Here is a 57671-nt window from a genome sequence, read left to right as displayed (position 1 = left end):
GGTTGTTGGCGGCTTCATTACTCAGCATTTCGGTTGGGTGTGGGCGTTTTATATCAATGTGCCGGTGGGCGTGGCGATGATTGTACTGGTCATGCGCACGCTGAAAGAATCCCGAGATCCCCAGGCTAGCAAAATCGACTACCTCGGTGTCGTGACGTTCAGCAGCAGCCTGTTCCTGATCACGCTGGCGTTGATTTCCGGCAATCATCAAGGCTGGGACAATGCGCGGGTACTGTTTGAGGTGGCCAGCTCGGCGGTACTTTTTACGCTGTTTGTGTGGGTGGAACTGCGCCAGGAACGACCGATGCTGGACTTTGGGGTCTTTCAGCGGCCGACCTATGTGGGCGCGATCATCGCGGGCCTGGCCTATGCGGCGTCTTTGCTGACGATGCTGACTTATCTGCCGATCTATATTCAAAGCGGCCTCGGCTACAGTCCGCAACGTGCGGGTTTGTTGATGCTGCCCATCGCCGTGCCGCTGTTCATCGTGCCACGCATCACTGCGGCTTATCTGACCCACCGCTTCAGCGGCCGCACGTTACTGACCCTGGGCTTGGTGACGATCAGCGTGGGGCTGTTCTGGCTGGGTATAACAGTGACGCGCTTTGATTATGTGTCGATGATTGGCGGCTTGTTGCTAGCCGGCGTTGGCGCGGGCATTTTGAACGGAGAGACGGCGAAAGTTGCCATGTCTACGATTGCCCCTGAGCGTGCAGGCATGGCATCGGGTATTTCCGGGACTGTTCGCTTCAGCGGCATTGTTCTGGGTTTCGCCGCACTGGGTGCAATTCTGTTCCATCGCATCGCGGCCTCGGTGTCCAGTGGGCTACCCTCCGATGCCCTCGCCGACCCAGTGACCCTGACCCGCAGCATCGCCGCCGGGGATTTATCCGGTGGCACGCTGGGCCTGAATTCATTGGCCATAAGCAGCTTCGGCGCGGGTTACCAAGGTATCCTCTTTGTCGCGGCGATCCTGGCGCTGATCTCCGCGCTGGCCACCTGGCTGCTGGTCCGCACCGCCGACACCGCTCCTGATGTGCACCACAGTCATTTGCCCGTGGCACCCATCCGGACGAACCTGTAAGCCAACGTGTTGGCGACAGGACTTATGTTGCGTGCCTGGGAGACCGCCTCGCCAACACGTTGGCCCCTACAGATTCAATCACTGGAAATTTTCCGGACCGTCAATAAATCGCACATGCCCGAACAAACGCGGCCACTATAGGCGGCGTCTCCCCCGCCAATGCCGCCCGCTCAGGCTGGAACAATGTCGCAACAAAGAATGGGTGCCCTGCCAGTTCGACCACACGAACATCGCCGCTCTGATCATGGCCCGTTGCAGTCAACGGCCCCGCCAATAACTCATCGGCAAGTTCAGCGTTGAGTCCGTATCGGCAGCGGTAAGTCTGAGTAGTTTGAAGTACACCATAGGCTTGGGCGGTCTTCGAGCCGGGGATCAGCTCAATGGAATCAGCCGCTTCGACCAATGCGCAACTCAGTGGGGTGATGACCGCGCGCTGAGCGTTCGGTACGGTTTCGGCGTTTTCAGCGTCTGCCCAGCCTAATACATTTCGGGCGTATTCAATCAAAGCGTGCTGAAACCCACCACAGGTGCCAAGGAACGGCATCTGATGTTCCCGCGCATAACGGATGGCGTTCAATGCGCCTTCGGTATCCTGATAGGGACTGGCCGGCACGCACCATAGGCCATCAAACTGGCCTAAGACAGTCTCGTCATGGGCGTTCGGTGTGGGCACCCAATCAAAGCTAACTGCCAGCCCTTCGACTTCGGCAGCTATGTTCAGCGCCAAGGGGATCGCCTGATGCGCAGTCACGCTTGGGTCGTAGTCACCGACCAGGCCGATATGAATTGATTGTTGATTCGCCATTAATTCTCTCCTGAGATATTTATTTTGTTATGCAGTTGCAATTTCAAACCCAAACCCAACCTCATCCTTCCCGATGCAACCGCCGAAACTGCCCAGGCGGCAAACCATTGGCCTTACGAAAGCGCCGGGAAAAGTAGGCTTCATCAGCAAAACCGCAAACTTCGGCGATGTGGCTCACGGGCTTGGTGGTGTTGATCAAATGTGTCCGCGCCAGGCGCATGCGGCGTTCTAAAACCAGTTCGGAAAAGGTGCTGCCGGTCTCTTTGCGCAACAAGTGGGTCAGGTAGTTGGGCGACAAAAAGGCCGCAGCCGCAGCGTCTTTGAGGGTCATGTCGGGGTCGGCGATGTGTTCGCGGATAAAGCTCGACACTCGCCCCAAGGCATCGCGACGGCCGCGTTTCTCCGCCTTGCTGGCGGACGACGCCAACAACTGCGGCTCATACAGGTTGCAGACCTTGCCGATCAGCTGCATCAAATAACCCTTGAGCATTAATCCGGTGCCCAATTGGCGATTCTGGTCCAGTTCACGCATTTTTTGCAGCAACCCTTCGACCTCAGCGAAATCCTCGTCGCCTAATTCAAAGTCGATATGTTCCTGGAAGCGGAAAGGCGCCAACTCCGGCGCTTCGGCCAGAGAAATGTCTTCCAGATCCATGGGATCGCATGGCAGGTGTTGTAGGAAAAACTCTTGCGAAAAGTTAATCAGAACGAAATTCCCGTCACCGGGATGCGGAATGACGTGCAAGCGATGCGGAAGGATAAAGGCCAGAGTTTTGCGCGGAAACGGCCGGATGGCGCCACCAATATGCTGCACCGTATCGCCGCCCAGATTGATCTGAATCTGGAAGTACTCATGCCGATGAGGGGTTGTCAGCGGCGGGCGGGCCGATTTGTCGCGGATGTAGAAATCCGCACGGTCGCTGCGCTGCTGCATGCCGTAGGTGGGAACTCGGGACAATGTCGACATAGCGGGCGTACCTGACTTCGCTTCGGACTGACCGTCACAGGGTATTTCAGATGCAGCAGTCAGGCCTAGCGAATAGTGATCAGGCGAACAGCAAGCCCTTACGTTAGCGAGCGCCGACCGTAAAGGTGAATTCATTGAGCCCATCGATGCCGCCGTGGACTACATCACCCACCTGCAGGGCGCCGACGCCAGCTGGCGTACCGGTGAATATCAAGTCACCCGCTTTGAGTCTGACCGACTGCGAAATGTAGCTAATGACGTCTTTCACCGGCCAAATCTGGTCGCTGAGGTCGCCGCGCTGACGTTCAACGCCGTTGACCTGTAACCAGATCGCGCCTTTTTCCGGGTGACCAATGCTGCTGACCGGTTTCAGCGGCGAGCTCGGACCAGACTCATCAAAACCTTTGGCCCAATCCCATGGACGGCCCATTTTTTTCGCTTGGGCTTGAATGTCGCGACGAGTCAGGTCTGCGCCGACGGCATAGCCCCAAACATGACTCAACGCATCTTCAGGCGCGATATCCACGCCGTCTTTGCCAATGGCCACCACCAGTTCAATTTCATGGTGCAGGTCTTCGGTCAGCGCCGGATAGGTGATAGTCCCTTCTGCCGAAACCACGGCATCCGCCGGTTTCATGAAAAAGAATGGCGGCTCGCGGTCGGGATCATGGCCCATTTCACGGGCGTGCTCCGAGTAATTACGACCGACGCAAAACACGCGACGAATAGGAAAACGGCTCGACGTACCCTCTACGGCCAGCGACGGGGCAGTAACCGGTGCAATCACAAAATCACTCATGGTCTTCTCCTGTAAGGCAGCCAATTGATAGCAGGCATGGCCTTATTGTGCGCAGGTCCGATAAAAACAGGTTGGACAGAACAGTGACTCTTTTGGACGGAACAACGCAGGTCTCACATTTGATGAACCCTGAACTGCGCCCGGCATTAAACCGGCAACGGAACCGGCGTCAGCACTGGCTTGCCGGAAAAGTACGCCAACAAGTTATCGGCAACCAACTGCACGGTCCCCTGGGACGCTTGCGGTGATAGCCCGGCGACATGCGGGGTCAGGACCACATTGCTCAAGGCCTTGAGCGCGTCGGGCACTTGCGGCTCATCATCGAATACGTCCAACGCGGCGCCAGCAATACGTTGATGTTGCAGGGCATCTATCAGATCAGCCGTGGAAATCACGCTGGCGCGGGCGATATTGACGATAAATCCATCAGGGCCAAGGGCCTCAAGTACGTTTTTATTCACCAGTGAATGGGTTCCAGCACCGCCCGGCGTGGCGACGACAAAGAAGTCTGACGCTAACGCCAACTCACCCACCGTGGCGCAATAAGCGTAGGGCACATCGTTGCGTGGCCGACGATTATGGTAGCTCACTGACATATCGAACCCTAGCGCACGCTTGGCGATGGCCATGCCCACCGAGCCCAAACCGAGAATACCGAGGCGCTTGCCAGCCAGCGAAGGACGCATGACTTTGCTCCATTCGCCACGGCGCACCGAGGCGTCTGCCCGCGGAATATCGCGCACCAGTGACAACAACAAGGCCATGGCATGGTCGGCTACCGAAGGTGCGTTGACCCCTGCTCCGTTGGTCACCACCACACCCCGAGCCCGGGCCGCGTGAAGGTCGACGTGTTCATAACCGGCGCCAATCACGCAGATGATTTCCAGATGCGGCAGCGCAGCCATTTCATCGGCATACAAACCCAGCGGTCCACGGGTCAGTACCGCCTTGATTTGCTCGCCATGGGTCGCAATCGCCTTGGCGCGCTCGGCCGGGGTCGGCGCAAGAATCAGCGTAAAGCCGCTGTTTTCGATTATCGGCAGGTAGTCGTTGATGGTTTCTACCAATACTAAAACAGTCGTTGTCATGAGCCCCTCTCGGATCAAAGTCCAATAGCGTTGAAAACCACGAATTACCGCACACAGCAAGAGGCCCGCACGACGCGGGCCTCTGCAATTAAACTGAAAACGTCACGACTGCAGCTTTGCCCGAGGCGTCGAATTCTCTGGCTTGAGTTTACGCTCGGCCAGCCAGCCAAAGGCCAAACCAACGGTGGTCCACAATACTATTTGAATGCCCATCGAGACGGTACGGAATTTCCACAGCAGCATGGCCGAAAAATCCGCCGGGACTTCATTGACAGTAGGGAACATCGCCGTCGCCAGCACCATGATCAGGGCGTACAGCGCCACGGCCAACAACGCGCCATTCCAGACACCCCGTGTGGCGATCAGCTTACGCGCCGCATTGATCGCAATGACCATCGCAGCCACGGAAAGCAGCATCATCAGGAAAAACAGCTTGGTGCGCTTGCCGATGGTTTCCGGGTCGCCGATGGACGGCGGATTGGCCGGGTACTTGAGACCCGGTACCAGAATGATCGCCACGAAGGCTGCCAAGGCCAACAATGCCGCCAGACCACGTGGGCCAATATTACCCACACGACCCAACGAGTAAGAAAATACCAGCGCGAATATCCCACCCAGCGAGACGCTGTAAACAAGAACGCCAGTAAACAAACCGAAGGTACTTTGCACCTCGCGGCTGACCAGCTCTTCTTCCGGTGCATCGCCGTGCATCGCCGACATATGATGCTCTTCGAAAGCAATCGCCTGGTCGATCTGCGGCTCACCGAATACTTTTGCAAAGCCAAACGCGAGAAGGCCGGCGAGCAAGCCCACCAGCATTCCCCTTAAAAGTAATTGCCCAGTCATGTCTTTTTCCTAACAGTTAGTGGCAAGGGAAGCCGAGCAGGTGGCGACCGTCATGCACAAACTCATGGACATACATACCGGAAAACATCGACGTAGCGCCTTGTTCAGCGCCAACGAAATAAAGTGCAAGCATCAGCAGCAAACCGACAAAGACAGCCCAAGGCAAAATCTCGCCCAAGGGGATGACGGGCAGCGAAGTATCAGCGTGGGTTGTAGCGTTATAAGACATGAAAGCCTCCAGGGAACTCGCGTCCCAATACGGATGATGGGGGGTGGACAAAACAAGGTCTGGCTTACGGCAATGACCGAACACAGTGGCGCGACCGCGCCGGAATCGAACCGGCTTCCTGCTTTGCAACATGTTGCAACTGCTCGGGCAGTGTACTCTTCTGAATTCGTAAAACCAGCGTGAACCGCCATGCCTATCCGTCTGACATTGATCTGCCACGCCCGAACCGTCGCGCAAAAACTAGGGCGTTTCCCACAAAACGAGTCCATCGAAATGGATTGGCAGGCTTCAGCTCAATCGCTGTCTGAAACGTTCAAGGCATCCGCGCGATTTGTATGCGCCCCGGAAGCTCGGGCCCGTCAGACCGCCCAGTTGTTTGCAACACAGGTAGAGACAGTGGCGGCCTTGCGTGACTGCGACTTCGGGCGCTGGCAAGGGCAACGGATCAACGACCTCCAGGCCGTTGAACCTGAAGCACTGAGTGCATGGATCAGCGACAGCGCCAGTGCACCCCATGGCGGTGAATCCATCGTCGATGTTTGCGCCCGGGTCGGCGCCTGGCTCGATAGCCTGCGCGCGCCTGGCCATGCCTTTGGCCATATAGTCGCGATCACTCACCCGTTCGTCATCCGTGCCGCCATCGTGCATGCCCTGCACTGCTCAACCGCCGCTTTTAATGCCATCGACATTGAGCCGCTGTCGATCACCGAACTGCGGTTCAATGGACAATGGCGCTTGAGGATGGAGCGCGCCTTTACAAAAACAACAGAGTTAGATTCAGACTGAAGCCATTACCTTCGGGGCGGTTTTTGGTGTCGAACTCCGGCACCCAGCGTGCGCTGACACTGGCTTGGGTGTCGGCGAACTTACCGCTCCAGCCCACCGTCGGACCGGCACCGAACGAACGCCCGCGAAAGCCCCCCAGTGCATCGGCGGTGGGTCCCTTGTCGTCGGCAATTTGATCGACAAACCCGGCCACCACCCCTGCGTTCCAGCCACTGCCCAAACCGTGTGTCCACAATCCATCGAGGGTAAACACCGGCCCGCTGTGATAATCGGTGTCGTGATTTTTGGTGTAGTACTCCACTGAACTCATCAGGCTGAATTCGCCGCCGCTGCCATCGAGGTGGGTGTAGGCGACGGTGGGCATGAAGGTATAGTCGTTCTGCCCAGGGTTGGCCAAACGGTCCTGGTTATACGCGCCGGTCGGTACATAAATCGGCAAAGAAAACGAAATATGGTCAGTGGCGGAGAAGTGATAACCGGCGGCAATGGGCGTCAGCAGCAGGTCGGCGAACTGGGTGCCGGTGTCGTTTTGTCCAACCGTCCGACCACGCGGTCCGGTGAGGTTGGCGCTGATATCGGTGTACTGGAGGGGCACACCGAATCCCGAGGCAAAATTCCAACGGCCTTTGCCGGTGTCCCATACATGGGTGAAATTGCCGATGGTGTACTCGGCTTTCACATCAAGGCCTGTGCTTACCGCACCAATCAACGGAACGCCTCTTCCGCCTTTAAGCGTGCCTTCGTAATAGATGCTGGTCACCGACATGATCCAGCCCGGTTCTGGAGGGATAACGCCAGCGTTGGAAAAGATTTGCTGGCCGGTGATGGGCCTGCCCATTCCGCCTTCAGTGGCCATCGCCAACGGGCAGCATGTGACGATACCCACCGCCAGCCAAGGGCGTAAATTGATGCGTCCGCGCATGCCAGACTTCCTTTTGATATCCCTGATTAACGCGTTGCAGCCGTTATCGAACCGGCATGTCTGCACGCGAGGCAATTGCTGCAACGAGTGTAGATGCATATTTCAAATGCATAGGGCAAGGGTTAACAGGAGGCTATGCGGGGATTATTCAGGCGGTGAACTGTGCGAACCATCGCCCAGGGTGCGCTGCATCAACACGGTATCTACCCAACGTCCGTGCTTGAAGCCCACCGATTCAAACACCCCCACACGATGAAACCCGAGACGCTCGTGCAGGCGGATTGACCCGTGGTTTTCACTGTTGCCAATGATTGCGATCATTTGTCGCCAGCCGCCGTGGGTACAGTGTTCGACAACCGCGCCGAGCAATGCCTGACCAATGCCCTTCCCGCCCAGGCCGTCACGCACATAAACCGAGTCTTCGGCGGTAAAACGATAGCCAGGGCGGGGGCGGTACAGCGTTGCGTAACCATAACCCACCACCTCCCCCGCCAACTCCGCCACCAGGTATGGCAACCCTTTGGCGAGGATGTCGGAACGCCGGATCATCATGTCGGCCACGCTTGGCGCTTCCAGCTCAAAACTGGCAATTCCGCCCAGCACATGTTGCGCGTAAATGCTTTGGACGCTGGGCATGTCTTCGTCACGGGCGTTGCGCAGGATAAGGGTCTCGCGGATGTGCATGGTTCATCTGCTTCAGTGGCGATTGGATAGGCGCAATGATGCCGATCTCGTTCACTTAAAAAAAGTTATGATCGCTTATTCATTGCATAAGAAATTCTTTGAGATGCATCGACTCAACCTTAATCATCTTCATACGTATTCTTGCGTCATCGCCTGTGGCAGCTTTTCAGCGGCAGGCGCAGAGCTGGGCTTGACCCAACCGGCCGTCAGTCTGCAAATTCGTCAGTTGGAACAGCGGCTGAATGCACGGTTAATCGAACGCGTCGGCAAGCGTGTCAAGCCCACGTCCGCTGGCAGCGTACTGCTGGAACATATTGTCCACATCGACGCCGCCGTCGAAAACGCGCTGCTGGACCTCTCGATTCACTCGCAAGCAGTCACCGGCAACATCGCCATCGGCACTGGAGCGACCGCCTGCATTCATCTGTTGCCACCTATCCTTCAACGCCTAAGGCAGCAGTTTCCGGCGCTGGAAGTTCGGGTCAGCATTGGTAATACCGAAGGCGTATTGAAGGCGGTCGAGGAGAATCGGTTGGATCTGGCCTTGGTGACACTGCCCGCTGCTGGCCGCAGTCTGTCCGTCACGCCACTGCTGAGCGACGACTTTGTTGCGATCTTCAGTACTGGCGAAACAGGCCTTGCGGAGCAGATCACCCCTGACACTCTGATCAATTACCCGCTGGTTATCTTCGAAGCGGGCAGCCGTACACGAACGCTGATCAACCAGTGGTTTGCGGAGTCGGGGATTCGAATCAAACCCGTCATGGAGTTGGGCAGTATCGAAGCGATCAAGGAAATGGTGGCTGCCGGCCTGGGCTACAGCATCGTGCCGAGCGTGTCGGTCGCGGCTGCCCACCACCGGCGCGGGTTGCAAATCCGCAGCCTGACGCCCGCATTGACTCGCACCTTAGGCATCGTGCTGCGTCAGGACAAGCCCGTCAGCAAAGCACTGCGTCAGGTGGTGGATGCGCTGGAGACATTGGCTTGAGCGCAAACGCTTCGGTCGACAGTGCTAAGCTCGGCCCTCAATCCTGACAGGCGGTGAAAAGGCAGGCCTATGATCAAGTTTCTCGCGGCATTGTTTATCCTTGTATCCACCGCAGCACACGCGCAATCCCCACTGCTGACCGACTTGCCATTGAGTTATCTGGAGCAGAGCGACGCTCAATCGCGCAACCAGCCGCTGATCATCTTCCTTCATGGTTCTGGCAGCAACGAAGAAGACCTTTTTGATATCAAAGACCAACTGCCCGCCGGGTACACGTTTTTATCGGCACGGGCGCCGCTTGAAGTGGGGCCAGACAGCTATCAATGGTTCAACAAAACGCCGGGCAACGGCGCATACGACGGCGTAACCGGTGATTTGAAAAGCAGCGAAGCGTTGATTTCAGACTTTGTCGTCAAAGCCACCGAAAAGTACCGCACCCAGCCGGACAAGGTGTTCCTCGTCGGTTTTAGCCAGGGCGCGATCATGTCGTATGAAGTTGCCCTGCGGCGCCCCGAAATCCTCCGTGGAATAGCCGCCTTGAGTGGCAAGTTTCTGCCTGTATTAAGAGCAGAAGTGAAACCGTCGCCGAACTTCAAATCGCTTGAAGTGTTCATCGGCCACGGTACCGTCGACCAAAAACTGCCGTTCGAGGGCGGTACTGACGCGGTAACGGCGTTGAAAAAGCTGGCCATCGAACCCGAGTTTCATGCCTACCTTGGGATCGGGCACACCATCAGCGATAACGAAATCATCGATCTGGATAACTGGCTGAAGAAGATCAATCAAGGCTGAGGCCGACGGTTTTCAGCAAGTTATGCGTTTTTGAGAAGAGCCAACGTGTTCAAGAATGGGTAACCGCACATCCGCTGGTCTCGGCGGCCACTGCCGTCGGGTGCGGCTCTTCATCCAGCTTGATGAACATGGCCAATATCGGGCCGAGCAATACGACGACAATCGAGGCCGCAAAGGCCGCTGCCCAGTTGTTGCCCGTGATGTCCAACAACCAGCCGATGACTACCGGCGATACGGCACCGGCCACCGCCATGCCGAAGAAGGTACACGCGCTAGAAGTAGCGAAGTGTTCATAAGAAATCTCGGTGCCAATGACCCACAGTGGCGAATCGGCCAACTCTGAACAAAAGAATGAGAAGCTCAGACTCAGGGCGCACACCATGATGTCTTGGGTGAACATAAGTGGAATCAAACCGATTATCGATGCCAGAAATCCAAAGATGATCAGGTCACGCCGCGAGCGCAAGCGGTTGCCAGTCACTTTGAAACGCCAGTCCGAGAGCATGCCGCCGACCGCCGTGCCGACTGTGCCGCCGAGCAACACCACGGTCGAAAATACGGCGGTGTGCGTCAGGTCCATGCCGTAACGCTGTGAGAAAAAAGACGGGATCCAGTTCAGAAAAAACCACAGCACCCAACCGTGACAAAAGCAGGTCGCAGCGGCGGGCCAGACTTTGCGCAACATGCTAGGCCAATGCACCGGTTTGCCGATAAATACCGGCGCCACTGCCGCCTGTTCATCGACTTGTTTCTTCGACTCGCTCAAACCGAAATACATCACGAACATAAAGACTAACGTGACCACGCCCAGGATCAAAAAGGCCAGGCGCCAGGAAAACTGGAGAATCAGAAACGTTACGATCAGCGGCGCCAAGGCGTTGGCCAGACGACCTGATGCATGCATCACGCCTTGGGCCGTACCGCGTTGAGTGATGGGAATGACCCGGGCGATCATGCGCGCCGCAGTCGGGTAAATCGGCGCCTCACCGACACCGACGACAAAGCGGGCGATGACCAATGCAACCAGACCACTGACCAGGCCCGTGGCGATGGTGGCGACTGACCAGATCACGCCATACACCAGCATCGCCTTGCGCGAGCCAATGCGGTCGCTCAACCAGCCGCCGGGGATCATGAAGCAGCTATAGGCGAGCGCGAAAGCAGAAAACATCATGCCCAAGTGGGTGTTGCTGAAGCCCAGTTCTCTGCTGATGGTAGGTGCCGCGATCGCTAGGTTGCTGCGATCGATGTACATGATGAACGCCATGACGCAAAGCAACACGAACGTCAGCGTCGCTCTGCGTTTTTGCGCAAGAGTAGGTAACATTTTTTCCACCGTTCTTATAGTTGTAGTGGGCAGGCGGCCGCGAAGACCGCCTGTGTCGCGCAGGCTTACTGACTTAACTGGCCTCTCTTACTTGAAGAAGTTACTCAACACCTCGTAAGTCTCGTCTGGACACTCTTCCTGCAAGTAATGCCCGGAGGGCACTGTGGCCGTCTGCACAATGTTGTTGGCGTAGCGGCTCCAGATTTCTGCGGCGTCGTGGTTGCGACCGACGCCGCCTTTTTCGCCCCAGAGGATCAGCGAAGGGTTTTCCACCCGACGCCCTGCCTCGAAGTCCACGGTGTCCATGTCCAGATCGATGCCGAACGTGGCGCGATAGTCTTCACACATGGCGTGGGTGGTGGCCGGGTTCTTGATGCAACGGATGTAATCAGCCAAGGCCTCCGGACCGAAAAACCGGGTGCCTTGATCGGTTTTGGACAACTTGCGCAAAATGAAGAACTCCGGATCGGCGTCCATCATCCTTTCTGGCGTGGGCGCATCCTGGGTCATGAAGAACCAATGCCAGGAGAACTTCGCCCACTGACGGGTCACGTTGTTCAGCAGATGGTGCTGCGGCAACATGTCCACGAAACCGGCTTTCAGCACCGTGTCGCCGTGGTCCAGGCACATCCGGTGCAATACTCGTGCACCCCGGTCATGGCCAGCAGCGTTGAATGTATCGAAGCCCAGGGACTGCATGACTTCCACCTGATCCTGAGCCATGGAGCGGAACGAATAGTCCGAGTGATCACCGCCGCCCGCCGGTTTCGAGCTGTCGCCGTAACCGCGCAGGTCAGTGCAGACCACGGTGAAGTCTTGCGCCAGGCGCGGTGCGATCTTGTGCCAGGACAGGTGATTGAATGGGTTGCCGTGCATCAACAGCAATGGTGGCCCTTCGCCGCCGACGACCGTGACAATTTCTGCACCGCTGGTTTTGACCATGGTTTTTTTGAAATTCTCGAACATAGCGTTTGCCTCGCTTGCTTTCTTATTATTGAGATTATTGAGCCTGACCGTTCTAGACCTGCAGCGCCTTGTGTTTGCGCGCAGCAGCGTTATCGGTGGCGACCCGAAATGCTGCGGCCATGGCACCCACATCGGCGATGCCTTTGCCGACGATGTCGTATGCCACACCGTGGGCAGGTGTGGCATACACGGTTTTTAGGCCGCCGGTGAGGGTTACACCCGAGGAGAAGCCCAGCAGCTTGGTCGCGATCTGGCCTTGGTCGTGGTACATGATCACCACCGCGTCGAAATCACCATTACGCGCCTTGATAAATACCGTGTCGGACGGAAATGGCCCCTCGCAGGCCAACCCTTTAAGGCGCAAGGCTTCCAGGGTCGGCCGGATGATCGTGATCTCTTCGTCACCGAACAGTCCGTTTTCTCCACCATGGGGGTTAAGCGCTGCCACGCCGATACGCGGCGCGCTGTTGCCGAGGGCACGCAGGGTGTCGTGGGCCAGTTGTAACGCACCTTCGATGCGGTCCGGTTGCACCATGTCCACCGCTTTGCGCAACGCCACGTGGGACGTGACGCGAAAGGTCGAGAACTGCGGGATGATGTTTACTTCGCCGAAATACCCGACGTGCCCGGTCCAGGCCGCGAACATCTGGTGTTCATCGTGATAGTTCCAGCCGCCACGGTGCAAGCCGGCCTTGTTCAGGGGCGCAAAACAAATGCCGTCCAGCTCACCCTCCAGGGCCAAATCGGTCATGATTTTCAGGGTTTCACCGGTCAACCGACCAGACTCGGCGTTCACCAGCCCCCGCTCAAACAACCCAGGGTCAACGTTATGCAGATCCATCAGCGGCACTGCCGCCTGGCTATGATCGGCCTGGTTAAGGCGCGTAATGATTTGATAGGGAATTTTCAACCCGGCATCGCGCATGCCGAGTTCGAGTACCCGGGCATCGCCAATAATCACAACGTCCGCCCGTTCACGTGCCTGGGGCGTAGACAATAATTTGGCGACCAACTCGGGGCCAATGCCGGTTACATCACCCAGCATAAGACCAATCAACGGCTTCATCAGGTGTTCTCCTATCTGCTTATTATTCTTATCGGGTCGTGTTGCGACGTGCTGGCGCAGTTGCGCTGCAGCTCTTGACCCCATCCTAGGCGCACCCCCAGCGCGTTCAAGGCGCAAAACGTGGCGCGGGCATTCACGGACCGTGATTTGAGCGAGGTTCCAACGGATCGCGCCTGACCTCAGCCCCTTGCACAGCACTTCCAATGATCTGAATCAATAAAGGCGCGGCCGATTGCGCGTAGGGTCACACGGGTTAGTTACGCATTGCATTTGCTCACGTACGCCGCCGCCTCACTGGCTAAAACCCACGGCGCACCTGGCGACGATGATCCTGGCCTTTCCCACATCTTTCAGAGTTGGATTCCATGGCACTTCACCAAACCGCTGAAACCCGTGACGACGCTATTGAAGACGTTTATTCCAGCGGCACGTCGCAGCGACGCCTGCCCAAGTATCGGCTGCCTGACCATTCAACCGCCCCTTCGGCCGCATACAACCTGGTCCGCGACGAATTGTTGCTTGACGGCAACTCCCGGCAAAACCTGGCGACGTTCTGCACCACTTGGGTCGAACCCGAAGTGCAGAAACTGATGGCTGATGCCCTCGACAAAAACATGATCGACAAGGACGAATACCCGCAAACCGCGGAGATCGAAAACCGCTGCGTGCACATCATTGCTGACCTGTGGCACGCGCCCAAGTCCTGGCAGACCGTGGGCTGCTCCACGACTGGCTCCAGCGAAGCAGCGATGTTGGGTGGACTCGCGTTGAAGTGGAACTGGAAAAAACTTCGCGAAGACGCCGGCTTGCCAACTGATAAGCCCAACTTCGTCTGTGGCCCTGTACAGATTTGCTGGAAAAAGTTTGCCCGTTATTTCGACGTGGAAATCCGCGAAGTACCGTTGCGCGGTGACGCGTTGGGCTTACAGCCAGCCGATCTGCGGGCGTATTGCGACGAGAACACTATTGGTGTCATTGCCACCTTGGGCGTGACCTTTACCGGGATCTACGAACCGGTCGCGGCGCTGGCAGCCGAACTGGATGCCATGCAGCGCGATCTGGGATTGAACATTCCGATTCACGTGGACGCGGCCAGCGGCGGTTTTATCGCCCCGTTTATTCAGCAAGAATTGAAATGGGACTTCCAGATCGAGCGGGTCAAGTCGATCAACGCGTCGGGCCATAAATACGGCCTCGCACCGCTGGGGGTGGGCTGGATCATTTGGAGCTCGAAAGCTGATCTGCCTGAAGAACTGATCTTCTACGTCGATTATCTGGGCGGCAACATGGCCACCTTTGCCCTGAATTTCAGCCGTCCAGGCGGTGAAATCATTGCCCAGTACTACAACTTTCTACGCTTGGGTCGCGACGGTTATACGCGCATCCAACAAGCCTGTTCGGACACCGCGCAGTGGCTGGCGACTGAAGTCACCCGCCTCGGTCCGTTGGAGTTGGTCTACGACGGCAAGGACGGTCTGCCGGCCGTTTGTTACAAGCTCAAAGACGGAATCGACCACGGTTTCAGCCTGTATGACCTGTCGGAGCGCGTACGCATGCGCGGTTGGCAGATTGCGTCCTACCCACTGCCTTCTGACCGTCAGGAGATCGTTGTGCAGCGCGTGCTGATCCGCCATGGCGTCAGTCGAGATCTGATCGGCCTGTTGCTGGATGACCTGCGCAAAGCCATCGCCTTCCTGCAAAAAAATCCAGTGCTGGTGTCAGATGCGGGGCCGAGCTTCAACCACGGCGCCGAGTCGGCTGACCCTATCAGCGCCCTCTAAACCACCTCAAACCCCGCCGGGCAAATCGTTTGCCCGGTGTTCATAGCGCTTCATCCCAAGGTGCGAGGCCACAGTGATTGCATTTCTGACATTTCTGCAGAGCAACCCTTACATTCTGTTGTTTCTGGTAGTTGGCCTGTCCGTATGGGTCGGTCGTGGCAGCATCAAGGGCTACGGCCTCGGTGCAGTAGCGGCGGCCATCGTCATTGGCTGCGCGATAGCCTCCTGGGCCGCGGCGTATGGCGTGCATTTGGAGCTTGATAGCTTCACCAAGAGTCTGTTTTATTACCTGTTCATGTACGGCGTCGGCCTGCGCGTCGGACCATCGTTTATCAACAGCCTGAAGGGCGATGGACTCAAGTTCACCTTTTTGGCTATTTTGTCGTCATTCCTCGGTTTGGGAATCGTCGTGCTCGGCACGCGTTTGCTGTCGCTGCCAGTCGGCGCTGCGGGCGGCATTCTCGCCGGTTCGCAAACCATGTCGGCGGCCATCGGTTCGGCAGAGCAAGCGATTACTTCCGGTGTCGTGCCGCTTCCACCGGGCACCACGGCAGCGGCTGCCACCGCGATGATCGCCTTGTCGTACGGCATCACGTACATCTGGGGCACCGTCGGGATCATCCTGATCTGCAAATACTTGCCGCGTTGGTGGGGTGTGGACGCGCGCAAGGCAGCCAAGGAATATGAGATCGAACACGGCGTACCGAACGTCGACGACGCTGGCCTCAGTGGTTATCGTCCTTTTGACTTGCGTGCTTATCGACTGGTCAACCCAGCGCTGAACGGACAAACCATCAGCCAGTTTCGCCAGCGCTTCGCCCAATACCAGATTGAGAACGTCGAGCGCGGCACCCAGTTGTTGGGCGCGGATCCAAGTCTGGTGTTGCAAGTGGGTGATGTGATCGCGTTGGGCGGCAGCCTTGATGTCTTGACCGACCACATGGGCCTGATCGGACCAGAGGTGCCGGACGCACGCGCACTGAATATCCCATTGGACGAAGCCGAGATTTTGGTCACCCATCGTGATGCTATCGGTAAAGTGCTGAAGGAATTCAGCAGTTCTTCAATTGCCGGCCAGGTGCAACTGCTGGGCATCGAACGCGGTGGAGCACCGTTGACCGTGGGTTTGGAAACTCGCTTGCAGCGCATGGACGTGCTGCACCTGATTGGGCTGCGCAGTGCCATCGACAAGGCCACCGCGATTCTCGGTAAAGCCGGTCGCCCCAGCACCGCCACCGACTTGCTGACCTTATCGTTGGGCATGGTGTTGGGCTTGTTGATCGGTCTGGTGCAAGTGCCGGCGTTCGGCGCATCGGTGGGCTTGGGTAACGCCGGTGGTTTGCTGGTTTCGGGAATAATCGTGTCGTCCCTGGTGTCACGGGTGCGCTTCTTTGGCAACACACCTAACGCGGCGCGCAATATCCTGGAAGACATGGGCCTGATCTTTTTCGTCGCCATTGTTGGCGTCAACGCCGGGGCCAGTCTTGTGTCGCAATTGAGTGCAATGATTGCCCTGAAGATATTCGGGCTGGGGTTCGTGGCCTGTACAATTCCACCGTTTATCGTCTGGGCTATCGGTTTTCACCTGTTCAAGATTAACCCCGCCATTCTCATGGGCGGCGTCGCTGGCGCCCGCAGTCACTCAGGCCCAGCCCGCGAAGCCGCAAAAGAAATCGACAGCACCGTGCCCTGGATCGGCTTTCCAGTGGCATATGCGGTATCAGGGATTTTACTGACGGTGTTTGGGTACTTCGCAATGGTGCTGGCGCGGTAAGGCCGGTTTACCGTGGGATCGAATTTAACCGGGAAAAAGGTTCCGCGGTTTACCTGTAAAACCATTGCGATGAATCTGTAGGAGGTTCCGCCACGTCTCCGACGCCGCGCTGTCGCGCTGTCGCGCTGTCGCGCTGTCGCGCAGCAAACACAGCTCCTACAGATTATTTCAAGTCAATAAGTTATGCGTTGTTTGATAAGAGCCACCTTGTTGGCGAAGGTCTCTACCCGGTGCTCAGGAAAAGCCGCGTCGTCTGTTTGATCGCCAACAGAGTATCTACAGAATGATCAACTGCATCTGCGTACTTTTGTTTGGCCCAAAATTAAGCCCGGCAAAAGCCGGGCTGAAGGGAAACTAAAAGCGATTAGCTGACGCGGTTTGCACCCACGTGGTCGGCACCATCAGCGGCTACACGGTTTGCGCCAACGTGGTCTGCACCATCAGCGGCTACACGGTTTGCACCCACGTGGTCGGCTCCATCAGCGGCTACACGGTTTGCGCCAACGTGGTCAGCACCATCAGCGGCTACACGGTTTGCGCCAACGTGATCAGCGCCATCAGCTGCTACACGGTTTGCGCCAACGTGGTCTGCACCATCAGCGGCTACCCGGTTTGCACCTACATGGTCTGCACCATCAGCGGCTACGTGGACGGCGTTGGTATGGGCCGAACCATTTTCTGCGAAAGCCGGAAGAGCAAAAGTGCTGCTGGCCAGTACCGAGAAAGCCAGGCCGAAGATCAGTTTTGAAGTTTTCATGTTAGTTGCTCCAAGAGTGTTTTTAGTTGTTTAACTGGGTATGGGCTGGATTCTACGCGGTGGCGATTTATTAAGAAGTCAATCCGAGTGGTAACGATCATCGTTGAAAATGATAGTGCCGAAAAACGCTGGCTCTCAAAGACCTAACAGGCGGCAACGTGTGCGTTTGATGTTGCCTCATCAAAAAGCAGGGCCGCAGGACCTTCATTGCTTTAAGGGCCGCCGAGATTCTGTGAGATGGAATTTATTCGGAAAAGCGCACCGCGGTTTACCTGAAAGAACCATGGCTCCTACAGAATGATCAACTGCATCTGCGTACTTTTGTTTCGCCCAAAATTAAGCCCGGCAAAAGCCGGGCTGAAGGGAAACTAAAAGCGATTAGCTGACGCGGTTTGCACCCACATGATCAGCACCATCGGCTGCTACACGGTTTGCACCCACATGATCAGCACCATCGGCTGCTACGCGGTTTGCACCCACATGATCAGCGCCATCAGCTGCTACACGGTTTGCGCCTACGTGGTCGGCGCCATCAGCTGCTACGCGGTTTGCACCAACGTGGTCAGCGCCATCAGCGGCTACGTGGACGGCGTTGGTATGGGCCGAACCATTTTCTGCAAAAGCCGGAAGAGCAAAAGTGCTGCTAGCCAGTACCGAGAAAGCCAGGCCAAAGATCAGTTTTGAAGTTTTCATGTTAGTTGCTCCGAGAGTGTTTTTAGTTGTTTAACTGGGTATGGACTGGATTCTACGCGGTGGCGATTTATTAAGAAGTCAATCCGAGTGGTAACGATCATCGTTGAAAATGATAGTGCCGAAAAATTTGATATTTCATATGGTTATTGATGAAACGCCCCCACCAGTGGGGGCGAATCCATTCGCGAAGGGCTCGACGCCGATTACTTGCCATCCATCGCATGCTGAGCGGCGTCTTCGATCAACGCCGCAACGGCTTTGGGCTGCGACTCGTAGACCGAGTGGCTCGCGCCGGCTAACTCAACGGTGTGGCTGTGGGCGCGGGCGGCGTACATGCGTTCAAGGTCAGGGTTGATGATGCGGTCCGACTTGGCGACGGCGTACCAGCTTGGCTTGATTTTCCAGGCCGGGTCACCCGCCGGGACGGAAAATACCGAGGCGGCAGTGAGAGATTGCGAATTGGCCTCAAACTCAGCCTGCGCCTTGGGCAGGTCTGCGGCGAAGTCGGCAGGGTAAAAGGCCGGATCAAGGTAGAGGAAACCATCCGCCGTCTTCTTCACGGCTTTGGTGGCGTTAGGGTAGAGCTTGCCGTTTGCTACTTCGGTTTCACCTTTGTCCAATGCGTGGGCGGCGATGTACACCAGGCCAACCACCGATGGGTCATTCCCGGCTTCAGTGATGATCGCCCCGCCGTAACTGTGGCCGACCAGGATCGTCGGCCCCTCTTGCATCGCCAGAACTCGTTTGACAGCGGTTACATCGTCACTGAATGAGGTCAGCGGATGCTGGGCAATCGACACGTGGTAGCCGTCCTTCAGCAGAATATCGTAGACCGGCCTCCACCCTGCCCCACTGACAAATGCCCCGTGCACTAACACAATATTGTGAACCGGCGCGGCCTGGGCTTGACCCATGACGCCTAAGGTCAAAGCTGCCAGTGATACAGCGGTGAACAGCGTACGCAGTGTCGGAAGGTTCATAATGCGGTCTCGGTAATGGGTTGGTTACAAGTGATTCACAGTAGCCAGACGCATGGCCGCGAGGTTTATTCCAACCGTTGATGAATTAGTTTATGCAGAGGCGCCTGATTCGAGCCTGTCCACAGTCGCTCTGTAGGCGCCAACGTGTGGGGAGCAGGCGACGCGGTTGTTTCTCGACAGCCGCAGTGCTGCTTATATCGCCAACACGTTAGCGCCTACAGATTTGCCTCCGCGCCACTCAACGGAACAAATCTTGCCGACGATCAGTCACACTCGGGCAACTCCCCACACCATGAGGCTGGCGTATGACGCTGACACAGTTGATTGCTGAGTACGGTTATCTGGCCGTGTTTGTCGGCGCGTCCCTGGAGGGGGAAACCGTGCTGATGCTGGCCGGATTCGCGGCCCATGAAGGCTATTTGTCGTTCCCGCTGCTGGCGATTGTCGGCGCGCTTGGCGGCGCAACGAGCGACACACTGTTTTTCCTGATTGGCCGACGCTATGGCAGCCGGTTGTTGATCCGCTTCCCCAAACTGCAACCCGCCGCAATACGCGTCAGCACCCTGCTGCAGCGCTACCAAAGCGGTCTGATAATCGGCGTACGGTTCATGTACGGCTTGCGCATCGCAGGCCCGATTGCCATTGGCATGAGCGATGTCCCCGTCTCGCGCTACATCTGCTTCAACTTGATCGGCGCAGCCATCTGGGCACCGCTGGTTGCCGGTGTCGGCTATATCTTCGGCCAGTCAATGCAATGGCTGTTCGCCGACATCAAGCGTTATGAAGAGAACGTGCTGATGGCGATCATCGTGCTGGCCCTGATGCTCGCGATCTACCGTTTTATACGTCGTCGCTTAAAAGCATCCGCCGAGTAAATCGCTTCGTTTGAACGCCTTAGCCAATCCGTCATGGGCAACTTGCTACAGTGCAGTCGCGAATGTCTGATTACTGATAAGGAAGATCAACGATGCTCAATCGAATTCCGAAAATCCTCGGGCACCTGACGCTAGTGGCCAGCGCCCTTCTTTTAAGCCAAACATCTTTGGCTGCAGAGCAGCCTGGCAAGGCCCTTGCGGCAAAAATCGGCGTGCCCTGGCCTGCGGTCATCGGCCATCGCGGTGCGTCGTTCGATGCGCCGGAAGAGACGATCCCTTCGTATGCGCTGGCTCGCGACTTGGGCGCTGACTATCTGGAAATGGACATCCAGCGCACCAAAGATGGCGTGTTGATCGCCCTGCACGACGACACCCTCGGGCGTACCACCAACATCGCCCAGGTTTATCCAGACCGAATCAAAGACCCCATCAGCAGTTTCACCCTGGAAGAACTCAAGCGCCTTGATGCTGGTTCCTGGTTTAACGCGGCTTATCCCGCCCGGGCCCGCAGCAGTTATGTCGGGCTAAAAATTTTGACCCTCAATGAAGTCATCGACATCGCTGAGGAGGGCGAAAACAAGCCGGGACTGTATATCGAAACCAAGGTCCCGGCGCAATTTCCAGGGGTAGAAGCCGATTTGCAGGCAGTATTGGCCAAACGTGGCTGGCTCGACCAACACCCGGCAAAGACAGCGGCCAAGGGCAAGGTTAATGTCGCCAACACGCCGGGACGGGTAGTGTTGCAGACCTTCGAAAAACCTAGCCTGGAGCTGTTGCACAAAAGCATGCCGCAGGTGCCTAAAGTGCTGTTGTTGTGGATCGGTGACGGCTACATGGAAGCCAGCTCAAACGTGAAGTTCGAGGCCTCCGGCGCTAAAGACAAAGCGGCTTTCTACGCCGGACGCGAAGTGAAGTCCCAAGGGGAATTCGCCGCATGGATGGATTGGGCCAAAGATCATGGTGCATCGGGTATTGGTCCAGCGGCTGTACTCAAGCACGGCGGCGACCAAAGCTACATGGACATGGTCAAGCCGTGGATGACGAAAATGGCCCATGACCGCGGCTTGGTTATTCACCCGTATACCGTTGATGACGCCGAAGATTACAAAACGCTGAGCGCGCGTGGCGCCGACGGTTTTTTCACCAACCGCGCGGCGCAACTGCTGAAGTTCTATGGGCGCCCGTCAAAGGAAAGCATCGACACGCTGTTGCGTAAAAACGGCTACTGAACCACTGCTAGGCCGGGTCGCGCACGACAGGATGGAAAGCCCCCTCCACGATGCAACTGACCCGGTTGCGTCCGGTACTTTTCGCACCATACAAGGCCCTGTCGGCGTCATTCAACCAGCCCGTCGCATCCACATGCAGCGGGCTGTAGGCCGCGAGGCCGACGCTGAGCGTCACTTTCATCAGTGGCTCCAGCTCGTAATGGGTTGCACTGAAGGTGTCGCGCAGCCGGTCCATGATCTCGGCCGCAGTCACCAACGCCGTGTTAGGTAGAATCACACAAAACTCATCGCCGCCGTAACGCCCGGCCAAGTCTGACGAGCGCAGGTTCTGGTTGAGCACTTTGCTTAAATGTCGAAGCACATTGTCACCGACCACATGACCGTAGGTATCATTGATGGTTTTGAAGTGATCAATGTCAATCAAGGCAATGGCGCCGCCCTGCTGCGCCAGTGCGCAACCCTGAAACTCAATGTCCAGATGGTCCTTCCAGGCACCGTGATTCAACAGGCCGGACAAGCTGTCGGTTTTGCTGAGGGCCAACAGGGCGCGCTTATGGCCTCTGAGCATGTGATTCTGTTTGTAGGCGATCCACCCCAGCATCAACGGATAAATCGCTAACAGCGGCACGCAGGCATACATTTGCACGCTGCTGGTTTCAGGCCTGAAGACCAAGGGAAACAGCAGCATGGAAACGGCCAAACCCAACCCTTGGGTGACCCATCCGGCCAGCAGGAGACGCACTCCACCCAAGGCAATATTGTTCATGCCCATCATCGACAGCGTGGTGGCACTGGGTAGCGTATTGAACTGCATGGCCCCCACCCAAAAACCGCAGAAAAACGAGTCCAGCAGTAGATTGCGCTGTTCAGCTTTCAATGGGGACTGTGAGCGTCGCGAACACAGAAACGCAATCATTGGCCAAATGAAGCCGTTAACGATCATTAGCAACCACAGCCAAAAAGGCGGATGCTGCGGATACATGGCGACAGCAATGCACAGAAAACCGAGGGCCGACCCCAGCGCTCGCGATTTAAAAAGCCGCTTGGTAAGTGAAAGTCCGTTTCCGCCAGGCTTTTGCATAGGGTTCAGACTCCTGATTCGTACCCTTGATCGGGCACCGTCTTACTTGTAAGTTACGCTCATGTTTCTACCGGCCTTTTTCGCCGAATACAACGCCGCATCGGCGCATTGTATCAACGTCTCGATGGTATTCTGCTCACCCGGTACACAGGTGTAACAACCGAGACTGACCGTGACGACGCCCAACGGATTGTCAGCGTGAGGTATTTGCCTGGCGACGATCGAGAGGCGTATTTTTTCAGCCAAGGCAAATGCGCCCTCGTCATCATTGTCCGGCAAGAAGATGGCCATTTCTTCGCCACCGTACCTCACCGCAAGATCGCCCGCTCGATTAAGACACGCACGCAGCGCATCGGCGACCGCCACGATGCATTGGTCCCCAGCGAAATGGCCGTAGGCATCGTTGAAACTTTTGAAAAAATCGATATCGAGCATGATAAGGCTTAACGGCGTTTTGTTCCGTCCGCTGCGCCGAAACTCTATATTCAACACCCTTTCAAAATGCCGCCGGTTGGACAGGCCGGTCATGCTGTCCTGCAACGCCAGTTTTTCCAACGAGCTTTGGGCGACGCGCATCCTGGCTTCAGCCTTTAGGCCGAATCGGATCTGTTGAATCAACAGAATGCCGAACAGGATATTAGCAATCACGGCGCTAACGAGAATAATGATCGATTTAAACGAGTTGGCTCGCCACTCTTGCAGCAGCGACTCTTCAGAAATCGCTGCGGCGACTACCAGGGGATATTTTGCCAGTTGGCGATAACCATAGAGTCGCGAAACATGGTCAATGATTGACGTCACCATCGCCGTGCCAGACATAGCCTTGGGTAAGTATTCGGTAAACACTGCGCCTTTGACCAGTGACTTTCCAATAACATCATCGGTGAATGGCCGACGTGCCAAGACCGTGCCATCGGTCATTGCGAGAAAGATTGCACCCTTGTCATCCATGTTAAAGCTGTCAAAAAACTGGTCGAAATACGTCATGCTCACCGTGGCCAACACCACGCCGTCGAAATTGCCCTGAGCATCATTCACCCGCCGGGAGATGGGAATAATCCAGGCATTGGTCGTTCGGCTGCGTACTGCTTTGCCTATATGCGGACCCAGATTGACGTTTTGCTCGTGGTATTGGAAATATTCGCGGTCGGCGTTATTAGCGTTGGGTGGCTTGATGCCGAACGAACTGACAATCCAACTGCCCGTGCGGTCATAAAAAAACACGCCCTGCAGCTGGTGGGTCTCCAGCACATGCTGGGCTAACAGACTTTCCAGGCGATCAACCTGAGCCGGTCCTCGGCCATCGTGTTGTATCCGTTCAACCAGATCCACAAGAATGACATCGGCTTCATCAAACGTATCTTCGGCTTGCTGCGCCAAAGACTTCGACAGGTTAGAGGTCGAGATCTCAGCCTGGTGCAGTTCATGCTCTTTGGCGTGTTCCAATTGCCAGACGTTAAACGTCACAATCGATACACAAACGAAAAAAATCGCAATGACTGCCAGCCATAAAACTGGCGCTCTTTTAGTCGGCTGTGCAAGATCTACTCTGCTGTCGTCATTTTGGGAATTCAACAACTTCCACCCTTGTTTTAGACGTATCGAGCGTACACCAACATTACTTCAATGACACTTACAGCCTGTGAGCCGAGTCTATAAAAGGCAGTGCCTTCAAAAAAATAAACAACAACAGACTCGTAGATGTTCAACAGCGTAGCTGAGGCACATTCTGCGCCGACGATATTGACGCCTGGAAGCTAAAACATTGCCTTATCGTGGACATCCACGTAACCCGGCGCTCTGGTGTAAGCTCCTGAACTGTCCGATTATTGCTACGAGAGGCTTATGCGCTCCACTTTCAGACGCTCCATTCTTCCTGCCCTTCGTGGTTTTCCCTCGTCAGCCGACGCCATGACGCTTTTGCCCAGTGCCATCGACTATCGCCGCTGCCTGTTGGAAAAGATTGCGTCGGCCACCCAGCGGATCTACGTGGTTGCGTTGTACTTGCAGCAGGACGAAGCCGGTCAGGAAATTCTTGACGCCTTATACGCGGCTAAAGCGTCGCGCCCAGCATTGGATGTAGTGGTGTTGGTGGATTGGTTCCGGGCGCAGCGTGGTTTGATCGGTGCAGGCAAGCAGCCCGGCAACTCGACATGGTACCAAGCGCAAAACCTTGAGCACGATGTCGAAGTGCCGATTTATGGCGTGCCAGTGCAGACTCGTGAGCTATTTGGCGTTTTGCACCTCAAGGGCATCGTGATCGACGATTGTGTCATTTACAGCGGCGCCAGCATCAACAACGTTTACCTGCATAAATTTGATAAGTACCGTCTGGATCGATATCACCTGTTACAAAACAAGGCGCTGGCCGACTCGATGCAGCACATGGTGCAGACGGACGTGCTGACCTCTAAAGCCGTGCATCGTCTTGACTTGCCCTCGCCGCCTACGTCGCGAAGCCTGCGCGGTGAAATCAGGGCGTTTCGCAGTGACCTTAAACGTGCATCGTATGACACCCGTGACGGCACCGACAACGCCAGTGGTTTGCGCATCATTCCGTTATTGGGCGTGGGTAACAAAAACCCCCTCAGCCGCACGATTTGTGAGCTGATTGCTGCCAGCCAAACCCAGTTGACCCTGTGCACGCCGTATTTCAACCTGCCCGTGGTGGTTACTCGGGAACTCAACCGCGCCCTCAAGCGTGGAGTGAAGATCGACATCATTATCGGCGACAAGACCGCCAATGATTTTTTCATCCCGCCCGATGAACCGTTCAAGGTCATCGCCGCCCTGCCGTACTTGTATGAAATCAGCCTGCGGAAATTCGCCCGCAAGCATCAGCAATCCATTGCCAGGCACCAGTTAAACCTGCATTTGTGGAAAGACGGTGACAATACGTTTCACCTGAAGGGTCTATGGTCCGACGATCGTTATACGTTGTTGACCGGCAACAACCTCAATCCCCGCGCTTTTCAACTGGACTTGGAAAACGCCCTGTTGATAGATGACCCCAAGGCCGAATGGACCGAGCCGCGTGCAGCTGAATTGGCTCAGTTAATGCGCAATACATTTCGCGTCGGCAAGTACGACGAACTGGACACCCTCAGCGAATACCCTATTGCAGTGCGTACGTTCCTGCGTCGGGTCAGCCGTGTGCGCATCGAACGTCTGCTGTACCGCATCCTTTAACTGTCGAGACGACCGCGTGAACAAAAAAACAGGCATCAGGGCTCAGCAGGCGGACCAGACCAAAGCGCGCATCCTGGAAGCAGCGGTCAAGGTATTCACCCGGGACGGTTATTCTGGTGGCCGAATCGAACAGATCTCCAGCGAAGCCGGCTCCAATGACCGGATGATTTATTACTACTTCGCCAGTAAAGAGAAATTGTTCATTCGGGTGCTGGAACACACCTACGAACGGTTCAACCACGCCGAAAGTCTGCTGCGCCTGGACCCGTCTACCCCCGTGCAAACCCTGCGCGAGTTGGTTGAGTTCGTTTGGCATTACTATGTGGACAACCCTGAGTTCGTCGCCATCCTCACAATTGAAAATCTGCACAAGGGCAAGCACGCCAAGCAGTCGAGCGAGCTGCAACGCTTGTCCGGCGAGGCGGTGGGTGTGCTGAGGCCGATCATCGAAGCGGGACAACAACAAGGGCTGTTCCGTCCTGATATCGACATCAAACACGCGTACTTGATGATCGCGTCACTGTGCTATTTCTATAATTCCAACGTACACACCCTCTCCTCCTTTCTTGGGGAAGACCTCGCGCAAAAACGCCCACGGCAAGATTGGCTGGCGTTTATCAGCGACCTGGTGATCAGGGGTGTGTCGATAACAGCACCCGAGCTGTGATGCTGGCGCTGGGATCTGTAGGAGCCAACTCGTTGGCGAGACGTTGTGTCCTGCGGACCGCGTTAAGCCTCTCGCCACTAACCTGGCTCCAATTACAGATATTGCGTTAATGACTTCCTGGATTGGCCCTCAGATGCGCGACGCTTTGTGGCAGCCCTTGCCATGCTGGCTCTGCCGGGGCAAACCGGTTGCGCAGGTAAGCCGCAAGTTCAGCGATTTGGAGATTGGACAGACTGTCTTTAAAGGCCGGCATATAGCCCAAATCCGGCGTTGCCGGGGTCGCGATGCCTTGCAGAATCACTTTGAGTAGATTATCCGGCAGCGCGCTGTGCACATTGGTATTGGTCGCCAGCGACGGGCTGACACCAAACAATTTGGGGCCCAGCCCATCGGCGTGACAGCCTTGGCATGAACCTTCGAACACCCGTCGGCCATTGCTCAACGACACCGCTGTGACGCTGGGTTGCGCTACCACCTCCGCAACCGCCGCCGTTTGCGCCTGAGCGGTGCCGTCCAGCGAGGCCAAATATACGGCCATGGCTCTGACATCAGCCTTAGGCAATTTCGCCAATTCGCTGACCACCGGCCCCATGGGCCCAGCCGCCACGCCATGGGCGTCGGAATAGCCACTGCTCAGGTAATTGAACAACTGATCTTCAGTCCATGGCGTTGGCGATTTTGACACGCCATTAAGGGCTGGCGCCTCCCAACCGTCCACCGTTCCGCCTGCCAGAAACGACGTACCGCCCTTCTCTGCGCCCATCAGGTTACGCGGCGAATGGCAGGCAGCGCAGTGACCGAGACCGTTGACCAGGTACGCGCCGCGGTTCCATTGCTCGCTGCGTTGGGCTTGCGGCTGAATTTGGCCCTTGCGCAGAAACATCGCGTTCCAACCGGCCATTAACGGCCGCATGCTGAACGGAAACCGCATGTCGTTGGCTTTGGCCGGCCGGCTGATGGGGGACTGCGACATCAAATAGGCGTACAGCGCCTGCATGTCGGCGTCATTGATATTTCTGAACGCGGTGTAGGGAAACGCCGGATAAAGGTTCTTTCCGTCGCGGCTGATGCCCTCGCGCATGGCGCGTTCGAAGGCCGGGTATGACCAATTGCCGATTCCGGTTGCAGGGTCGGGAGTGATGTTGCTGCTGTACAGCGTGCCAAATGGCGTTTGCATGGCCAGTCCACCGGCATTGGTCACGCCGCCAGGTGTCGTGTGGCATACCGCGCAGTCGCCGACCGCTGCCAACAAACGCCCTCGCTCCAGGGTCGACGCCGACCAGGTGCCTGCGGCCGGTGGCGCAATTGGTGCGATTTCAGCACGCCAAGGCAACGCGGTCGCGGCCACCCCAAGAATCGCACCGAACGCAGCAAACAGTGAGCCAAACAACCATTTCGAGCGTTTGGCCTTGGGCGAATTCGGCGGCGCGCCGTTGGCCGCTTCCGCCGAGCCCTTTAAAGCAGCCAGCACCCGCTCGGCGGTAATCGGCAGTTCCCGAAACCGAATTCCGGTGGCGTCGTAAATAGCGTTGGCAATCGCCGCCGCGCTGGGTACCGCAGCCGATTCACCCGCGCCCATGGGCGGTTCGTTTTGACGTGGCATCATCAGTACATCGATTTCCGGCACCTGGGGAAAGGTCAGAATCGGATACCCGCCCCACTCTTTGCTCGATACCGTGGACTGTTCGAAGGTCACGCGTTCTTTGAGCACCCGGCTGGTGGACTGAATCACATTGCCGTGAATTTGATGCTGAACCCCGGCCGGGTTGATCATCATGCCCGCGTCGTGACCAATGACCACTCGCGTCACCGACACTTCGCCGCTGACTTTATCCACCGCCACGTCTGCGACCCAAGCAGCCCATGCCGCGCCGAAGCCGGGGAATTTGCTATGGATATAACGCGCGTAGGCAAAGCCCCGGCCGCGCAAAATATTGCTTTCTTCAGGGATCTGCATCGGCTGTGTGCGCGGCGTCCATTCGGCTCGGGCGGCAGTGGCTCTCACCAACTCGGAGGCGCGTTCGTCATGCAGGTAACGCAGGCGATACTCGATGGGATCGACTCCGGCAGCGAAGGCCAGCTCATCAATGTACGACTCGTGGGCAAAGGTGTTCGGCAGCGCCGACACGCCGCGCATCCACGACGCCCGAACAATAGGTGCCATGTCGTTGATGGTCACGCGCATGTGGGCAAAATCGTAAGGCGGAATCGAGGTGCGATCACCCATTTCGAACATCGCCGCCACCGGCTCGACGCGTCCGGTCAACAGCAACGCCAGGGTCGGCGCACCGTTGGACGGATAGCTGGTCTGGAAATCGTAACCGGCCACGCTGCCGTCAGCATTAATGCCGCCGTCGACTTCCATTAATTGCGCGGTGCCTTTGGGTTCCCAGGCGTGTTCCTGTTCACGGGTCAGTTGCACCCGCACCGGCAAGCCCACCGCCCTGGATAACAGCAGCGCATCAGCACACACGTCGTCGGCGCAATTACGCCCATAACACCCGGCGGCTTCCATGCGAATAATCTCGATGCGCTCTTCCGGGCACTCCAATAACCAGGCTAAATCGGCACGCAACAGGTGCGGATTTTGCGAGCCGGACCACACCCGAATCTGCTCATCCTGATAATCGGCCAAGCCGCAGGACGGCCCTATGGAGCCGTGAATCTGATACGGCCATAAATAAGTGCGGGTCAGGCGTTCGCTGGCTTGATCCAACGCCTGCTCAACGTTGCCCTGATCGAAGACCACCCGTTGCACGCTGGGGTTGTCGCGAATCGCCTGGGCGATATCGCTCATGTCCGGCAGCTTGTGATTCCATGGTTTCCACGTGACTTTAAGCGCCAACGCGGCCTTGGCTGCTTGTTCTTCGCGCAGTGCGACCACGCCGATGAAATCACGAATCACCACAACACGAACGATGCCGGGAATGTGTGCAATAGAGGATTCGTCCACTTCCAGCAGGCTATTGCCGACAAAGTCGCCGCTGTCGAACCCGGCATAGGGCGGACGAATCACCCGGCCATGCAGCATGTCTGGCAAGCGCATGTCATGCACATAGGTCAGTTCACCGGTGGCCTTGCCTGGGATGTCCACCCGCGCCGCGCCTTTACCCACCAGTCGATATTCTTCCAGCCGCTTGAGCGGTGCATCGCCGCTGATCATCAGTTCATCGTGTTCGCCGGCCACCAGTTCGGTAAAGGTTAGCTGGCGACCGTCTTGGGCTTTCACTACACCTGCGTCCATGCGTAACGTCTGTACACCGACGCCTAACCGTTGCGCGGCACGGGCCAGCAGAAAGCGCCGTGCTTCTGCAGCCGCATTACGCAATGGAATGGCTGAAATCTGAATCGTCGCACTGGCAATGGTAGCGCCCTGGTTTGGCACACTGCTGGTGTCGCCCAGCACCATGCTCACCTGGTCGAGATTAAGGTCCAGTTCTTCAGCGACGATCTGCGCCAAAGAGGTGCGAATGCCGGTGCCTAAATCGACGTGTCCGTTGAATGCATATACCTGGCCGTCATCGTTGATGGCTATAAACAGCGCCAATTCCTTGGGCTTCAGCACCGGCGTTCCGCCTTTGGCGACGGGGCCGGACGGCGGCTGGATTTGATCGACGATCAGCAACACGCCAGTTTTGGCCAGCAGTTGATCACGGGTAAGCGTCATTCGAGTCATGGTCATCGATCCGTTCAAGGCAGTTGTCGAGCGGCACGCAGCACCGCTCGCATGATTTCGATGTGGGTGCCACAGCGGCAGAGGTTGGCTGACAGTTCGTTGCGGATCTGCACTTCGCTGGGGTGCGGGTTGCGGTCAAGCAATGCCTTGGCGGTCATGATCATGCCGTTCATGCAGTAGCCGCATTGGGCGGCCTGTTCGTCGATGAACGCTTGCTGCACTGGATGCGGGAGGTCGCGGCTGCCGATCCCTTCAAGGGTAGTGATCTCGCGCCCTTCGGCACCCGATAGCGGAAACACGCAGGAACGCGCTGCAACCCCGTCGATGATCACTGTGCAGGCCCCGCATTCGCCTAACCCGCAGCCATATTTCGGTCCATTGAGGTGCAGGTCATTTCTCAGCACCAACAACAACGGTGTGTCGGCCATGGCCGTGACCAAAGCGGTCTGGCCGTTGACGCGCAAGGTCATAGTGGCCTCGCGCAGGGTGGCGTGCTCACTCATGTAGGGCTCCAAGTGTTACCGCACGACCAATTCAGGGCGCTCGATTTGATGAAGTGGATACTTCATCAAATGAGAGCAGGAAGCGTGCCAGGGGCGAAAACAGGGCGTTAGAGTAAAAAACCTCATGAAATAAATTCGCTGTCCGAGGGTGCGGGGCAATAAATAACGAGTGAATTTGCTAATCTACGGGTCACTTTTTTCTGCCTGCTTGAGCCCACCGTGTCCGATACCACCGACCCCTATACCTTCTCCGAACAAGTTGGTCATTTGCTGCGCAAGGCGTACCAACGGCACTTGGCGATTTTTCAGCAGAATGTCGGCGATTCGCAGCTGACCTCTGTGCAGTTCGTGACCTTGTGTGCCGTGCGTGATGGCGGACCGAGTTCGTTGACGGAATTGGTGAAAGCTACTGCGGTGGACCAGGCGACCATTCGTGGGATTGTCGAACGCCTCAAGGCCCGGGATTTGATTACCCTGGAACCGGACCCGGAAGACCGCCGTAAAGTCATCGTTGGGCTGTCAGAGGCTGGAACGCAATTGGTGCAAGCCACCGTGCCCCATGCGGCGCAGATCAGTGAGATGACGATGAGCAATCTGAACCCGGGAGAACGGGTGGCTGTGTTGTTTTTGTTGCGTAAGATGATTGATGATTGATGATTGATGATTGATTGGCGTTGGGTTTGGTGTGTACCAAAAACCCAGCGCCACATCAAAATCCGGCCGTAAAATATCAGCGCGCGATAGAACCCTCAGGCGACACAACCTCCCCGCCCATCACCACGGCTTTTTCATCCAGATAAATGTCACAACGGCGCAGCGGTATATCAAGGTGGCATGGGGTTTTTCGGGTACCACCCACTTCGGTATTCGGCCCAGTGGAAAACAGGAAGTTGCCATAGAACGCCCGCGCATCCATGCACATCCCGTCGTTTTTATCGTGCAAACCCATGGCAGTCCACTGGGCACGTGGCTGTAAACCCCAGCCTATGTGCGAGATACCGTACACCTCAGGGTCGTTGAAGTACTTCATGTAATCGCGCAGGTATTCAGCCTCAAAGCCGCCGTGGATCGAGGTGATAAAGCCTTTTTCTATCTCCAGGGTAATCTGCTCTCGCGAGTAGGTTTTGAACGGCAAAACAATGTCGCCGATGTCGATCACCAGCACGCCTTCGGCCGTTTCTTCGTTGGGCCACGAGAACAGAAAGCCGCTAGGCCAATGATCCCAACGCCCCGGCTCGTCGGCGAAGCCGTACTCAGTGACGGACGGATACTGCCCAAGCAACGCCCGGAAATCGCTACCCGCCTTGGACTTCACCTGAATCGAGCGCGCTTGTTTCAGAACGGCGTCGGCGGCCAGTACCCGCTCTTTATCAGCCAGCGTTGGCAGCATCCGCGCCAACACTTCCGGCGGTTCGACCGCCAATAAAATCCGTGTCCCCGTCTTGAGAATCTGCTCCTGCTCCGGCGAGTGCAGCAACATCATGGTGTCGATCACCAGGTCCGCTGCTTCCAGCGCCCGTTGCGCGGCGATGTTGCCAGTCAGCGCAGTGTCGCCGCAGTAGGCGGTCATGTCGTTGCCCATGGCTTTGGGGTGGTTGAACGAAGGTAGTTCTACCGCATAGACCTTGGCCCCCAAACGCTGGGCAGCGTCCATCGCCGCACGCACGGTACGCGGGTCAGAATAGTGGCTTTTCAGCACCGCAACGCTCTGGGTCGCGTCGACCTTCGACAGCGTCAACACGTGCTCAAACATCTGAGTCAGTTCGCAATCACTCACCGGCATCTCATCTCTCCTCATCACTGCACTGAAAAAAGGCATCGCGCTTCACATTAGTGCAATTTTGTAGCGTGTACGCCATTTAACGACAATAAAACATTAAATTGATGCGATCTGCAATAGCCGCGCCAGTTCGTTACATCAGCACACACGCCCAATAAAATAAGGTTACTAGCGGTAACACAGACCTTTTATCGCTAATAATTTATTTTCTAAACAAGCTATTCACTTTTTAAAATAAGAGCGTATACACTTCAAATACGCAACGAGACGACCGCCTTGTCTCGCCGATCACGCACTGCACTTAAGGAACTCCCATGGGACGCACACAAAAAATCGCAATCGTCGGTGCCGGCCTGGGCGGCGCCGCTGCTGCCACGTTGTTGCAGCAAGCTGGCTTTCAAGTCGATGTCTATGAGCAGGCCCCAGCGTTTTCCCGCATTGGTGCGGGTATCCACATGGGACCCAACATCATGAAAATTTTCCGGCGCATGGGCATCGAGCAGCAACTCAGCGACATGGGTTCACACCCGGACTTCTGGTTCAGCCGCGACGGCGCCAGCGGTGACTATCTGTCACGTATCGCCTTGGGCGAATTCGCTCGCAAGGAATACGGCGCCGCCTACATCACCGTGCACCGCGGCGATTTGCACGCATTGCAAATGTCGACCATCGCCCCCGGAACCGTGCATTTCAGCAAATGCCTGACCACCCTCGAGGAAACCGCTGACGGGGTACGCCTGAACTTCAGCGATGGCACCACTGCCGAGGCCGATATCGTGATCGGCGCGGACGGCATCAACTCGCGGATTCGCGAAGAACTGCTGGGCCAGGAAAAACCGTTGTACAGCGGTTGGGTCGCCCACCGCGCATTGATCCCAAGCGAGGTGCTGACCAAATACAAGCTGGACTTCGAAAACTGCGTGAAGTGGTGGAGCGACGACCGCCACATGATGGTCTACCACACCACTGGCAAACGTGATGAGTACTACTACGTCACCGGAGTGCCCCACGCGGCGTGGGATTTCGCCGGTAATTGGGTCGACAGCAGCCGCGATGAAATGCGCGAAGCGTTTGCGGGCTATCACCCCACCGTTCAAGCGCTGATCGAGTCCACTGAGACAGTGACCAAATGGCCGCTGCTCAACCGCAATCCATTGCCGCTGTGGAGCCGTGGTCGCCTGGTGTTGCTCGGCGACGCCTGCCATCCGATGAAACCCCACATGGCCCAAGGCGCAGGCATGGCCATCGAAGACGCGGCGATGTTGACCCGCTGCCTGGCGGAAACCGGCCTCACCGACTACCGCACCGCCTTCGAGCTATACGAAGCCAACCGCAAGGACCGCGCCTCCCGCGTGCAGGCGGTATCCAACGCCAACACCTGGCTGCGCACCCAGGAAGATCCCGCCTGGGTCTACGGTTATGACCTGTATGGGCAAGTATTGAAATCCGGGGTGGCGGCGTGAGTACCTTTATCCACGGCGGCAACGTCCAGGCCAACGGCATTCGTCAGCATTACCTGCGTTATGGCGGCCAAGGCACCGCGAGCAGACCGGCCATTGTGTTGATTCCGGGCATCACCAGCCCGGCCATAACGTGGGGTTTCGTCGCTGAACGCCTAGGCCAACACTTCGACACCTACGTACTCGACGCTCGTGGACGCGGCCTGTCGTCTGCCGGTCCGGAACTGGACTACGGCACTGACGCTTGTGCCGATGATATCGCGGCGTTTGCCGAGGTGATGGCCATTGATGCTTATCATCTGCTGGGGCATTCCATGGGCGCCAGGTTTGCCGCGCGCAGTGCGGTGCGTCATCCCCATGGATTGAAAAGCCTGGTGCTGATTGATCCCCCCGTGTCCGGCCCCGGTCGTCGCGAGTACCCGAGCAAGCTGCCGTGGTACGTGGATTCGATCCGCCAATCGTTGAGCGGGATGGACGCCGAGGCCATGCGTGCCTTCTGCCCGACATGGACCGATGCCCAATTGCAGGTCCGCGCCGAATGGCTGCACACCTGCTACGAACCGGCGATTGTTCGCGCATTCGATGACTTTCATCAGGTCGATTTCCATCAGGATCTGCCACGACTACCGGTTCCGGCATTGTTGATGGTCGCGGGTCGTGGCGGGGTTATCCAGGCCGACGACGAAGCCGAAATTCGCCAGCTTCAGCCAGCCATTCAAATCGCCCACGTGGCGAACGCCGGACACATGATTCCGTGGGATGACCTTGAGGGTTTCTTTGCCGCCTTCGGTGATTTTCTTGGCACATCCCTTAGCTGACAGAAGGATAAAATCATGAGCGAAGAACAAACAGCTGACGCCAACTACCAAGGCGTGTGGGGCCAGCGTATCGGCTTTGGCAACAAACCCGCGTTGTTGATGATCGACTTCATGCAAGGCTATATCCTTGAAGGCGCGCCGTTATTTGCGCCGGGAGTGGTCACCGCCGTGGCGCAAAGCGTCGAATTGCTGGCCTGCGCACGGCAGCACCAGATCCCGGTGGTGCATACCAACATTCGCTACCATCCCGGGCATTTTGCCGACGGCGGCATGTGGGTAAAAAAAGCCCCGGTGATGAAAGACATGGTGGAAGGCAATCCACTGGCGGCGTTCTGCGAGCAAGTGCTGCCCAACGCTGACGAAGTGGTCATCAGTAAGCAATATGCCAGCTCGTTTTTCGGCACCAGCCTTGCGTCGATGTTGCACGCACAAGGGATCGACACCGTGGTGCTGGCCGGTTGTTCCACCAGCGGCTGCATCCGCGCGACAGCGGTAGATGCGGTGCAGCACGGATTTCGGACCATCGTCGTGCGCGAATGCGTCGGCGATCGCCACCCCGCGCCCCACGAAGCCAACCTGTTCGACATCGACAGTAAATATGGGGACGTGGTGAGTAAGCAGGAAGCAATGACGGCGTTTGAGAAAGGCTGACTAAGCCGATTTGACGGAGATCCGCCGGGAAGGAACGTGTTCACGAAGGACGCGGCTCGGTGAATCAGGCGAACCGCGTTGCCTGCTTCGCGAACAGGTTCGCTCCCACCGGGATCTCCGCCAGCCCAGAATTGTAATTTTACAAAATAAGCGACACAGATCGCGCTACTGCAACTCTTCTGACACTGCCTTTGGAAGTCGCCCGTTCGGTGCTGCCAAAGACCGAATGTGCGGCACTACAACAACCATAAGTCACCGCCAGGAGACACCGATGCCCATTGCGAATGCACCCACTGCGACGACCGTCGCGGACCCGATCCAAGCGCTGTACCGTAAAATTACCTGGAAGCTGATTCCGTTCCTGTGCTTCTGTTATCTGGCCGCCTACCTGGACCGGATCAACATCGGTTTCGCCAAGCTGCAAATGCTCGACCAACTGCACCTCAGCGAAACCGCATTCGGTCTGGGCGCCGGTCTGTTTTTCGTTGGCTACATCCTTTTCGAAGTGCCGAGTAACCTGGTGCTGGAGAAGGTCGGGGCGAAGATCTGGATCGCACGGATCATGATTACCTGGGGTCTGCTCTCGGCCTGCACCATGCTGGTCACCAGCTCAACCCAGTTTTACATCCTGCGTTTCCTGCTCGGTGCGGCCGAAGCGGGCTTCCTGCCGGGCGTGCTGTTCTACCTGACCACATGGTTTCCGACCTACCGCCGTGGCCGAATCATCGCGCTGTTCATGATCGGCCTGCCGCTCTCCAGCGTCATCGGCGGCCCGCTATCAGGCTGGATCATGGGTAACTTCGACCATGCCGCCAATCTGCGCGGCTGGCAGTGGTTGTTCCTGATCGAAGGGGTGCCAAGCGTGCTGCTCGGGATATTGACGTTCTGGGCTTTGCCCAACAACCCCACCGAGGCCAAATGGCTGGACGACAGCGAAAAAAGGTTGCTGGAAGGCGAGTTGCGCCTGGACGAAGCGGATGGCAAAGACAGCAAGCACAGCTTTCGTGACGGCTTTTTCAACCTCAAGGTCTGGATGCTGGGCGGTATCGATTTCTCAATCCTGCTCAGCGCGTACGCCATGGGTTTCTGGATGCCGACGTTCATTCGCAATGCCGGGGTCGTCGACACCTTTCACATCGGCATGTTGACCGCACTGCCGAGTATTGCCGCACTCCTCGGCATGCTACTGATCGGTGCCAGCTCTGACCGTCACCGTGAACGCCGCTGGCACATCATTGTGCCGTTTCTGATTGGTTCGGCAGCCATGGCCTGCAGCACGTTGTTCACCCATAACCTGATCGCGACGGTGGCACTGTTTGCCATCGCTTCCGCCGCAATTATTGGTGCCGTGCCGGTGTTCTTCAGCCTGCCGGCGACCTTCCTCAAAGGCCGGGCGGCCGCCACCGGTTTCGCCCTGGCCTGCTCGCTGGCGAACATCGCCGGGTTGGTCAGTAACTCGTTGATGGGCATTGCTATCGACGTGACCGGCAGCAGCGCCGGCGCGATGTGGTTCTTCGCCGGTTGCCTGATCCTCAGCAGCCTGTTGGTGGTCGCCCTGCCGGCAAAACTGGTCAACCGCTAACGCCGTGTGTTTGAGTGGCACGCCGCCGATGAATTGTCCGGCGTGCCAACGTCCAGCCATGCACTAACAAGGTAAACAAACCATGCACGGATTTTTCAAAGGCTGCGCCCTGGCATTGGCGGTCGGGCTCTCGGCCGGCTCGCTTCAGGCCGCGGAAAAGGTCATCTTCGACACCGACTTCAACGTTCTTAACGATGACGGTCAGGCCTTCATTATGCTGGCCCAACTGCACGCGCAGCAGCGCATCGAATTGCTGGGAATGACCTTGGTCAGCGGCAATGCCTGGGTCGACCAGGAACAGATTGACGCGCTCAAAGCCGTAGAGCGAATGGGTGTGGAAAAGCAGGTAGGGGTGTACTCCGGCGCGGCGTATCCGCTGGTCCACGATTACGCCACCTATGAGCAGGAGAAAGCGCTGTTCGGCTCGGGCTGGCCCGGCGCTTTCAAGAACCCTCGGCCGACCTCGGCAAGTCAGTTGGTTGCGCCGCCCGATGGCTTGGCGACTCATACCCAGATACGCTCAGAGTCCGCCGCGCAGTTCATCATCGACAGCGTGAAACGCAACCCCCATGAAGTTACCCTGCTCGCAGTCGGTCCGCTGACCAATATTGCGCTGGCTATTCGAACCGCGCCGGAAATCGTGCCGCTGATCAAACGCATCGTGTACATGGGCGGCGCCATTGAGATCCCCGGCAATACCACCCCGGCTGCGGAATTCAACTGGTGGTTCGACCCGGAAGCCGCAAGAATCGTCCTGCGCCAGCCTATCGAACACGTGATATTTCCCAACGATGTGTGCGAGAAAGTCACCTTCGACGCTTCGGTCTACAAACGTATCGTGGCCAAGAAGGGTGTGATTCCAGATCTGTATAAAAACGTCCTCGGTCCTACCTTTGCCAAAGACCCCACCTACCACAGCTTCACCTGGGACAGCTTGCCCGCCTTGTTTTTGGTGCACCCGGAAATGGTGACAGACGCCAGGGACATGTGGGTTGACGTCGACACCCATTTCGGCCCGGATTACGGTCGCGCACTGGGCTACAAAAAAGGCGCCCCGGTGGGAACGCAGAAAGCCAAGGTAGTGTTCGGGATCGATCAGAAAAAATTCTGGGATGAGTACGTGTCGCTGGTGACGCTGCCAGCGCCGGTCAAGTAGCTAACGTTTGATTGCTGATTGCTGATTGCTGTCGGAGCCAACTTGTTGGCGAGGCGAGGCGAGGCCAGACACCCCAGTTGAGGCCGCTTCGCCAACAAGTTGGCTCCTACAGGTATCTTTGGAGCGACGGAGACCGGTGCAGGCAGGGGTTACACCCGGTCGTAGTCCTTCAGGTAGCTCACCGAAAAGTTAACCCCCGGAAACATCAGCCTGATCTGCGGCAATATCACCCCACCGCAGGAGCGACAGGTGTCCATCAGGGTGAAGAAATGAATATCGCGAAGAACAGCACCCTGCAGGTCCTGTTTAAGGATCGTAGCAATCAAGCGTTCCGAATCCAGATACCGGGTCATGTCCAGGATGGTCAAGTGATCCGCATCCCTTAGTACCGGCAGGCTAGTGAATTCGGGATCCGGCGCGCGACCTCGCATCCGGATACCGGCATCGATGTAAGTCACGCCTTCGATAACCTGTGTATCGCGGTCAGGTAGCTGCAGTTTGAATTTGAATCCCTTGGCTTTCTTGCCCCCGGAAAACGAGTAATACACAAAGCGCTGACCTTCGGCCGTTTCCACCATGGCATAAGCGAAATTGGCACCTCGCACATGGATGGAGAGCTTTTCGGCGGTCCCCGCCAGGGCAATGCTGTCGACAGTCAACGGCACCCAACCTTCTGCCTTGGTTTGCAACGGGAGTAACCGATTGAGCACCTCGATGTGATGCTCTTTTCCCGAAATATCTCTATCACCGACTCGCTTGAAGTCGGCAATACTCGACTTGGCCATCCGCACAAAACGCTGCTGCGCGATCTCACCCGTCAGCAATTTTTCAGCGTAACCGTGGAGCTCGTTTTTCAGCTCATGCACCTCGCAGACATTTTTATACTCTTCGTACGTGGCGGTCTTGCCGAGGAAAAGCTGCTGCTTGAATTCAGCGGTGTCTTTTTCCAGGTCAAACAACAGCCGAGCGATGTTTTCTCGGTCCTGCAAAATCGACGTGCGCTCAGCCACCAAGCGATACTGCTCGGCCTGAAACAAGTAGCGGTTGATCAATGCGTCGTCTACCACGCGGGAGAAGGCCAGCTCCCCGGAGGGGGTTTTCGGCGCTCGATAGAACAGGCCAACGTCTGCCTCAACGAACAGATACGCGCTGCCATCGATGTCTAATTGCAAGGCGCGTAATGTGCGGGCGTCAGCGACGCCCTGGGCGATACCTTGCAACTCAACCGTTGGCAGCGTCTGGAAAATCAGCAGTACATCGCTTTCGGTCACGTCAGGCGATACGCCCAGGCGGCGCAGAAGTGAGAGTCGTCCACTGACGTGCTCGAGATAGACCGGCTGCTCAGGCAACGCCAATCCGGCCTTTTCCTCGGCCGTCAGCGGGATCAGTTTTTTATCCGCAGACAGCTGCGCCGGGCGGCGGCCCTTTCCGGGAATCACCTCATGGTCCCACTTGCAGACCTTGCCTTCATGGGTCAGCAAATCCAAGGCTGGCGCTGCGCTGTCGAGGGAGGATACGCGGGCTAGCTGGTACTCACGGGCGGAAAAGGCGGCGCTGGAATGTTGGCCCAAGGTCGCCACTGCGCCTGCGCCCGTGGGCGCTTCGATAGCGGGCAAGACCAGCCTCACGAAATCAGCGCACGGCGTACCAGGGATTAGATCGCGACCTGGCCGGCACAGCATCGGCGACGCTTCAAGTCGATTTGCTCCAGCCGACAGTTTCTCAACTGAAAGCATGCGCAAAACCGGCTCAGGGACCGTACTGTTGAGGTGGTAGTGATGCCCATCAACGATGACGTCGAACACCCCCGTTTCGCGCTCGAGCACAGAGGCTTCACAGGCGTCCGCAATCAACAGTTCAAACCCGCCGTGCTCGACGCCGATCACCGGGAGTGCATGCGGATAGGTTCCAACAGACAGCCCATCCCACGCCGATGCATGGGCCAGTTCAAGGCTTTCGCCACTGGACAGCACTTTCAGCGCGGGTCCGAACGCTTTGTCCCCATAGGGGTCGAGCAACCTGAACACTGGCGCATCAAGCGTGCCTATATTGCGTACCGCTACCGCGCGAATGCCATCGACAATGGCGCGCTGATCGGTATTTTCAACCCTCGGTACGTGAGCGTGTTCCAGGCTTTCTGAAAACAGATACATCCCGGACCTCAAGGTTGCCAACTGCGCAATATCCCCGTTCTTTGAAAATATTCGAGCCAACGCCGGGACCTGCTTAACTAATAACTTCATGCTGAGCGCCGACAGGTTCCAACTCAGTTTGGCTACATCCCGGAGCAGAAAAATCCCGCTCTGCTCGGCTAACCCCTTAACCAGCGTCCCCATTTCCTTGGCCATTGCCTCGGCGATAGACACCACGCTCAGTTCTTCAGCGCGCAGTACAACCCTCGCCGTTGAGCCTACGAATTGACCCATGGGGACCAATGCGAAGACGATATCCGTCGCGCAGCCAATCAAGACGCCTGCTGACCTGTCACCGGCTGCCAGGTCTTTGATACAGCCATAAAAAGGAATGATAAGGCGAGCGGTAAAATCGGCAATTTTACGCTCCATGTCCCAGGTCTGTTCCCAGCCGGTTTCATGGGTATTAAGCGCCTTGATGGAGGCAATGGCGGCGACCAACAAATGCTCGGTCGCTGCTGCGGCGACGGCGTCTAACGCCGATGCTTCGCTGGCATTGGGTAAAAAGGTCAGCACCGGCCCCGGAACCAGCGTTGCATTGAGTGGGTTATTGGGCTGTGCCGCAGAGCGGGAAACCGATCCGCTCAAATAAGCATCACTGTCCACTGGGTTCAACAGCATCACGTGCGCCACGGCCCGCGCCTGGTGATAAAGGTCTTCCCTGGCGCCATCCATCACGAGGTCGTACGTGTGCTCAGGCACCGGCACCTGATAGTCAAACGCTTGGGGGACTTGACGGGCCACACCGGCTGCCGGAATGATTTCAAAGAACGTCTCCTCGTTTGCCACATGCAGGTGGAAGTCATGGCGATGGTCCCCGGACTGGCAGCGGATGAAGACGCCATGCTTGCCTTCTTCACTGGCAAACCGCAGGCGGCTGACTTCGCTGGTCGAGGTCGCCAGCAGCGCCCGCTGGGCCGAAGGCATCTCTTCCAATAAACGTCTGATGATGGGGCGTTCGGCCTGTGTCATCGCCGTGTGATACGCCGTTGATGCCTGTTCGTACAGGTCGGGCACGGTGGGCTTTGCGACGGCTTGCAACTCACCCATCATGACTAACTCAAGTACCGTCGCCTGCCTGCCCAAACCCAACTCGCCGCCAGTAGCCAGCAGGCGCGACCATTCATAACCGGCTGCCGGGCGCATGCCTTGCCGTTCGAGATAAATAAATATCGCGTCACCCGCCGGTCCCGCGTCCCAGATATTGGGGTCTACTTTTGCCTCAGCCAACTGATGGCGCGCCATCCGCTCTCGATCAGGTGCCTTGAGGCTCAGCAGGTTGTGCAACGCCTGCGCATGCAAGTTTTGTTGTTTCGTAAGGAACGCCAACGCCTGCATGATTTGTGCGGGGGACGCCTGGCGAATGTCGTCTGCATCAGCCCATGGGATCGCGCCGTGGGCGACCGCGTAACGCATGGCGGGGAGAACCTGCGTCTTGGCCCATAACTCACGAATAACAGGATCGCTGGACTCAACGGTTTGCGCGCTGGTGACCAGCACATCATCGAACTGGCTGCGCTGCGCGGTCCCCGGCGCCAAGGCCTCCAGCAAGCAGACGCCTTGCAGCAAAGAGACACTTTGCAACGAACGGCCGTAATTGAGGAAGTCAGGCACGTTTTGCACCAACAGTTCCGGGGCCATTTCCCGTAACAGCAGGTACATCAGCAGGCTGACCGTGGCCGGCGATGCCTGAGGCTGGCGGGTCATGATCATCTTGCGCACGTGCCCGGCGAGTGCGACGTGGCTGTACTCGCTGGCCTGGCGGCTGTAAATAAAGCGCTCAATGGATTCGCTGGCAGACTTCGGGTCCAGCAAAAAGAACCCAACGATGGCATGCCCGGCCAGGGCTTGTGTCACCTGCGCCGAGGGTTGGTCAGCAGACACCGAACCGTACCAGCCCATCTTGGCCAGCAGCGGCGCGAACGTCGTGTTGAACGCAACGGTTTGAAACAAGGCCTCCCAGGCTTCATGTGCAGGTAACGACAATTCACGGGCCGAACCCTCGGTTTGGCTCAGTAGGTCAACACCCAACGTCAGGAAGAGTTCGTCAGCGCTGCACTGGGGGTTCCAACTGTTTAGCGGCGAGAGATCGCTAACCAACGCGTGCAGTTCGGGAAGATTCCGGGCAGATTCTGTTTCAAGATGTTCAACAGGTGTCAGCAGCATCGAAGCGGTTCGTAGAGCCACCTCCGAGGTGATATCGGGATGTACCTGACGCAACCGGATCGCCAATGAGAGCGCGCGCATTGACGAGGTGGTTTCGGCGCTGCTGATGGCTTCGCTCAGCCAAGGCTGGCCGTCGGGGTTCATTGCGTATTCAGCGACTTGGCGCAAAAAGACCCGGCGAGTGGCTGAGGATATGGGGGTTGCCATATCGATCGGTAGCAACGCCGTGCCCCTCTCCGTAAGCGGCATGGCGCTCAGGCTATCAATGATCATCAGCCAGGCAGCGGACGAATCGAGTTGCTGGGTCAGCGAATCCAGCAACGCTTTGTCTTGGTAGCTTCCCTGGGTCGAAAACAATCTGGAAACAACGACTTGAAAAGGTGACTCAGCGTCTATCGCAGCGGCCATTCCTTGATACAAGACGCGAGCGGGCGCAGCGGAAATCCACTCGACAATGGGTGCAAATCGGGCACCACGCTTGAACTGAATCATCCAGTGACGCAAATCTTCGGGGATGGGTTTCAACAGTTCACCCAGCTCCGAATAGTCGCCTTCACCCAATACAATGGCGGGACTCCAATACGAGTCCGCGTCGTAGAGGTAAGCGTCGTACTGCGCCCTGGCGTGGGGGGTGGTGAGTGATGACTCGTTGAGCCACGCGATATCAGCAAAGAACTGATGGATCTGAACGTGGTTGAGGGTCTCTTCGGGGCAGTTCTTCAGGCGCGATACCAGCGTTCGGGTTCGTGGGCTTTGATACAGCCGCAACAATGCGGAATCCAGCTGCGTAGTTGGGTCAGAGAGGTCGGTGACATGGAAATCAGAGTCGTCACCCAGCAGGCGTTTCAGCACCGCCCTGACGACTTCAAAATGAACACTTGGCTCACGGTCTTGTTCGCCTGAGCCCTCAGGAATGGCTAATAGATGGTTTTCGTCTAGAGCGACCACGCCTGACAATTCTTCATTGACGGCGTAGATATCCAGCGTATCGGTTGGGATTGGATCGAGCATTAGGGTGTGTTCCTTTCTGGCCAACGTTGGGATCAACGGTTGGCGACGAACTGAAAGGAATAGGGAAACGTTTCTGAAAGAAAGAGGAATTCAGCACATCAGTTCGCGGGCGCTATCCGACAATGCTGTAGGACTGAGCAACGATGTCAGGTAGTGAGCAAGCCCGCCCCTACAATTTAATGTTCGTAAATTCAATAATTTACGTATTTTTATTCCTTTTCAACACCCAATTGCACCCACATCCTCCTGGTCAGCCGCTGACGGTTTTCATAGCCCGCCCAAGGGTCGGTCTTCAGGCTGTCAAGCCGGTCATGAAGATTGCTGACAGTCCATTGCTGGGCCGATTGCAACTCGTTGAGCTCTTCTCGGGTAATGGGCACAGACACCGGAAGGCCCGGTCTGGCGCGGGCGGAGTAAGCGCTGACAGTGCTGCCACCGCGGGTGTTGCGCAGGTAATCGATGAAGATCTTACCCACGCGGTTCTTCGGCCCCATGGTGGCGGTGAAACGTTCGGGTAGTCGCCAAGTGATGAATTGGGCGATGGCTTTGGCAAAGGCTTTGACCGTGTCCCAATCTGCATGCCTGGCGAGCGGCACGATGATGTGCATGCCCTTGCCGCCGCTTGTTTTCAGAAACCCTTGCAAACCCAATTCGTCGAGCACGCTCAAGGTCATTTGGGTTCCTTCGATCATGCTCCGCCACGGCAATGCAGGGTCGGGATCAAGGTCCAGAACGATGCGGTCAGGCGTTTCAATCTTGTCACTGGTGGCACCCCACGTATGAAATTCGATGGTGCCCATTTGCGTCGCGCCGACCAGGGCTTGCACCGAGTCGATTTCCATCAGCCGTGCGTGGCCGGGATCAAGCCCCGGGGTCAGTTGTTTGATGTTGGGGATCGCCAGCCGCTCGGCATGCTTCTGGAAGAATTGTTCACCCTTTACGCCTTCAGGGCAGCGCAGCAACGCAACGGGCCGTTGGTTCAGGTGCGGCAAAATCCAGTCGGCTATGGATTCGTAGAACTGCGCCAATTGGATTTTCTGCGTGCCGCTGTCTTCGTCGATGACCCGTGACCCGTGGCTGATACCGACGCCTGCGACGTTGATTCGCGACTTACCCTTGGCCGCTGTTGTCGCTGTTTTTGCAGCGGCGCGAGGCTTGGCTTCGGGTTTGGCGCTCAGGCTTTTAGGCGAACGTGGATGCTCATGGATCACTTCTGATGCCGGTTTATCACTGCGCAGGGCAACAAACGCTGCATGACGTAAAATCCCGTCGCGTGTCCACTCAGCGAACTCGGCTTCGCAGACCAACTGGGGTTCAATCCACTGCACACCTTTTGCCTGGTCAGCGCTGAGCTTCTTCACCAACGGCGACGAATCGGTCGCCAGTTTGGCGAGCTTCTCGTGCAATTGCTTCAGGGTCGTCTGGCTGAAACCAGTGCCCACCCGCCCAGCATAAATAAGCCCTGTCTGCTTGCCCTCTTGGTTAACCGCCAGCAGCAATGCGCCAAAACCACTGCGACTGCCTTGGGGCGGCGTGTAGCCCACAATCACGAATTCTTGCCGCAGCCTACATTTAAGCTTGACCCAGTCCGCGCTGCGCTTAGACACGTATGGACTGCCCAGGCGTTTACCGATAACACCTTCCAGCGACATGGCGCTGGCGCTTTCGACGATGTCCCGGTGGCTGGCGGTGAACACATCAGAAAAGCGTAGACGCCGGCTGCGCTGCCCATCAATCAACTTTTTCAGCGCGGCGCGACGTTGTTCCACAGGTGTCTGACGCAGGTCTTCGCCATTGATATAGGGGGCGTCGAACAAGAAATAAACGATGTCTTTACTACGACCGATATCGAACGCGTTTTGCAGCGCCTGAAAGTCCGGCAAGCCCTTGTCGTTGAGCATCACCATTTCGCCGTCGAGCCAGGTGTCTTTGAGGTCCATGGCCGCCAACGCCTTGGCTTGCAAGGGCAAACGATCAGTCCAGTCGTTGCCGTTGCGGCTGAGCAACCGCACCTGCCCATCGGCAAAATGAGTCATTATCCGATAGCCGTCGAATTTGATTTCGTACAACCAATCGCCGCTGGGCGGCTTGTCGACCAAGGTGGCGAGCTGCGGCGCCAGCTTATGCGGAACGCCCACGGTTGCTGCTTTTGGCTGAGCCTTGGCAGGTTTTTTGACCGGTTTGGCCTTGCCGACACTTTTGCCACTGATCACGCTTTTCGGCAGCGCCTCAACGATGTCGTACTCGTCACCGGGCCGGGCGATGTCGTCCTTTTCCTTAATCAGCAACCACTGTTCCTTGTCACCGCTGCCGTTGAGCCGGGTGCGCACCAGCGCCCATTCACCGGTCAGTTTTTCGCCTACCAGGGTGAATTTGAGTTTGCCTTCTTTATAGGTTTCTTGCGGGTCACCGTGTGGTTGCCAGACGCCACGGTCCCAAATGATCACGTCACCTGCGCCGTATTGACCCTCAGGGATGCTGCCTTCGAAGCTCGCATAACCCAGAGGATGGTCTTCAACGTGTACCGCCAAGCGCTTGTTTTTTGGGTCCAGACTGGGACCTTTGGGCACCGCCCAGCTTTTCAAGGTGCCATTCAATTCCAAACGGAAGTCATAGTGCAGATTGCGCGCGTCATGCTTGTGGATAACAAAACTCAGGGATTTATCGCGACCCCGAGTCGGCTGATCATCGGCAATTCCCGACGGCTCGGACGTCACGTCGAAATTGCGTTTACGAGCGTATTCATTCAACGGCTTGGCCATGTTCACTACCTTGCGCTGGACTGGAACGGACGCGTGTATAAGCGTCTTCATCTCAGATCAAGAAACTTTAGTGGTCTTCTTTCGAGCCGGTGCCCGTCGTTTCGCCGGTGCCTCTGCCGGGGCTTTTTCAGAGGCTTTATCAGCGGATTTAGCCGGCGCCTTGCTCGCGGGTTTAGCCGCGCTTTTGCCGCCAAGGCTACGCTTGAGCAACTCGGTAAGGTCGATGACATCGGCACTTTTGCGTTCGGTCTCACCGACATTGGTTTCGACGTCTTCGATTTTTCCTTCACGGGCCTTGGTTTCGACCAATTGCATGATTTTTTCTTCGAAGGTGTCGCGGTATTCCTCGGGCTGCCAGTCGGCACTCATGTCTTTCACCAGCCGCCGGGCCATGTCGCGCTCGCTTTTGCTTAACGTGGCTTCAGTCACTGCTTCGGTCAGTTCAAGGGTATCGAGGCTGCGCACCTCGGCGGGCCAACGCAGAATCACCAGGACCATGGCCGACTCTAATGGCATTACCGCCGCCAAATGCTGACGGGTATGCAGCACGACATTGGCCAAGGCGACTTTTTTGGTATCGACCAAGGTTTCACGCAGCAAAGCGTAGACCTTTTCGCCGCGTTTGTCGGGGGTCAGGAAATACGGGGTGTCGATGTTTTGCAGGGGAATTTGCTCACTGTCGACAAAACCGAAAATCTCGATGGTTTGCGTCGATTTGGGGTGCGACGACCGAATTTCCTCCTCGCTGAGAACCACGTATCGGCCCTTTTCGTACTGCACGCCCTTGACGATGTTTTCCTTGGTCATGTCCTTGCCTGTGACCTTGTTGATCCGCTTATAGCCGACCGGGTCCATGCTGCGCTTGTCGAGCCAATCGAAATCGACTCCCTGGGACGACGTCGCCGAGACCAGCGCGACGGGTATGTGCACCAAGCCGAAACTGATCGCGCCCTTCCAGATTGCTCGTGGCATCGCCTGACTTCCTGAGTGGTCCTGTTTCTAGAAAGACAGGGCAGCCGAGGCAAAGTTTCGGACGAGACGACGGGGTGACCATACCCCTGTAGGCGCTGCCGGAGGCTGCGATAAGGCCATGGGCAACACATTCTGCCAATAATATTTGCAGACCAACGACTCTGTAGCGCTTAGCCTCCTGCATATCCACGTGGCAGGAGGCAAAGGAATTGCCAGGTGCAGTTAATGGAAATCGACTGCGCACAGGGCGTTTTTCCCAATCGGGATATACCTACGTCCTTACTACTGTCGTTGATCAAACGTCGACCGGTTTGCGTTTGACAGGCGACGCCGCGCTGTCGCGCAGCAAACACAAAACCTGTAGGAACTGCCGCAGGCTGCGATAGCGCCCTCAACTGCCGGTCTTATCCAACTCCCGCAGCTTGGCTGGCAATGCCCACAACAGCAGCGCCGCAGCAATCACGCAGGCGATGCCGATCACATACAGCGCTGGGGTGGTGCTGCCGGTGAGGTCTTTGATGCGGCCGACCATGACCGGGCTGACGATGCCGCCGAATTGGCCGAGGGTGTTGATTACCGCGATGCCGCCTGCGGCACCCGCACCTGCACCTGCCAGTAACTTCGGTGGCAGCGCCCAGAACGCCGGAATCGAGGCGACGATGCCTGCGCCGAGCAAGCTCAGGGCAACGATCAGGAACACCGTGTGTGTGGCAAATATTCCGGCGCTGAAGAAGCCGACGGCGCCCAGTATCACCAGGCCCGCGACGAACTTGCGACGCTCGCCGCTGGCATCGGACAGGCGCCCGACGATGACCATGCTGATTGCGCCGCAGATATAAGGGATCGCCGTCAGCAATCCAATCATTACCGGGCTTTCCGTGCCCGCGCTGCGGATCAACTGCGGAGCCCAGAAGTTCAGGCCATACGACGCCACTTGAATCAGGAAGTAGATCAACCCGAGCATCAGAAAACCTGGCAGTTTCAACGCCGCCAGCAATGATCCGCTTTTGTGCGGTTCGTGATGAGCGATACGACTCGACAGGTAGGTTTTTTCCTGGGGGGTCAGCCAATGAGCGTCGGCAATCTTATCCTTGAGCAGCACCAGCACCAGTAGGCCCAGCGCTACACAGGGCACCCCACCCAGCAAAAACAGCCAATGCCAGCCGCGCAGGTTCATTACGCCATCAAGGTGACCGAGTACCAGACCTGAAATCGGCGCACCGAACAGGCCGGCAAAGGCCGAGGCGAGGAATAACATCGAGGTGATACGGCCGCGATAGTGCTGTGGAAACCAGAGCGTCAGGTAATACAAAACCCCCGGTGCGAAACCGGCTTCCATCGCGCCGATAACAAAGCGCAGGGCATAGAACTGCCATTCGGTATTCACGAACACCATTAAGGCCGTTGCCACCCCCCAGGACATCATGATTCGGGCGATCCAGCGCCGGGCGCCGACTTTGTACAACATCATGTTGCTGGGCACTTCGAACAGCACATAGCCGACCACAAACAGGCCTGCGCCGAGGCCATAAGCGGTGTCGCTCAGGCTCAGATCGGTCTGTAGCTGGAATTTGGCGAAGCTGATATTGATCCGATCAAAGAACGCAAATAGGTAACAGACCATGATCAGCGGCATGAGGCGCCAGGCGACTTTGCTGATCAGGGCTTTTTCCGCGCTGACTATTTGCGCAGGGGTGCTGTCTGCGTTCAAAACAGAAATGGTCATTTCGTTGTCTCCAGACGGACTTCCCGTAGGTGTCCGATTGTTTTTGTTGTCTGGCAGGAGGGCGTCATGGCCCCCATGATTAAGCGTGAAGCAACACTAAGCAGGCGAATCAGGCCGGCAAGTTTTCAGGCGCCGGGTGCAGGTCGCTGTTACGTCCGGCTTTAGCGACCTGACCGGGCATCTCGTGGCCTAACAGCGCAGGCAAACGACGGGACATCCGCAGCAAGTGCGGCAGATCGATACCGGTCGCAATGCCCATTTCTTCGCACAGGTTCACCAAGTCTTCGGTACAGATATTCCCCGAAGCGCCGGGGGCAAAGGGGCAACCGCCCAAACCACCGAGGGAGGCGTCGAAGCGCCGCGCACCGGCTTCGTACGCGGCCAATACGTTGCTCAGCCCCAAGCCACGGGTGTTGTGAAAGTGCAGGGTCAATTGCCCGGGCGATACCTTGGCCAGAACGCGCTGAACCAACCGATAGACTTGACGCGGATTGGCCATGCCGGTGGTGTCGGCCAGGGTGATCCCTTGCATGCCCAACTCCAGGTAGGCGTCGACGATTTGCAGCACGAGGTCTTCGTCAATCACACCTTCGAACGGGCAACCGAAGGTGGTGGCGACAGTGCCGTTGAGGCTTACGGGCGTTTCCCGTGAGCTTTCTCGGGATGTTTCTCGGGACGTTTCTCGGACCAGTGCCACAATCTCACCAAACCCGCTCAGTGATTGTTCGCGGCGCATGCGCATGTTGGCCAAATTGTGCGTCTGGCTGGCCGACATCACCAGGTTCAACTCATCGGCGCCCGCGTCCAGGGCACGTTGCGCCCCCTTCAGGTTGGGGATCAGGGCGACGTAGATCACCCCCGGCTGACGCTGAATACCACGGAATACTTCGTCACCGTCGCGCAGTGCTGGAATAGCCTTGGGCGACACAAACGAACCGGCTTCGATACGGGAAAATCCTGCCAGCGACAGTTCATCGATCAAGGCGATCTTGTCAGCGGTTTCCACCCACTTTGGTTCGATTTGCAGACCGTCACGGGGGGCGACTTCCTGCACGATCAAGCGCTGGGAGTAGTCAGTAATCATTGCACGACTCCTTCTGTTTTCAGGCGGGCGATGTCGTCAGCACTGAGGCCCAGGCTGTCGAGCACGCTGTCGGTGTGTTGGCCCAGGGTCGGCCCCTGCCAGTTAACCGAACCGGGGGTTTCCGACAGTTTCGGCACGATGCCCGGCATCTTCACCGCAGCACCGCCTGGCAACTCGGCGTCGAGAATCATGCCCCGGGCCTGATAGTGCGGATCGGCGACGATGTCGGCGACTGAGTAGATACGTCCTGCTGGCACTTCAGCGGTTTCCAGGGCTTGCAGAACCGCGTCGATGGGCTGGCTCTGGGTCCACGCACTGATGGCGTCGTCGAGCATATTGCTTTGCGACGCGCGGCCGTCGTTGTGGGCAAATTCCGGCTTCTCTGCCAGATCAGCGCGACCGATCACTTGCATCAACCGCTTGAAGATCGGGTCACTGTTACCCGCGATAACCACATAGGCGCCATCGGCGGTGGGGTAAGTGTTGGAGGGCGCGATGCCGGGCAAGGCACCGCCGCTGCGTTCACGCACATGGCCCATCATGTCGTATTCCGGCACCAGGCTTTCCATGACGTTGAATACGCTTTCGGCCAGTGACACGTCAACGATCTGCCCATCGCCCTGCCCGGTCTTGACCCGCAGCAACGACATCAATGCGCCCATCACCGCGTGCATCGACGCCAGTGAATCACCGAGGCTGACGCCCACTCGTGCAGGGGGTGCGCCGGGGGTGCCGGTGGTGTAACGAATCCCGCCCATGGCCTCGCCGATGGCGCCGAAACCCGGACGATCACGGTAAGGCCCGGTCTGCCCGTAGCCAGAAATACGCACCAGCGTCAGCTTGGGGTTTATCGCATGCAGAACGTCCCAACCCAACCCGAGTTTTTCCAGCGCACCGGGACGCAAGTTCTCGATCAGCACGTCGGTGCTTTCCGCCAGTTGCTTGACGATGGCGATGCCTTCGGGGGATTTGAGGTTCAGCGCGAGGGATTTCTTGTTGCGTGACTGCAAGTACCACCAGAGGGAAGTGCCCTCATGGAGTTTTCGCCATTTACGAAGAGGATCGCCTTGACCCATCGATTCGATCTTGATCACTTCGGCACCGAATTCAGCCATCAGGCGCGCCGCAAAGGGGGCCGCAATCAGCGTTCCGATTTCGATCACGCGGATTCCGCTCAGGGGAGCAGTCATCGTCAGTACCTCATGGTTCTTGGAATTTGAGCCAAGGCTAGAGGACTGGGCAGGAAATAATCAAACCGTCAGTTGGCAAGGTTCGTTCGCCAAACGCGAACGCTTGTAGCGAAGCGTCTGGTTCGGGCCTGCTCAGGCTGGAAAACGTAGCGAGCGGAGGCAAGACAAGGAAAACAGGCGAGAAACGGCCGGGGTTGCGATCGACGCTACGGGTTGTAAATGAGCATTTTGATCGGACTCGCGCACCAGCCGGTTTTAACGCAGTACTGCGTACGTAGCACCGAAGGTGGCCGGCCTGCAGTAGTTTTCACACAGCCTGTGCTGCACAAGACGCGTCCAGGCGGCGTAGGTGCTCGAATAACAAACGACTCACCGGCGACAGTGTTGCCAAGTCACGAGCGACCAGTATCAACGTGCGCTCAGACCAATCATCACTGAGCGCCACCGCTGTCAGGCCGAGGGAGCGGCCAAACAATTCATAAGCTTTGCGCGGCAGGATACCGATGCCCATGTTCGCCTGGACCATCCGGCACACGGCATCAAATCCCGGCACGTGAATCCGCACACGCAATAGGCGTCCACCGGCACGTGCCGCGGCATGAGTACGCATGTTGATGGAACTGGCGGCGTGCAGGCCGATGTGGTCGAAGTCCAGGGTATCGGCGAAGGCTACACAATCGCGCTCGGCCAGGAGGTGATCGCTGCGCATGACCACCATCAAGGTGTCGCGACGATACGCCACGCTAAGCAGGTCTTGGGTGTCGGTGTCCTCGGAGCAAATACCGATGTCCGCCACGCCGTCGACGATGCCCTGCACCACGCCAGTGCTGGGGCGTTCTTCCAAGTCGATTTTTACTTGTTCATGGCTGGAAACGAAGTCATGCAGGTCTTCCGGCAAGAATTGGATAATCGCCGAGAGGTTCGCCAACATCCGCACGTAACCCCGTACGCCCTGGATATGTTCATCCAGTTCAAGGCCCATCTTTTCCATGCCGAACAGCATGCGCCGCGCGTGGTGCAACAGGGTTTCCCCGGCAGCGGTCAGCGCCATGCCTTTGGCGTTCCGCACGAACAAACCAATGCCCAGCGCGTCCTCCAACTCCATCAATCGCTTGCTGGCCGCCGACACTGCAATCGCCTCCCGCGCCGCCGCCCGGGTCAACGTGCCCTCCTCATGCACTGCAACCAATAATTGCAGGGTGATCAGGTCCAGACGGCGGGTGAGGTTTTTGTGCAGCATGGGATGCGGTACTCAGGGTTCGCGGTGAAGCAGGATAGCGCCAGGTCGCACAACCGCGCAGGCCTTTTGTTCCTCGGTAGGAGACAACACGTTGGCCCTTATCAAACAGCGCATAGCTTATTGACTTGAAAATAATCTGTAGGAGCTGCCGAAGGCTGCGATTCGACCTGGAACCGGTCGCCCCGCGAAAGCGCGGCGTCGAAGACGTGGCGGCCCCTCCTATTGAAACAGCGCATAAGTTATTGAGTTTACGAAAGCTAAATTGTAGGGGCGGGCTTGCTCGCGATGGAGCGAAGCGGTCCCAAAAGGCTGGATTCACGCAACGGCCTGAAAAACGCCCTGATCTCTTCCGCCAATGCCTGGGGTTGCTCCATCGCGGCAAAATGTCCGCCGTGTTGCATGTCCGTCCAGCGCTGCACGTTAAAGCTGCGTTCAACCCACGAACGCGGGGGCATGGGCAGCTCGGCAGGAAATTGCGCAACACCCAGCGGCGGCAGCACTCGTTGGCCAGCGGTAAAGTGCACGGGGCGTTTGCGGCTTTCCAGGTACAGGCGAAATGATGAGCCAATGGTCCCGGTGAACCAGTAAATCGCGATATTGGTCAGCAACGCGTCCAGGGATATCACCTGTTCAAGTTCGCCGTCGCAGTCACTCCAGGACTGGAATTTCTCCGCGATCCAGGCGGCCAATCCTGCAGGGGAGTCGTTCAAGCCGAACGCCAAGGTCTGCGGCTTGGTGCCTTGAATCTTTCCGTAAGCGCCCTCTTGCTCCGCCCAGGCTGCGGACGTATCGAGAAAGCGTTGTTCTTCATCCGATAACGACGGTTGTTCAGCGCCCAATGGAGGGCGATAGGATCCCGGCAGGAAATTCAGGTGCAGCCCTTTGACCCGCTCTGGGTAACGGTACGCGAGCCAGGTCGACACGCTGGATCCCCAATCGCCACCTTGCGCAGCAAACTGCTCATAACCCAACCCCGTCATCAGCTCGGCCCACAGCCCGGCGACTTCGAACGGGCCGGTACCTTTGGCCGTGGGGGCTGAGGAAAAGGCATAGCCGGGCAGCGACGGCACGACGACGTGGAACGCATCCTGCGGATCCCCGCCATGGCTGCCCGGATCTGCCAATAACGGAATGATGGCTTCCATCTCGACAAATGAACCGGGCCAGCCGTGGGTCAGGATTAAAGGCAACGGTGCAGGCCCGGTGCCCGGTTGGTGAACAAAGTGGATCGTTTGACTGCCCATTTGCGCAGTAAACTGCGGCAGTTTATTGAGCCTCGATTCCTGCGCTCGCCAGTCAAAATCGGTACACCAATAGTCCACCAGCCGCTGCAAAAACCCGTTGTCCGTGCCCTCACTCCATCCCGCGTCATTGATACCGGCAACCCACCGCGTCCGCTCAAGTCGGGCGTTAAGATCGGTCAAGGCCTCGTCAGTGATAGCGATGGTGAACGGCTGTATGTCCATGAAACGGGTCTCCTGTTGTTCGCATCGGGTGAGTTTATTTCGGTTGTCGCCAAATGATCGACAGTACCGCACGTTTATTCATAGAGCCTGGATTTCCATCGTAATCAACAGCGATTCGCACTGGAGCTTCGGCCACGGACCGGCGCAATTTCTGACCGAGGAACTTTGATTTACCTGACGTAAGGATCTGTAGGCCAACTTGTTGGCGAGGGGCTTGATGCGGCATATCTGACCTGACGCTTCGCCAACAAGTTGGCTCCTACAGCAAAACCTCATCGACTTTATAGGCAGCACCGTTGCTTTCCTGTACGTCGGCACAATCTTGGCCAGGATTGCCGTTGTATCCGGGCCATTGACTGCCAGTGATTCACATCCATCAAACACGATCCATGTCCGATGCCATCACTGTCTTGCCATTGATAGCCCTACCACCGCGCTTATGATAGATCCAGAAGTCTGTCGAGCCTGCCGACAGCCTCGCGAAATCCTCTATCAGCGAGCGTCACCATGACCCAAACAAGAACCTTATACGACAAGCACATTGATTCGCATACGGTGTGCAACCTCGATGACCAAGGCCATGTCCTGCTCTACATCGACCGTCAGGTCATCAATGAATACACCAGCCCGCAAGCCTTCAGCGGCTTGCGTGAAGCCGGTCGCGGAGTGTGGCGCCCGTCTACGGCGTTGGCGGTGGTTGATCATGTAAACCCTACCGCACCGGTGCGCGTGGCGGCCATGGCTGACGAAGGCGGCGCGCTGCAGGTCTCTTACCTCGGACAGAATTGCGAAAAATTCGGCATCGAGTTGTTCAACGTACTCGATAAGGGCCAAGGCATCGAACATGTAATCGCGCCGGAACAGGGCTTCATCCTGCCGGGTATGGTCATCGCCGCCGGCGATAGCCATACCACTACCTATGGCGCGCTGGGTGCGTTCGGCTTCGGTATCGGCACCTCCGAAATAGAGCATCTGCTGGCTTCGCAAACCCTGGTCTACAAGCGCCTGAAAAGCATGCGCGTTACCGTTGATGGCGACCTCGCCTCCGGCATCACCTCCAAAGACGTGATCATGGCGCTGATCGGCAAAATCGGCGCCTCGGGTGCCACCGGTTACGCCATCGAATTCGCCGGATCGACCATTGACGCTCTGAGCGTCGAAGCACGCATGACCATCTGCAACATGGCCGTCGAGGCCGGAGCACGGGGCGCATTCATGGCACCCGATGACAAAGTATTTGATTACTTGAAAGACAAACCCCGCGCGCCCAAAGGCGAATTGTGGGACCGCGCAGTCGCCTCGTGGCGCCAACTGCACAGCGATCCCGGTGCCCGTTTCGACAGTGAAATCCACCTCGACTCCAACGACCTGGAGCCCATGGTCACCTGGGGCACCAGCCCGGACCAGGCCGCAGCCATTGGCTCGACGGTGCCGGACCCGCAAACCATCAGCGACCTTATTTTGCGCCAGGACATGGTCCGGGCCCTGAAATACATGGGCCTGGAAGCCGGCATGCCGTTGAGCGACATCGTCATCAGCCATGCGTTTATCGGCTCCTGCACCAATGCGCGGATCGAAGACTTGCGTGATGCCGCCAGCGTAGTACGCGGCAAACGCGTCGCCGATCACGTGCGAGCGATGATCGTCCCCGGCTCAACCGCCGTGCGCGACCAAGCGGAGGCCGAAGGATTGGCAGCCATCTTTATCGAAGCCGGTTTCGAATGGCGTCAGTCAGGTTGTTCCATGTGCCTGGCGATGAACGATGACGTGCTCGCCCCCGGCGACCGTTGCGCCTCCAGCACCAACCGCAATTTCGAAGGTCGCCAGGGCGCGGGCGCTCGCACCCACCTGATGAGCCCGGCCATGGTCGCGGCCGCCGCGATCACCGGACGACTGACCGACGTGCGCCGCTTCGACGGCCGCGCTTAAGGAGTACATGTCATGCAACCTTTTACTACTGTCAGCGGTACTGCCGCGCCAATGCTTGCGGCCAACATCGACACCGATGTCATCATGCCCAAGCAGTTCCTCAAAGGCATTGATCGCAACGGCCTGGACCGTGGCTTGTTCTTTGATTTGCGCTTTTTAGTGTCAGGCGAACCCAACCCGGAGTTCATCCTCAACCAGCCGCCGTGGCAGGGTGCCAGGTTCATGGTCACCGGGCCGAATTTCGGGTGCGGTTCCAGTCGTGAACACGCGGTCTGGGGCCTGAAGCAAATGGGCATTCGCGCACTGATCGGCAGCAGCTTCGCCGGGATTTTTTACGATAACTGCCAGCGCAACGGGGTATTGATCATCTCGCTGGAAGAAGCACAGGTTCAAGCGTTGGGTCGCACCGTCAGCCAAGCGCAAAGTGCGCAAATCGAAGTCGACCTGGAAGCTCAGGAAATTCGCATGCACGATGGCAGCGTCATTGCGTTCCAGATCGATGCCTTGCGTAAGGACGCTTTGTTGCTCGGGCTGGACGCTATCGGCAGCACCTTGCAACGTAGCGCGCAGATTCGTGAATTCGAACAACGCCACCTGCACGCCAATCCCTGGCTGAACTGAAGCTTAAAGCGATAGCGCATGGAAGTGTTGCTGAAGGAACTCGACGCAGGCCCGCAGCTTGCCCGAGTTCGCCAGCCGTGTCGGGTAAACCGCCCAGACATTGGCGCTCTGGGTGTAATCATGCAGCACTTGCACCAATCGCCCCTGCTCCAGCAACGGTCGCACGTCCCACAACGAACGCAATAACACTCCGCGCCCATCCAGTGCCCACTGCAACACGATCTCGCCGCTGTTGGACGACAGTGGTCCACTGACGCGCACGCTTTCATGGGCGCCTTCGCGTTCCATCTGCCACAGGCCAAACGCATTGTCGCGCTCCTTGAGGACCAGACAATCGTGGTCCTCGAGGTCGGCCAAGGCCTGCGGGGTGCCACGTCGTTCCAGGTATGCAGGCGCGGCGCACAAGACACGGCGATTGGTCACCAAACGGCGACCGATGTGCTGTCCGGGAATGTCATCCCCGACCCGAATTTCCAGGTCGAATCCTTCACTGATGATGTCCACCACCCGGTCAAACAGGTCCAGACGAATTTCCAGCTGTGGGTACAGTTCGGCCAGTTGCGAAATAGCCGGCGCCACATGATTGCGCCCGAAACCAAAACTGCTGCACAGGTGCAAACGACCCCGCGGCTCGGAATGGGCTTCGGATAACTCGTCGTGCAGCAGCTGGAAATCTTCAAGGATTCGCACCGCCCAACGCTGCACACGTTCGCCGTCTTCTGTCAGCGCGACGCGGCGACTGGTGCGATGCAGCAAGCGGGTACCCAGGGCGTTTTCGAGAATCTGAATACGCTTGCTGACATACGCCGGCGACAAACCCAGTTCATCTGCGGCGGCGGCAAAACCGGCCTTGCGGATCACAGTCAGGAAAACCCGGAGGTCTTCTGGGAGCGGTGCGACTTCTTTTTTGGCGTTCATGCAGCTTCTTTTTAGAGTGGTCCGAGGCAGGTAGCGCGCGGGAGCCAAGAATAGCACCGGATCCCTTGGAGATTCTGGATAGCGCTGCGTGCATATACAGAAAAGATCTAAAAATATGGATTTAGGTTCTTTTACGGAATAAATCCGAGGCTTTATAACTAGCGGACTCTTTGTTTACCCAGCAACAGTCATTCAACAGCCGCAACACAGCGCCGCAACCATTTTGCTGACTTTTTTCTTTTGAAGGATTTGTCATGGACGTTTTTTGGTTCCTCCCCACTCACGGCGATGGCCATTACCTGGGCACCACCAAGGGCGCCCGCCCGGTTACCCTGAACTATTTGAAACAAGTAGCCCAAGCGGCGGACAGCCTCGGCTATCACGGGGTGCTGA

General features: G+C 57.3%; 46 protein-coding genes, 1 pseudogene and 1 riboswitch (1 of these 48 running past the window's edge). Of the genes and pseudogenes, 19 read left to right on the top strand and 28 right to left on the bottom strand.

Annotation, left to right across the window (positions count from 1 at the left end; all coding sequences use genetic code 11):
- On the top strand, positions 1 to 1084 hold the 3' portion of the coding sequence (locus tag JWR17_RS15215) for an MFS transporter (RefSeq protein ID WP_299832748.1). Its footprint begins 470 nt before the window's first position; the window shows 1084 of its 1554 coding nt (coding positions 471-1554); its start codon lies off the left edge, out of view; it ends in the stop codon at positions 1082 to 1084.
- A 100-nt stretch (positions 1085 to 1184) separates the two neighbouring features.
- Here JWR17_RS15215 and JWR17_RS15210 read toward each other — a convergent pair whose 3' ends face one another.
- The 6 genes from JWR17_RS15210 to JWR17_RS15185 form a co-directional block, all read right to left on the bottom strand.
- Entirely contained in the window at positions 1185 to 1889 is a 705-nt protein-coding gene (locus JWR17_RS15210; RefSeq protein WP_299832747.1) for a CTP synthase, read from the bottom strand.
- Between the two features lie 61 nt (positions 1890 to 1950).
- Positions 1951 to 2856, bottom strand: a complete 906-nt coding sequence (locus JWR17_RS15205; RefSeq protein WP_299832746.1) for an AraC family transcriptional regulator — start codon at positions 2854 to 2856, stop codon at positions 1951 to 1953.
- 103 nt (positions 2857 to 2959) lie between these two features.
- Positions 2960 to 3655 (bottom strand): fumarylacetoacetate hydrolase family protein, encoded by a 696-nt coding sequence (locus JWR17_RS15200; protein WP_299832745.1) that lies wholly within the window; start codon positions 3653 to 3655, stop codon positions 2960 to 2962.
- Between the two features lie 146 nt (positions 3656 to 3801).
- Positions 3802 to 4743 (bottom strand): 2-hydroxyacid dehydrogenase, encoded by a 942-nt coding sequence (locus JWR17_RS15195; protein WP_299832744.1) that lies wholly within the window; start codon positions 4741 to 4743, stop codon positions 3802 to 3804.
- 102 nt (positions 4744 to 4845) lie between these two features.
- Positions 4846 to 5589 carry a CbtA family protein gene (locus tag JWR17_RS15190; protein WP_299832743.1) on the bottom strand — a complete coding sequence of 248 codons (744 nt, stop codon included), beginning with the start codon at positions 5587 to 5589 and terminating at the stop codon, positions 4846 to 4848.
- Between the two features lie 16 nt (positions 5590 to 5605).
- Complete coding sequence (locus tag JWR17_RS15185) at positions 5606 to 5818, bottom strand: CbtB-domain containing protein (protein WP_299832742.1); 213 nt, start codon at positions 5816 to 5818, stop codon at positions 5606 to 5608.
- A 38-nt stretch (positions 5819 to 5856) separates the two neighbouring features.
- Positions 5857 to 5979: riboswitch (cobalamin riboswitch) on the bottom strand.
- Between the two features lie 28 nt (positions 5980 to 6007).
- On the opposite strand from JWR17_RS15185, the gene JWR17_RS15180 reads away from it, so the two are divergent.
- On the top strand, positions 6008 to 6604 hold the full coding sequence (locus JWR17_RS15180; protein ID WP_299832741.1) for a histidine phosphatase family protein: 597 nt from the start codon (positions 6008 to 6010) through the stop codon (positions 6602 to 6604).
- On the opposite strand, the gene JWR17_RS15175 is transcribed toward JWR17_RS15180, so the two are convergent.
- Both JWR17_RS15175 and JWR17_RS15170 read right to left on the bottom strand, forming a co-directional pair.
- Complete coding sequence (locus JWR17_RS15175; protein ID WP_299832740.1) at positions 6573 to 7526, bottom strand: transporter; 954 nt, start codon at positions 7524 to 7526, stop codon at positions 6573 to 6575. The two genes, JWR17_RS15180 and JWR17_RS15175, sit on opposite strands and share 32 nt — an antisense overlap.
- 144 nt (positions 7527 to 7670) lie before the next feature.
- A complete protein-coding gene (locus JWR17_RS15170) occupies positions 7671 to 8204 on the bottom strand; it encodes a GNAT family N-acetyltransferase (protein ID WP_299832779.1) in 534 nt (177 codons plus the stop codon).
- Positions 8205 to 8313: 109 nt separating this feature from the next.
- On the opposite strand from JWR17_RS15170, the gene JWR17_RS15165 reads away from it, so the two are divergent.
- Complete coding sequence (locus tag JWR17_RS15165) at positions 8314 to 9198, top strand: LysR family transcriptional regulator (RefSeq protein WP_299832739.1); 885 nt, start codon at positions 8314 to 8316, stop codon at positions 9196 to 9198.
- Between the two features lie 69 nt (positions 9199 to 9267).
- Positions 9268 to 9990, top strand: a complete 723-nt coding sequence (locus JWR17_RS15160) for a dienelactone hydrolase family protein (RefSeq protein WP_299832738.1) — start codon at positions 9268 to 9270, stop codon at positions 9988 to 9990.
- A gap of 49 nt (positions 9991 to 10039) precedes the next feature.
- Here the strand turns inward: JWR17_RS15160 and JWR17_RS15155 are convergent, their stop codons facing one another.
- The 3 genes from JWR17_RS15155 to JWR17_RS15145 form a co-directional block, all read right to left on the bottom strand.
- Positions 10040 to 11317, bottom strand: coding sequence for an MFS transporter (locus JWR17_RS15155; protein WP_299832737.1), 1278 nt, complete (start codon positions 11315 to 11317; stop codon positions 10040 to 10042).
- An 87-nt stretch (positions 11318 to 11404) separates the two neighbouring features.
- A complete protein-coding gene (locus JWR17_RS15150) occupies positions 11405 to 12283 on the bottom strand; it encodes an alpha/beta hydrolase (protein ID WP_299832736.1) in 879 nt (292 codons plus the stop codon).
- 52 nt (positions 12284 to 12335) lie between these two features.
- Entirely contained in the window at positions 12336 to 13349 is a 1014-nt protein-coding gene (locus tag JWR17_RS15145; RefSeq protein ID WP_299832735.1) for a 4-hydroxythreonine-4-phosphate dehydrogenase PdxA, read from the bottom strand.
- A gap of 365 nt (positions 13350 to 13714) precedes the next feature.
- On the opposite strand from JWR17_RS15145, the gene JWR17_RS15140 reads away from it, so the two are divergent.
- Both JWR17_RS15140 and JWR17_RS15135 read left to right on the top strand, forming a co-directional pair.
- Positions 13715 to 15130, top strand: coding sequence for a glutamate decarboxylase (locus JWR17_RS15140; RefSeq protein ID WP_299832734.1), 1416 nt, complete (start codon positions 13715 to 13717; stop codon positions 15128 to 15130).
- 73 nt (positions 15131 to 15203) lie between these two features.
- Positions 15204 to 16904 carry a transporter gene (locus JWR17_RS15135; RefSeq protein ID WP_299832732.1) on the top strand — a complete coding sequence of 567 codons (1701 nt, stop codon included), beginning with the start codon at positions 15204 to 15206 and terminating at the stop codon, positions 16902 to 16904.
- 364 nt (positions 16905 to 17268) lie between these two features.
- Here the strand turns inward: JWR17_RS15135 and JWR17_RS26365 are convergent, their stop codons facing one another.
- The 3 genes from JWR17_RS26365 to JWR17_RS15120 all read right to left on the bottom strand — a co-directional run bounded on the left by JWR17_RS26365 (position 17269) and on the right by JWR17_RS15120 (position 19334).
- Complete coding sequence (locus JWR17_RS26365; RefSeq protein WP_366944160.1) at positions 17269 to 17661, bottom strand: hypothetical protein; 393 nt, start codon at positions 17659 to 17661, stop codon at positions 17269 to 17271.
- Positions 17662 to 18039: 378 nt separating this feature from the next.
- The gene (locus tag JWR17_RS15125; protein WP_299832730.1) at positions 18040 to 18354 is read right to left on the bottom strand and encodes a hypothetical protein; all 315 of its coding nucleotides are present in this window, start codon (positions 18352 to 18354) and stop codon (positions 18040 to 18042) included.
- A 203-nt stretch (positions 18355 to 18557) separates the two neighbouring features.
- On the bottom strand, positions 18558 to 19334 hold the full coding sequence (locus JWR17_RS15120) for an alpha/beta hydrolase (protein WP_299832729.1): 777 nt from the start codon (positions 19332 to 19334) through the stop codon (positions 18558 to 18560).
- A gap of 305 nt (positions 19335 to 19639) precedes the next feature.
- On the opposite strand from JWR17_RS15120, the gene JWR17_RS15115 reads away from it, so the two are divergent.
- Positions 19640 to 20209, top strand: coding sequence for a DedA family protein (locus JWR17_RS15115; RefSeq protein ID WP_299832728.1), 570 nt, complete (start codon positions 19640 to 19642; stop codon positions 20207 to 20209).
- Positions 20210 to 20301: 92 nt separating this feature from the next.
- The gene (locus JWR17_RS15110) at positions 20302 to 21438 is read left to right on the top strand and encodes a glycerophosphodiester phosphodiesterase (RefSeq protein ID WP_299832727.1); all 1137 of its coding nucleotides are present in this window, start codon (positions 20302 to 20304) and stop codon (positions 21436 to 21438) included.
- Positions 21439 to 21445: 7 nt separating this feature from the next.
- Here the strand turns inward: JWR17_RS15110 and JWR17_RS15105 are convergent, their stop codons facing one another.
- Positions 21446 to 22519 carry a diguanylate cyclase gene (locus tag JWR17_RS15105; protein ID WP_299832726.1) on the bottom strand — a complete coding sequence of 358 codons (1074 nt, stop codon included), beginning with the start codon at positions 22517 to 22519 and terminating at the stop codon, positions 21446 to 21448.
- Between the two features lie 42 nt (positions 22520 to 22561).
- Positions 22562 to 24094: a diguanylate cyclase gene (locus JWR17_RS15100; RefSeq protein WP_299832725.1), complete on the bottom strand. Its 1533-nt coding sequence runs from the start codon at positions 24092 to 24094 to the stop codon at positions 22562 to 22564.
- Positions 24095 to 24364: 270 nt separating this feature from the next.
- Here JWR17_RS15100 and pssA point away from each other — a divergent pair, with 270 nt between their 5' ends.
- Positions 24365 to 25708, top strand: coding sequence for a CDP-diacylglycerol--serine O-phosphatidyltransferase (gene pssA, locus JWR17_RS15095; protein WP_299832724.1), 1344 nt, complete (start codon positions 24365 to 24367; stop codon positions 25706 to 25708).
- Between the two features lie 16 nt (positions 25709 to 25724).
- Positions 25725 to 26375 (top strand): TetR family transcriptional regulator, encoded by a 651-nt coding sequence (locus JWR17_RS15090; RefSeq protein ID WP_299832723.1) that lies wholly within the window; start codon positions 25725 to 25727, stop codon positions 26373 to 26375.
- Positions 26376 to 26481: 106 nt separating this feature from the next.
- Here JWR17_RS15090 and JWR17_RS15085 read toward each other — a convergent pair whose 3' ends face one another.
- Both JWR17_RS15085 and JWR17_RS15080 read right to left on the bottom strand, forming a co-directional pair.
- On the bottom strand, positions 26482 to 30051 hold the full coding sequence (locus JWR17_RS15085) for a molybdopterin cofactor-binding domain-containing protein (protein WP_299832722.1): 3570 nt from the start codon (positions 30049 to 30051) through the stop codon (positions 26482 to 26484).
- Between the two features lie 14 nt (positions 30052 to 30065).
- The gene (locus JWR17_RS15080; RefSeq protein WP_299832721.1) at positions 30066 to 30554 is read right to left on the bottom strand and encodes a (2Fe-2S)-binding protein; all 489 of its coding nucleotides are present in this window, start codon (positions 30552 to 30554) and stop codon (positions 30066 to 30068) included.
- Between the two features lie 219 nt (positions 30555 to 30773).
- Between JWR17_RS15080 and JWR17_RS15075 the strand changes: the two genes are divergently transcribed.
- Positions 30774 to 31208, top strand: coding sequence for a MarR family winged helix-turn-helix transcriptional regulator (locus tag JWR17_RS15075; protein ID WP_299832720.1), 435 nt, complete (start codon positions 30774 to 30776; stop codon positions 31206 to 31208).
- Positions 31209 to 31284: 76 nt separating this feature from the next.
- Here JWR17_RS15075 and JWR17_RS15070 read toward each other — a convergent pair whose 3' ends face one another.
- Positions 31285 to 32337 (bottom strand): 2,5-dihydroxypyridine 5,6-dioxygenase, encoded by a 1053-nt coding sequence (locus JWR17_RS15070; RefSeq protein ID WP_299832719.1) that lies wholly within the window; start codon positions 32335 to 32337, stop codon positions 31285 to 31287.
- A gap of 311 nt (positions 32338 to 32648) precedes the next feature.
- On the opposite strand from JWR17_RS15070, the gene JWR17_RS15065 reads away from it, so the two are divergent.
- From JWR17_RS15065 to JWR17_RS15045, 5 genes are all read left to right on the top strand, one after another.
- Positions 32649 to 33797: an FAD-dependent monooxygenase gene (locus tag JWR17_RS15065; protein ID WP_299832718.1), complete on the top strand. Its 1149-nt coding sequence runs from the start codon at positions 32649 to 32651 to the stop codon at positions 33795 to 33797.
- Complete coding sequence (locus JWR17_RS15060; protein ID WP_299832717.1) at positions 33794 to 34612, top strand: alpha/beta hydrolase; 819 nt, start codon at positions 33794 to 33796, stop codon at positions 34610 to 34612. The genes JWR17_RS15065 and JWR17_RS15060 overlap by 4 nt, the downstream gene beginning before the upstream one ends.
- 15 nt (positions 34613 to 34627) lie before the next feature.
- Positions 34628 to 35263, top strand: coding sequence for an N-carbamoylsarcosine amidohydrolase (locus JWR17_RS15055; protein WP_299832716.1), 636 nt, complete (start codon positions 34628 to 34630; stop codon positions 35261 to 35263).
- Positions 35264 to 35534: 271 nt separating this feature from the next.
- Positions 35535 to 36845, top strand: a complete 1311-nt coding sequence (locus JWR17_RS15050; RefSeq protein WP_299832715.1) for an MFS transporter — start codon at positions 35535 to 35537, stop codon at positions 36843 to 36845.
- An 82-nt stretch (positions 36846 to 36927) separates the two neighbouring features.
- Positions 36928 to 38001 (top strand): nucleoside hydrolase, encoded by a 1074-nt coding sequence (locus JWR17_RS15045; RefSeq protein ID WP_299832714.1) that lies wholly within the window; start codon positions 36928 to 36930, stop codon positions 37999 to 38001.
- A gap of 149 nt (positions 38002 to 38150) precedes the next feature.
- Here the strand turns inward: JWR17_RS15045 and JWR17_RS15040 are convergent, their stop codons facing one another.
- The 8 genes from JWR17_RS15040 to JWR17_RS15005 all read right to left on the bottom strand — a co-directional run bounded on the left by JWR17_RS15040 (position 38151) and on the right by JWR17_RS15005 (position 53810).
- On the bottom strand, positions 38151 to 43370 hold the full coding sequence (locus JWR17_RS15040; protein ID WP_299832713.1) for a deaminase domain-containing protein: 5220 nt from the start codon (positions 43368 to 43370) through the stop codon (positions 38151 to 38153).
- 209 nt (positions 43371 to 43579) lie between these two features.
- On the bottom strand, positions 43580 to 46132 hold the full coding sequence (gene ligD / locus JWR17_RS15035; protein WP_299832712.1) for a DNA ligase D: 2553 nt from the start codon (positions 46130 to 46132) through the stop codon (positions 43580 to 43582).
- Positions 46133 to 46189: 57 nt separating this feature from the next.
- The gene (locus tag JWR17_RS15030; RefSeq protein WP_299832711.1) at positions 46190 to 47104 is read right to left on the bottom strand and encodes a Ku protein; all 915 of its coding nucleotides are present in this window, start codon (positions 47102 to 47104) and stop codon (positions 46190 to 46192) included.
- 391 nt (positions 47105 to 47495) lie between these two features.
- A complete protein-coding gene (locus JWR17_RS15025; RefSeq protein WP_299832710.1) occupies positions 47496 to 48830 on the bottom strand; it encodes an MFS transporter in 1335 nt (444 codons plus the stop codon).
- A gap of 109 nt (positions 48831 to 48939) precedes the next feature.
- Positions 48940 to 49914 (bottom strand): hydroxymethylglutaryl-CoA lyase, encoded by a 975-nt coding sequence (locus JWR17_RS15020; RefSeq protein ID WP_299832708.1) that lies wholly within the window; start codon positions 49912 to 49914, stop codon positions 48940 to 48942.
- Positions 49911 to 51104, bottom strand: a complete 1194-nt coding sequence (locus JWR17_RS15015) for a CaiB/BaiF CoA-transferase family protein (protein WP_299832707.1) — start codon at positions 51102 to 51104, stop codon at positions 49911 to 49913. Before JWR17_RS15015 ends, JWR17_RS15020 begins: the two co-directional genes overlap by 4 nt.
- Positions 51105 to 51411: 307 nt before the next feature.
- A complete protein-coding gene (locus JWR17_RS15010) occupies positions 51412 to 52344 on the bottom strand; it encodes a LysR family transcriptional regulator (protein ID WP_299832706.1) in 933 nt (310 codons plus the stop codon).
- A 257-nt stretch (positions 52345 to 52601) separates the two neighbouring features.
- On the bottom strand, positions 52602 to 53810 hold the full coding sequence (locus tag JWR17_RS15005) for an epoxide hydrolase family protein (RefSeq protein ID WP_299832705.1): 1209 nt from the start codon (positions 53808 to 53810) through the stop codon (positions 52602 to 52604).
- Positions 53811 to 54317: 507 nt separating this feature from the next.
- Between JWR17_RS15005 and leuC the strand changes: the two genes are divergently transcribed.
- On the top strand, positions 54318 to 55739 hold the full coding sequence (gene leuC, locus JWR17_RS15000; protein ID WP_299832704.1) for a 3-isopropylmalate dehydratase large subunit: 1422 nt from the start codon (positions 54318 to 54320) through the stop codon (positions 55737 to 55739).
- A 12-nt stretch (positions 55740 to 55751) separates the two neighbouring features.
- Positions 55752 to 56360, top strand: coding sequence for a 3-isopropylmalate dehydratase small subunit (gene leuD / locus JWR17_RS14995; protein WP_299832703.1), 609 nt, complete (start codon positions 55752 to 55754; stop codon positions 56358 to 56360).
- 3 nt (positions 56361 to 56363) lie between these two features.
- Here the strand turns inward: leuD and JWR17_RS14990 are convergent, their stop codons facing one another.
- Positions 56364 to 57278 (bottom strand): LysR substrate-binding domain-containing protein, encoded by a 915-nt coding sequence (locus tag JWR17_RS14990; RefSeq protein ID WP_299832702.1) that lies wholly within the window; start codon positions 57276 to 57278, stop codon positions 56364 to 56366.
- Positions 57279 to 57532: 254 nt separating this feature from the next.
- Between JWR17_RS14990 and JWR17_RS14985 the strand changes: the two are divergent.
- A pseudogene (locus tag JWR17_RS14985) lies at positions 57533 to 57671 on the top strand (alkanesulfonate monooxygenase); the annotation flags it as partial.

It is taken from the genome of Pseudomonas sp., from assembly GCF_028293835.1.
Lineage (GTDB): Bacteria > Pseudomonadota > Gammaproteobacteria > Pseudomonadales > Pseudomonadaceae > Aquipseudomonas.
The sequence above is the reverse complement of the archived record's forward strand: the minus strand, read 5'-3'. Positions and strand labels throughout refer to the sequence as shown.

What these genes read in the sequence shown, in the direction of transcription:
- JWR17_RS15210 (WP_299832747.1), bottom strand. Translation starts at nt 1,889, where the DNA reads ATGGCGAATCAACAATCAATTCATATCGGCCTGGTCGGTGACTACGAC.
- JWR17_RS15205 (WP_299832746.1), bottom strand. Translation starts at nt 2,856, where the DNA reads ATGTCGACATTGTCCCGAGTTCCCACCTACGGCATGCAGCAGCGCAGC.
- JWR17_RS15200 (WP_299832745.1), bottom strand. Translation starts at nt 3,655, where the DNA reads ATGAGTGATTTTGTGATTGCACCGGTTACTGCCCCGTCGCTGGCCGTA.
- JWR17_RS15195 (WP_299832744.1), bottom strand. Translation starts at nt 4,743, where the DNA reads ATGACAACGACTGTTTTAGTATTGGTAGAAACCATCAACGACTACCTG.
- JWR17_RS15190 (WP_299832743.1), bottom strand. Translation starts at nt 5,589, where the DNA reads ATGACTGGGCAATTACTTTTAAGGGGAATGCTGGTGGGCTTGCTCGCC.
- JWR17_RS15185 (WP_299832742.1), bottom strand. Translation starts at nt 5,818, where the DNA reads ATGTCTTATAACGCTACAACCCACGCTGATACTTCGCTGCCCGTCATC.
- JWR17_RS15180 (WP_299832741.1), top strand. Translation starts at nt 6,008, where the DNA reads ATGCCTATCCGTCTGACATTGATCTGCCACGCCCGAACCGTCGCGCAA.
- JWR17_RS15175 (WP_299832740.1), bottom strand. Translation starts at nt 7,526, where the DNA reads ATGCGCGGACGCATCAATTTACGCCCTTGGCTGGCGGTGGGTATCGTC.
- JWR17_RS15165 (WP_299832739.1), top strand. Translation starts at nt 8,314, where the DNA reads ATGCATCGACTCAACCTTAATCATCTTCATACGTATTCTTGCGTCATC.
- JWR17_RS15160 (WP_299832738.1), top strand. Translation starts at nt 9,268, where the DNA reads ATGATCAAGTTTCTCGCGGCATTGTTTATCCTTGTATCCACCGCAGCA.
- JWR17_RS15155 (WP_299832737.1), bottom strand. Translation starts at nt 11,317, where the DNA reads ATGTTACCTACTCTTGCGCAAAAACGCAGAGCGACGCTGACGTTCGTG.
- JWR17_RS15150 (WP_299832736.1), bottom strand. Translation starts at nt 12,283, where the DNA reads ATGTTCGAGAATTTCAAAAAAACCATGGTCAAAACCAGCGGTGCAGAA.
- JWR17_RS15145 (WP_299832735.1), bottom strand. Translation starts at nt 13,349, where the DNA reads ATGAAGCCGTTGATTGGTCTTATGCTGGGTGATGTAACCGGCATTGGC.
- JWR17_RS15140 (WP_299832734.1), top strand. Translation starts at nt 13,715, where the DNA reads ATGGCACTTCACCAAACCGCTGAAACCCGTGACGACGCTATTGAAGAC.
- JWR17_RS26365 (WP_366944160.1), bottom strand. Translation starts at nt 17,661, where the DNA reads ATGAAAACTTCAAAACTGATCTTCGGCCTGGCTTTCTCGGTACTGGCC.
- JWR17_RS15125 (WP_299832730.1), bottom strand. Translation starts at nt 18,354, where the DNA reads ATGAAAACTTCAAAACTGATCTTTGGCCTGGCTTTCTCGGTACTGGCT.
- JWR17_RS15120 (WP_299832729.1), bottom strand. Translation starts at nt 19,334, where the DNA reads ATGAACCTTCCGACACTGCGTACGCTGTTCACCGCTGTATCACTGGCA.
- JWR17_RS15115 (WP_299832728.1), top strand. Translation starts at nt 19,640, where the DNA reads ATGACGCTGACACAGTTGATTGCTGAGTACGGTTATCTGGCCGTGTTT.
- JWR17_RS15110 (WP_299832727.1), top strand. Translation starts at nt 20,302, where the DNA reads ATGCTCAATCGAATTCCGAAAATCCTCGGGCACCTGACGCTAGTGGCC.
- JWR17_RS15105 (WP_299832726.1), bottom strand. Translation starts at nt 22,519, where the DNA reads ATGCAAAAGCCTGGCGGAAACGGACTTTCACTTACCAAGCGGCTTTTT.
- pssA (WP_299832724.1), top strand. Translation starts at nt 24,365, where the DNA reads ATGCGCTCCACTTTCAGACGCTCCATTCTTCCTGCCCTTCGTGGTTTT.
- JWR17_RS15085 (WP_299832722.1), bottom strand. Translation starts at nt 30,051, where the DNA reads ATGACTCGAATGACGCTTACCCGTGATCAACTGCTGGCCAAAACTGGC.
- JWR17_RS15080 (WP_299832721.1), bottom strand. Translation starts at nt 30,554, where the DNA reads ATGAGTGAGCACGCCACCCTGCGCGAGGCCACTATGACCTTGCGCGTC.
- JWR17_RS15070 (WP_299832719.1), bottom strand. Translation starts at nt 32,337, where the DNA reads ATGCCGGTGAGTGATTGCGAACTGACTCAGATGTTTGAGCACGTGTTG.
- JWR17_RS15065 (WP_299832718.1), top strand. Translation starts at nt 32,649, where the DNA reads ATGGGACGCACACAAAAAATCGCAATCGTCGGTGCCGGCCTGGGCGGC.
- JWR17_RS15055 (WP_299832716.1), top strand. Translation starts at nt 34,628, where the DNA reads ATGAGCGAAGAACAAACAGCTGACGCCAACTACCAAGGCGTGTGGGGC.
- JWR17_RS15050 (WP_299832715.1), top strand. Translation starts at nt 35,535, where the DNA reads ATGCCCATTGCGAATGCACCCACTGCGACGACCGTCGCGGACCCGATC.
- JWR17_RS15045 (WP_299832714.1), top strand. Translation starts at nt 36,928, where the DNA reads ATGCACGGATTTTTCAAAGGCTGCGCCCTGGCATTGGCGGTCGGGCTC.
- JWR17_RS15040 (WP_299832713.1), bottom strand. Translation starts at nt 43,370, where the DNA reads ATGCTCGATCCAATCCCAACCGATACGCTGGATATCTACGCCGTCAAT.
- ligD (WP_299832712.1), bottom strand. Translation starts at nt 46,132, where the DNA reads ATGGCCAAGCCGTTGAATGAATACGCTCGTAAACGCAATTTCGACGTG.
- JWR17_RS15030 (WP_299832711.1), bottom strand. Translation starts at nt 47,104, where the DNA reads ATGCCACGAGCAATCTGGAAGGGCGCGATCAGTTTCGGCTTGGTGCAC.
- JWR17_RS15025 (WP_299832710.1), bottom strand. Translation starts at nt 48,830, where the DNA reads ATGACCATTTCTGTTTTGAACGCAGACAGCACCCCTGCGCAAATAGTC.
- JWR17_RS15020 (WP_299832708.1), bottom strand. Translation starts at nt 49,914, where the DNA reads ATGATTACTGACTACTCCCAGCGCTTGATCGTGCAGGAAGTCGCCCCC.
- JWR17_RS15015 (WP_299832707.1), bottom strand. Translation starts at nt 51,104, where the DNA reads ATGACTGCTCCCCTGAGCGGAATCCGCGTGATCGAAATCGGAACGCTG.
- JWR17_RS15010 (WP_299832706.1), bottom strand. Translation starts at nt 52,344, where the DNA reads ATGCTGCACAAAAACCTCACCCGCCGTCTGGACCTGATCACCCTGCAA.
- JWR17_RS15005 (WP_299832705.1), bottom strand. Translation starts at nt 53,810, where the DNA reads ATGGACATACAGCCGTTCACCATCGCTATCACTGACGAGGCCTTGACC.
- leuC (WP_299832704.1), top strand. Translation starts at nt 54,318, where the DNA reads ATGACCCAAACAAGAACCTTATACGACAAGCACATTGATTCGCATACG.
- leuD (WP_299832703.1), top strand. Translation starts at nt 55,752, where the DNA reads ATGCAACCTTTTACTACTGTCAGCGGTACTGCCGCGCCAATGCTTGCG.
- JWR17_RS14990 (WP_299832702.1), bottom strand. Translation starts at nt 57,278, where the DNA reads ATGAACGCCAAAAAAGAAGTCGCACCGCTCCCAGAAGACCTCCGGGTT.